The organism is Haloarcula litorea (genome assembly GCF_029338195.1).
GTDB lineage: Archaea > Halobacteriota > Halobacteria > Halobacteriales > Haloarculaceae > Haloarcula > Haloarcula litorea.
The window spans coordinates 1,051,460-1,105,054 of the sequence record NZ_CP119779.1; the positions used below are offsets into that span (position 1 = coordinate 1,051,460).

At 70.3% G+C, this 53,595-nt stretch carries 63 protein-coding genes and 2 pseudogenes (2 of these 65 only partly in view); 34 read left to right on the forward strand and 31 right to left on the reverse strand.

Annotation, left to right across the window (positions count from 1 at the left end; genetic code table 11):
• A protein-coding gene (thiE, locus tag P0592_RS05495; protein ID WP_276273271.1) for a thiamine phosphate synthase crosses the window boundary here: on the forward strand, positions 1–181 show its 3' portion. It extends 470 nt beyond the left edge of the window; the window shows 181 of its 651 coding nt (coding positions 471–651); its start codon lies beyond the left edge, outside the window; it ends in the stop codon at positions 179–181.
• A 5-nt stretch (positions 182–186) separates the two neighbouring features.
• Here thiE and P0592_RS05500 read toward each other — a convergent pair whose 3' ends face one another.
• Positions 187–435, reverse strand: coding sequence for a glutaredoxin family protein (locus P0592_RS05500; RefSeq protein WP_276273272.1), 249 nt, complete (start codon positions 433–435; stop codon positions 187–189).
• A 106-nt stretch (positions 436–541) separates the two neighbouring features.
• On the opposite strand from P0592_RS05500, the gene P0592_RS05505 reads away from it, so the two are divergent.
• The 3 genes from P0592_RS05505 (at position 542) to P0592_RS05515 (ending at position 3,523) form a co-directional block, all read left to right on the forward strand.
• Positions 542–1,501 carry an oxidoreductase gene (locus tag P0592_RS05505; RefSeq protein WP_276273273.1) on the forward strand — a complete coding sequence of 320 codons (960 nt, stop codon included), beginning with the start codon at positions 542–544 and terminating at the stop codon, positions 1,499–1,501.
• 58 nt (positions 1,502–1,559) lie between these two features.
• Positions 1,560–2,348, forward strand: coding sequence for a VOC family protein (locus tag P0592_RS05510; RefSeq protein WP_276273274.1), 789 nt, complete (start codon positions 1,560–1,562; stop codon positions 2,346–2,348).
• Between the two features lie 92 nt (positions 2,349–2,440).
• A complete protein-coding gene (locus P0592_RS05515; protein ID WP_276273275.1) occupies positions 2,441–3,523 on the forward strand; it encodes a hemolysin family protein in 1,083 nt (360 codons plus the stop codon).
• Between the two features lie 58 nt (positions 3,524–3,581).
• On the opposite strand, the gene P0592_RS05520 is transcribed toward P0592_RS05515, so the two are convergent.
• Positions 3,582–3,884: a cupin domain-containing protein gene (locus tag P0592_RS05520; protein WP_276273276.1), complete on the reverse strand. Its 303-nt coding sequence runs from the start codon at positions 3,882–3,884 to the stop codon at positions 3,582–3,584.
• Between the two features lie 81 nt (positions 3,885–3,965).
• Here P0592_RS05520 and P0592_RS05525 point away from each other — a divergent pair, with 81 nt between their 5' ends.
• Together P0592_RS05525 and P0592_RS05530 are read left to right on the forward strand one after the other, a co-directional pair.
• A complete protein-coding gene (locus P0592_RS05525; protein WP_276273277.1) occupies positions 3,966–4,496 on the forward strand; it encodes a hypothetical protein in 531 nt (176 codons plus the stop codon).
• Positions 4,497–4,573: 77 nt separating this feature from the next.
• Positions 4,574–4,729 (forward strand): ribbon-helix-helix protein, CopG family, encoded by a 156-nt coding sequence (locus P0592_RS05530; protein ID WP_276273278.1) that lies wholly within the window; start codon positions 4,574–4,576, stop codon positions 4,727–4,729.
• 1 nt (position 4,730) lies between these two features.
• On the opposite strand, the gene P0592_RS05535 is transcribed toward P0592_RS05530, so the two are convergent.
• From P0592_RS05535 to P0592_RS05550, 4 genes are all read right to left on the reverse strand, one after another.
• Complete coding sequence (locus P0592_RS05535) at positions 4,731–5,963, reverse strand: MBL fold metallo-hydrolase (protein WP_276273279.1); 1,233 nt, start codon at positions 5,961–5,963, stop codon at positions 4,731–4,733.
• 25 nt (positions 5,964–5,988) lie between these two features.
• Positions 5,989–6,315 carry a hypothetical protein gene (locus P0592_RS05540; RefSeq protein ID WP_276273280.1) on the reverse strand — a complete coding sequence of 109 codons (327 nt, stop codon included), beginning with the start codon at positions 6,313–6,315 and terminating at the stop codon, positions 5,989–5,991.
• Positions 6,316–6,676: 361 nt separating this feature from the next.
• The gene (locus tag P0592_RS05545; protein WP_276273281.1) at positions 6,677–6,961 is read right to left on the reverse strand and encodes a WNWW family protein; all 285 of its coding nucleotides are present in this window, start codon (positions 6,959–6,961) and stop codon (positions 6,677–6,679) included.
• Between the two features lie 157 nt (positions 6,962–7,118).
• Positions 7,119–7,982, reverse strand: coding sequence for a sulfurtransferase (locus P0592_RS05550; RefSeq protein WP_276273282.1), 864 nt, complete (start codon positions 7,980–7,982; stop codon positions 7,119–7,121).
• 266 nt (positions 7,983–8,248) lie between these two features.
• Here P0592_RS05550 and P0592_RS05555 point away from each other — a divergent pair, with 266 nt between their 5' ends.
• Positions 8,249–9,040, forward strand: a complete 792-nt coding sequence (locus P0592_RS05555) for a sulfurtransferase (RefSeq protein ID WP_276273283.1) — start codon at positions 8,249–8,251, stop codon at positions 9,038–9,040.
• Positions 9,041–9,046: 6 nt separating this feature from the next.
• On the opposite strand, the gene P0592_RS05560 is transcribed toward P0592_RS05555, so the two are convergent.
• Both P0592_RS05560 and P0592_RS05565 read right to left on the reverse strand, forming a co-directional pair.
• Positions 9,047–10,048, reverse strand: a complete 1,002-nt coding sequence (locus P0592_RS05560; protein ID WP_276273284.1) for an AI-2E family transporter — start codon at positions 10,046–10,048, stop codon at positions 9,047–9,049.
• Positions 10,049–10,105: 57 nt separating this feature from the next.
• Entirely contained in the window at positions 10,106–10,786 is a 681-nt protein-coding gene (locus tag P0592_RS05565; protein WP_276273285.1) for a class I SAM-dependent methyltransferase, read from the reverse strand.
• A 76-nt stretch (positions 10,787–10,862) separates the two neighbouring features.
• On the opposite strand from P0592_RS05565, the gene P0592_RS05570 reads away from it, so the two are divergent.
• The 5 genes from P0592_RS05570 (at position 10,863) to P0592_RS20210 (ending at position 14,265) form a co-directional block, all read left to right on the forward strand.
• On the forward strand, positions 10,863–11,255 hold the full coding sequence (locus P0592_RS05570) for a hypothetical protein (protein ID WP_276273286.1): 393 nt from the start codon (positions 10,863–10,865) through the stop codon (positions 11,253–11,255).
• A gap of 31 nt (positions 11,256–11,286) precedes the next feature.
• The gene (locus P0592_RS05575) at positions 11,287–11,730 is read left to right on the forward strand and encodes a DUF2391 domain-containing protein (RefSeq protein WP_276273287.1); all 444 of its coding nucleotides are present in this window, start codon (positions 11,287–11,289) and stop codon (positions 11,728–11,730) included.
• Between the two features lie 41 nt (positions 11,731–11,771).
• Positions 11,772–13,397 carry a protein kinase family protein gene (locus P0592_RS05580; protein ID WP_276273288.1) on the forward strand — a complete coding sequence of 542 codons (1,626 nt, stop codon included), beginning with the start codon at positions 11,772–11,774 and terminating at the stop codon, positions 13,395–13,397.
• A 53-nt stretch (positions 13,398–13,450) separates the two neighbouring features.
• Positions 13,451–14,029, forward strand: coding sequence for a DUF7090 family protein (locus tag P0592_RS05585; protein WP_276273289.1), 579 nt, complete (start codon positions 13,451–13,453; stop codon positions 14,027–14,029).
• Positions 14,030–14,106: 77 nt separating this feature from the next.
• Positions 14,107–14,265: a DUF7563 family protein gene (locus tag P0592_RS20210; protein ID WP_044952319.1), complete on the forward strand. Its 159-nt coding sequence runs from the start codon at positions 14,107–14,109 to the stop codon at positions 14,263–14,265.
• Positions 14,266–14,343: 78 nt separating this feature from the next.
• Here P0592_RS20210 and glmM read toward each other — a convergent pair whose 3' ends face one another.
• Entirely contained in the window at positions 14,344–15,663 is a 1,320-nt protein-coding gene (gene glmM, locus P0592_RS05590) for a phosphoglucosamine mutase (RefSeq protein ID WP_276273290.1), read from the reverse strand.
• A gap of 30 nt (positions 15,664–15,693) precedes the next feature.
• Positions 15,694–15,870: a hypothetical protein gene (locus tag P0592_RS05595; RefSeq protein WP_276273291.1), complete on the reverse strand. Its 177-nt coding sequence runs from the start codon at positions 15,868–15,870 to the stop codon at positions 15,694–15,696.
• 58 nt (positions 15,871–15,928) lie between these two features.
• On the opposite strand from P0592_RS05595, the gene rpiA reads away from it, so the two are divergent.
• Positions 15,929–16,609: a ribose-5-phosphate isomerase RpiA gene (gene rpiA, locus P0592_RS05600; RefSeq protein ID WP_276273292.1), complete on the forward strand. Its 681-nt coding sequence runs from the start codon at positions 15,929–15,931 to the stop codon at positions 16,607–16,609.
• Positions 16,610–16,658: 49 nt separating this feature from the next.
• On the opposite strand, the gene P0592_RS05605 is transcribed toward rpiA, so the two are convergent.
• A complete protein-coding gene (locus P0592_RS05605) occupies positions 16,659–16,826 on the reverse strand; it encodes a DUF1931 family protein (RefSeq protein ID WP_276273293.1) in 168 nt (55 codons plus the stop codon).
• 236 nt (positions 16,827–17,062) lie between these two features.
• Here P0592_RS05605 and larB point away from each other — a divergent pair, with 236 nt between their 5' ends.
• The 4 genes from larB (at position 17,063) to P0592_RS05625 (ending at position 19,864) form a co-directional block, all read left to right on the forward strand.
• Positions 17,063–17,839 carry a nickel pincer cofactor biosynthesis protein LarB gene (gene larB, locus P0592_RS05610; RefSeq protein WP_276273294.1) on the forward strand — a complete coding sequence of 259 codons (777 nt, stop codon included), beginning with the start codon at positions 17,063–17,065 and terminating at the stop codon, positions 17,837–17,839.
• Positions 17,840–17,950: 111 nt separating this feature from the next.
• Positions 17,951–18,100 carry a DUF7563 family protein gene (locus tag P0592_RS05615; protein WP_276273295.1) on the forward strand — a complete coding sequence of 50 codons (150 nt, stop codon included), beginning with the start codon at positions 17,951–17,953 and terminating at the stop codon, positions 18,098–18,100.
• Between the two features lie 27 nt (positions 18,101–18,127).
• Positions 18,128–18,412, forward strand: coding sequence for a GIY-YIG nuclease family protein (locus tag P0592_RS05620; RefSeq protein ID WP_276273296.1), 285 nt, complete (start codon positions 18,128–18,130; stop codon positions 18,410–18,412).
• 63 nt (positions 18,413–18,475) lie between these two features.
• Positions 18,476–19,864 carry a phosphohexomutase domain-containing protein gene (locus tag P0592_RS05625; RefSeq protein WP_276273297.1) on the forward strand — a complete coding sequence of 463 codons (1,389 nt, stop codon included), beginning with the start codon at positions 18,476–18,478 and terminating at the stop codon, positions 19,862–19,864.
• 3 nt (positions 19,865–19,867) lie between these two features.
• Here P0592_RS05625 and P0592_RS05630 read toward each other — a convergent pair whose 3' ends face one another.
• The 3 genes from P0592_RS05630 to samp2 are packed head-to-tail and all read right to left on the reverse strand — an operon-like array spanning position 19,868 to position 20,663.
• The gene (locus P0592_RS05630) at positions 19,868–20,242 is read right to left on the reverse strand and encodes a GNAT family N-acetyltransferase (protein ID WP_276273298.1); all 375 of its coding nucleotides are present in this window, start codon (positions 20,240–20,242) and stop codon (positions 19,868–19,870) included.
• 2 nt (positions 20,243–20,244) lie between these two features.
• Entirely contained in the window at positions 20,245–20,403 is a 159-nt protein-coding gene (locus P0592_RS05635) for a hypothetical protein (protein ID WP_276273299.1), read from the reverse strand.
• Positions 20,404–20,462: 59 nt separating this feature from the next.
• Positions 20,463–20,663: a ubiquitin-like small modifier protein SAMP2 gene (gene samp2, locus P0592_RS05640; protein WP_276273300.1), complete on the reverse strand. Its 201-nt coding sequence runs from the start codon at positions 20,661–20,663 to the stop codon at positions 20,463–20,465.
• A gap of 103 nt (positions 20,664–20,766) precedes the next feature.
• Between samp2 and P0592_RS05645 the strand changes: the two genes are divergently transcribed.
• The 3 genes from P0592_RS05645 to alaS all read left to right on the forward strand — a co-directional run bounded on the left by P0592_RS05645 (position 20,767) and on the right by alaS (position 25,298).
• A complete protein-coding gene (locus P0592_RS05645) occupies positions 20,767–21,744 on the forward strand; it encodes a replication factor C small subunit (protein WP_276273301.1) in 978 nt (325 codons plus the stop codon).
• Positions 21,745–21,835: 91 nt separating this feature from the next.
• Positions 21,836–22,456, forward strand: a complete 621-nt coding sequence (locus P0592_RS05650) for an archaellin/type IV pilin N-terminal domain-containing protein (protein ID WP_276273302.1) — start codon at positions 21,836–21,838, stop codon at positions 22,454–22,456.
• A 58-nt stretch (positions 22,457–22,514) separates the two neighbouring features.
• A complete protein-coding gene (gene alaS, locus P0592_RS05655) occupies positions 22,515–25,298 on the forward strand; it encodes an alanine--tRNA ligase (RefSeq protein ID WP_276273303.1) in 2,784 nt (927 codons plus the stop codon).
• Positions 25,299–25,501: 203 nt separating this feature from the next.
• On the opposite strand, the gene P0592_RS05660 is transcribed toward alaS, so the two are convergent.
• Positions 25,502–27,220, reverse strand: coding sequence for a helicase C-terminal domain-containing protein (locus P0592_RS05660; protein WP_276273304.1), 1,719 nt, complete (start codon positions 27,218–27,220; stop codon positions 25,502–25,504).
• 136 nt (positions 27,221–27,356) lie between these two features.
• Between P0592_RS05660 and P0592_RS05665 the strand changes: the two genes are divergently transcribed.
• Complete coding sequence (locus P0592_RS05665) at positions 27,357–27,551, forward strand: cold-shock protein (protein WP_276273305.1); 195 nt, start codon at positions 27,357–27,359, stop codon at positions 27,549–27,551.
• Between the two features lie 289 nt (positions 27,552–27,840).
• On the opposite strand, the gene P0592_RS05670 is transcribed toward P0592_RS05665, so the two are convergent.
• Positions 27,841–28,056: a DUF7561 family protein gene (locus P0592_RS05670; RefSeq protein WP_276273306.1), complete on the reverse strand. Its 216-nt coding sequence runs from the start codon at positions 28,054–28,056 to the stop codon at positions 27,841–27,843.
• 65 nt (positions 28,057–28,121) lie between these two features.
• Between P0592_RS05670 and P0592_RS05675 the strand changes: the two genes are divergently transcribed.
• From P0592_RS05675 to P0592_RS05685, 3 genes are all read left to right on the forward strand, one after another.
• Complete coding sequence (locus P0592_RS05675; RefSeq protein ID WP_276273307.1) at positions 28,122–28,982, forward strand: YkgJ family cysteine cluster protein; 861 nt, start codon at positions 28,122–28,124, stop codon at positions 28,980–28,982.
• A gap of 77 nt (positions 28,983–29,059) precedes the next feature.
• Positions 29,060–30,007 carry an NAD(P)H-binding protein gene (locus tag P0592_RS05680; RefSeq protein WP_276273308.1) on the forward strand — a complete coding sequence of 316 codons (948 nt, stop codon included), beginning with the start codon at positions 29,060–29,062 and terminating at the stop codon, positions 30,005–30,007.
• On the forward strand, positions 30,004–30,738 hold the full coding sequence (locus P0592_RS05685; RefSeq protein ID WP_276273309.1) for a DUF7530 family protein: 735 nt from the start codon (positions 30,004–30,006) through the stop codon (positions 30,736–30,738). The genes P0592_RS05680 and P0592_RS05685 overlap by 4 nt, the downstream gene beginning before the upstream one ends.
• Here P0592_RS05685 and P0592_RS05690 read toward each other — a convergent pair.
• On the reverse strand, positions 30,725–30,898 hold the full coding sequence (locus P0592_RS05690) for a DUF5786 family protein (RefSeq protein WP_276273310.1): 174 nt from the start codon (positions 30,896–30,898) through the stop codon (positions 30,725–30,727). The two genes, P0592_RS05685 and P0592_RS05690, sit on opposite strands and share 14 nt — an antisense overlap.
• 154 nt (positions 30,899–31,052) lie before the next feature.
• Between P0592_RS05690 and P0592_RS05695 the strand changes: the two genes are divergently transcribed.
• A complete protein-coding gene (locus P0592_RS05695) occupies positions 31,053–32,027 on the forward strand; it encodes a DUF5784 family protein (RefSeq protein ID WP_276273311.1) in 975 nt (324 codons plus the stop codon).
• Between the two features lie 247 nt (positions 32,028–32,274).
• On the opposite strand, the gene P0592_RS05700 is transcribed toward P0592_RS05695, so the two are convergent.
• From P0592_RS05700 to P0592_RS20220, 4 genes and pseudogenes are all read right to left on the reverse strand, one after another.
• Entirely contained in the window at positions 32,275–33,048 is a 774-nt protein-coding gene (locus tag P0592_RS05700) for a hypothetical protein (RefSeq protein WP_276273312.1), read from the reverse strand.
• Entirely contained in the window at positions 33,045–33,323 is a 279-nt protein-coding gene (locus P0592_RS05705) for a hypothetical protein (protein WP_276273313.1), read from the reverse strand. The genes P0592_RS05700 and P0592_RS05705 overlap by 4 nt, the downstream gene beginning before the upstream one ends.
• A gap of 487 nt (positions 33,324–33,810) precedes the next feature.
• Positions 33,811–34,041, reverse strand: a pseudogene (locus tag P0592_RS20215) (type II toxin-antitoxin system HicA family toxin).
• A gap of 203 nt (positions 34,042–34,244) precedes the next feature.
• Positions 34,245–34,490 (reverse strand): annotated as a pseudogene (locus P0592_RS20220) (hypothetical protein); the annotation flags it as partial.
• Here P0592_RS20220 and P0592_RS05710 point away from each other — a divergent pair.
• The 3 genes from P0592_RS05710 to P0592_RS05720 all read left to right on the forward strand — a co-directional run bounded on the left by P0592_RS05710 (position 34,396) and on the right by P0592_RS05720 (position 38,449).
• Entirely contained in the window at positions 34,396–35,697 is a 1,302-nt protein-coding gene (locus tag P0592_RS05710) for an amidohydrolase (protein WP_276273314.1), read from the forward strand. The pseudogene P0592_RS20220 and the gene P0592_RS05710 overlap by 95 nt on opposite strands.
• Positions 35,698–35,824: 127 nt before the next feature.
• Entirely contained in the window at positions 35,825–37,126 is a 1,302-nt protein-coding gene (locus P0592_RS05715; RefSeq protein WP_276273315.1) for a collagen-like triple helix repeat-containing protein, read from the forward strand.
• A 45-nt stretch (positions 37,127–37,171) separates the two neighbouring features.
• On the forward strand, positions 37,172–38,449 hold the full coding sequence (locus tag P0592_RS05720) for an adenosylhomocysteinase (protein WP_276273316.1): 1,278 nt from the start codon (positions 37,172–37,174) through the stop codon (positions 38,447–38,449).
• A gap of 119 nt (positions 38,450–38,568) precedes the next feature.
• Here the strand turns inward: P0592_RS05720 and P0592_RS05725 are convergent, their stop codons facing one another.
• Entirely contained in the window at positions 38,569–40,074 is a 1,506-nt protein-coding gene (locus tag P0592_RS05725; RefSeq protein WP_276273317.1) for an MATE family efflux transporter, read from the reverse strand.
• A 103-nt stretch (positions 40,075–40,177) separates the two neighbouring features.
• The gene (locus P0592_RS05730) at positions 40,178–41,659 is read right to left on the reverse strand and encodes an MATE family efflux transporter (protein WP_276273318.1); all 1,482 of its coding nucleotides are present in this window, start codon (positions 41,657–41,659) and stop codon (positions 40,178–40,180) included.
• A gap of 107 nt (positions 41,660–41,766) precedes the next feature.
• Here P0592_RS05730 and priL point away from each other — a divergent pair, with 107 nt between their 5' ends.
• Positions 41,767–42,843 (forward strand): DNA primase regulatory subunit PriL, encoded by a 1,077-nt coding sequence (gene priL / locus P0592_RS05735; RefSeq protein WP_276273319.1) that lies wholly within the window; start codon positions 41,767–41,769, stop codon positions 42,841–42,843.
• Here priL and P0592_RS05740 read toward each other — a convergent pair.
• Positions 42,840–43,049, reverse strand: coding sequence for a DUF7472 family protein (locus P0592_RS05740; protein ID WP_276273320.1), 210 nt, complete (start codon positions 43,047–43,049; stop codon positions 42,840–42,842). The two genes, priL and P0592_RS05740, sit on opposite strands and share 4 nt — an antisense overlap.
• Positions 43,050–43,193: 144 nt before the next feature.
• On the opposite strand from P0592_RS05740, the gene P0592_RS05745 reads away from it, so the two are divergent.
• The gene (locus P0592_RS05745) at positions 43,194–43,826 is read left to right on the forward strand and encodes an SWIM zinc finger family protein (protein ID WP_276273321.1); all 633 of its coding nucleotides are present in this window, start codon (positions 43,194–43,196) and stop codon (positions 43,824–43,826) included.
• Between the two features lie 73 nt (positions 43,827–43,899).
• Here the strand turns inward: P0592_RS05745 and hjc are convergent, their stop codons facing one another.
• A complete protein-coding gene (gene hjc, locus P0592_RS05750; protein ID WP_276273322.1) occupies positions 43,900–44,418 on the reverse strand; it encodes a Holliday junction resolvase Hjc in 519 nt (172 codons plus the stop codon).
• A 120-nt stretch (positions 44,419–44,538) separates the two neighbouring features.
• Between hjc and P0592_RS05755 the strand changes: the two genes are divergently transcribed.
• Positions 44,539–45,333 (forward strand): DUF4382 domain-containing protein, encoded by a 795-nt coding sequence (locus tag P0592_RS05755; RefSeq protein ID WP_276273323.1) that lies wholly within the window; start codon positions 44,539–44,541, stop codon positions 45,331–45,333.
• A 12-nt stretch (positions 45,334–45,345) separates the two neighbouring features.
• On the opposite strand, the gene P0592_RS05760 is transcribed toward P0592_RS05755, so the two are convergent.
• Genes P0592_RS05760 through P0592_RS05770 form a run of 3 tightly spaced genes read right to left on the reverse strand, consistent with a single transcriptional unit; the run spans position 45,346 to position 47,001 of the window.
• Complete coding sequence (locus tag P0592_RS05760; protein ID WP_276273324.1) at positions 45,346–45,525, reverse strand: hypothetical protein; 180 nt, start codon at positions 45,523–45,525, stop codon at positions 45,346–45,348.
• Between the two features lie 55 nt (positions 45,526–45,580).
• Positions 45,581–46,204 carry a cell division protein CdpA domain-containing protein gene (locus P0592_RS05765; protein ID WP_276273325.1) on the reverse strand — a complete coding sequence of 208 codons (624 nt, stop codon included), beginning with the start codon at positions 46,202–46,204 and terminating at the stop codon, positions 45,581–45,583.
• 53 nt (positions 46,205–46,257) lie between these two features.
• Positions 46,258–47,001, reverse strand: a complete 744-nt coding sequence (locus P0592_RS05770; protein ID WP_276273326.1) for a DNA polymerase sliding clamp — start codon at positions 46,999–47,001, stop codon at positions 46,258–46,260.
• A gap of 148 nt (positions 47,002–47,149) precedes the next feature.
• Between P0592_RS05770 and P0592_RS05775 the strand changes: the two genes are divergently transcribed.
• The gene (locus tag P0592_RS05775; protein WP_276273327.1) at positions 47,150–47,707 is read left to right on the forward strand and encodes a hypothetical protein; all 558 of its coding nucleotides are present in this window, start codon (positions 47,150–47,152) and stop codon (positions 47,705–47,707) included.
• Positions 47,708–47,755: 48 nt separating this feature from the next.
• Entirely contained in the window at positions 47,756–48,550 is a 795-nt protein-coding gene (locus P0592_RS05780) for a 23S rRNA (uridine(2552)-2'-O)-methyltransferase (protein ID WP_276273328.1), read from the forward strand.
• Between the two features lie 17 nt (positions 48,551–48,567).
• Here the strand turns inward: P0592_RS05780 and P0592_RS05785 are convergent, their stop codons facing one another.
• The 3 genes from P0592_RS05785 to P0592_RS05795 all read right to left on the reverse strand — a co-directional run bounded on the left by P0592_RS05785 (position 48,568) and on the right by P0592_RS05795 (position 51,716).
• Positions 48,568–49,260, reverse strand: a complete 693-nt coding sequence (locus P0592_RS05785) for a queuosine precursor transporter (protein WP_276273329.1) — start codon at positions 49,258–49,260, stop codon at positions 48,568–48,570.
• Complete coding sequence (locus tag P0592_RS05790) at positions 49,253–49,426, reverse strand: ribbon-helix-helix domain-containing protein (RefSeq protein ID WP_276273330.1); 174 nt, start codon at positions 49,424–49,426, stop codon at positions 49,253–49,255. Before P0592_RS05790 ends, P0592_RS05785 begins: the two co-directional genes overlap by 8 nt.
• Before the next feature lie 76 nt (positions 49,427–49,502).
• Positions 49,503–51,716: a twin-arginine translocase subunit TatC gene (locus tag P0592_RS05795; RefSeq protein WP_276273331.1), complete on the reverse strand. Its 2,214-nt coding sequence runs from the start codon at positions 51,714–51,716 to the stop codon at positions 49,503–49,505.
• A gap of 110 nt (positions 51,717–51,826) precedes the next feature.
• On the opposite strand from P0592_RS05795, the gene tatC reads away from it, so the two are divergent.
• Positions 51,827–53,595 carry the 5' portion of a twin-arginine translocase subunit TatC gene (tatC, locus tag P0592_RS05800; protein ID WP_276273332.1) on the forward strand. The gene runs 238 nt beyond the window's last position, so only the first 1,769 of its 2,007 coding nucleotides appear in the window; its start codon is at positions 51,827–51,829; the stop codon falls past the right edge of the window.

Below are 53,595 nucleotides of genomic sequence, written 5' to 3' on the forward strand. Positions count from 1 at the left end.
CGTCTCGATCCCGGTCGTCGGGATCGGTGGGATCACCCCCGAGAACGCCGCGGCGGTGACCGCCGCGGGTGCCGACGGCGTCGCGGTCATCACGGCCATCACGGCCGCCGACGACCCCGAGGCCGCGGCGCGAGCGCTCGGTGAGGCCGTCGAGCGGGGCAAGGGCGACCGCGACGGGTGACCGGATCAGTCCGTGAGCTTCCGCCGGAGCCGGCGCTCGTCGACGCGGTACTTGAACGCCGGCGACCCGTCCAGCAGGACGTACGGGACCCGCTCGCCGTACGCCTCCCGCAGTTCCGGGTCGGCGTCCACGTCGACCAGCGAGAGGTCGACGGCGACCCCCTCCTCGTCGGCGACCCGCTCGATGGTGTCGACGGCCTCCGAACAGAGGTGGCAGTCCTCGCGCGTGTAGACGGTGACCGAGACGTCGCTCATCGGCGGCGGTTGGCGCGCCAGCGGCAAGTGCCTCTCGCTCGCGGCCCGGCGAGCGAGACCGGCCGGGGGCGAGAGGTTTCTACGTGTCCAGTCCCAACGGGGCGGTATGTCAGGCTGGACCGCGGCCGATCTGCCGTCGCTCGCCGGCGAGACCGTCGTCGTGACCGGAGCCAACAGCGGCGTCGGCTTCGAGGGGTCGAAGGCGCTGGCCGACGCGGGCGCGACGGTGGTGATGGCCTGCCGGAGCGTCGACCGCGGGCAGCGGGCGGCCTCGGAGATCCGGGCGTCGGTCGCCGACGCCGACCTCGACGTCCGCGAGTGCGATCTCGCCGACCTCGACAGCGTCGCGGCCTTCGCCGAGGGAGTGAGAGACGACTACGACGGCGTCGACGTCCTCTGTAACAACGCCGGCGTGATGGCGGTCCCCCGGAGCGAGACCGCCGAGGGGTTCGAGACGCAGTTCGGCGTGAACCACCTCGGCCACTTCGCGCTGACCGGGCGACTGCTGCCGGCCCTGCGGGCCAGTGACGGCGAGGCCCGCGTGGTCACGCAGTCCTCGGGCGTCCACGAGCAGGGCGAGGTGGACTTCGACGACCTCCAGTCCGAGCGGTCCTACGGCAAGTGGGACGCCTACGCCCAGAGCAAGCTCGCGAACCTCCTGTTCGCCTTCGAGCTCCAACGGCGGTGCGACGACCACGGGCTCGGCGTCGTCAGCGTCGGCTGTCACCCCGGCTACGCCGACACGGACCTCCAGTTCCGCGGCCCCCGCGAGTCGGGGTCGACCGTGCGGCTCGCGGCGATGAAGGTCGCCAACGCCGTCCTCGCCCAGTCCGCCACGCAGGGGGCGCTGCCGATGCTGTACGCGGCGACGGCCGACGGCCTCGGCGGGGAGTACGTCGGCCCCGGCGGCCTCCTGAACATGCGTGGGGCTCCCGAGATCCAGCAGCCCAGCGCCGCCGCCCGCGACGAGGCCGTCGCCGAACGGCTCTGGACCGTCTCCGAGGAGGTGACGGGCGTCAGTTACGCCTTCGCCGACGGGGCGGAGCCGGCGGCGACCGAGGGGTGAGGCGGCGAGGGGTGCGGGCGACGGTGTGCTTTTGAGCGCGCGACCGTACAGGTAGGGTATGGACGGCACGCTCGATCACACGATGCTCCGGGTCGCGGACCTGGAGGGGTCGCTCGACTGGTACCAGACGCACCTCGACTACGAGGAGAAGGACCGCCACGAGGGGGACGGCTTCACCATCGTCTACCTCGGCCCCGAGGAGATGCACGAGGAGGGCGCGATGCTGGAGCTGACCCACAACGAGGGCGAGACCCCCGAGGTCGGCGACGCCTGGGGCCACATCGCGGTCCGGGTCCCCGAGGGCGAACTGGAGGCCCACTACGAGCAGCTGATGGACGAGGGCGTCGAGGACTACCGCGACCCCGAGTCCTGTGGCGGCCGCTACGCGTTCGTGAAAGACCCCGACGGCCACGAGGTCGAGATCGTCCAGCGCGACCAGGGCGCGACGTGGTCGCTGGACCACACGATGATCCGCGTCGAGGACGCCGACCGGGCGCTTGGCTTCTGGACCAGGAAGTTCGACTACCAGGAGGTCGGCCGCTGGGAGTCCGACACCTTCGCGAACTACTTCGTCGAGCCCGAAGACGCCGCCGACGAGGCGATGTCCGTCGAGCTCACCTACAACTACGACGGCCGGAGCTACGACATGGGCGACGCCTGGGGCCACCTCTGTGTCCGGCTGGACGACCTCCAGGACGACTGGGACCTGCTGCTGAAACGCGAGGCCGAGGACTACCGCGACCCCGAGTCCTGTGACGACATGTACGCCTTCACCAAGGACCACGACGGCCACGAGATCGAGCTGCTGGAGCGGGACCCCGACGCCGACTCGCTGTTCCCGTTCTGACCGACCGAGGGTCGTGGTAAGCGCCGCCATCTGGTCGACGTTCCGACCCGATGGCAACAGTTTTTCAACGAGCGAACGAGAACCCCGGCCCGATGCAAACCGTCGAAATCGTCGTCAGGCTGCTGGCTGGGGTCGGGCTCATCCTCGCCAACGGCTTCTTCGTCGCCATCGAGTTCGCGCTGACGCGGGCCCGTCAGTTCACCGAAGACGAGTTCGTCGACGGGAGCGCCGCCCTCGAACGCGCCTGGGAGATGACCAACAACCTCGAGATCTACCTCACCACCTGCCAGGTCGGGATCACCGCCTCCTCGATCGCGGTCGGGATCGTCGCCGAGCCGGCGCTGGCGGCCATCTTCGAGCCGCTCTTTGCCAACACGACGCTGGCGTCGGTGGGTGCAGGTGCCGTCATCGCCTTCCTCATCATCAACCTCGTCCACCTCACCCACGGGGAGCAGACGCCGACCTACCTCGGCGTCGAGCGCTCCCGGATGGTCTGCCGGTACGGTGCAGCGCCGCTGTACTGGTTCAACTACCTCATCTCGCCGCTCATCACGCTGGGCGACGCCGTCGCCAAGTGGACGCTGCGGCTGTTCGGCATCGAGATGACCGGCGCGTGGCTGGAGACCGAGGAAGACGTCATCGAGTCCCGCGCAGACCTCCGGAACAAGCTCGGCTCCGTGCTCGAACAGGGGGACCTCCCCGAGGAGCGCCGCGAGGAGGTGCTGTCGGCGCTGCAGGTCGGCGAGCGGTCGGTCCGCGAGATCATGCTCCCGCGGGAGGAGATCGTCGCGCTGTCGACGGCCGACGACGAGGCGACCAACGCCCGGCGGGTCGCCGAGACGCCCCACACCCGCTACCCGCTGATCGGCGAGAGCTTCGACGAGTTCCTGGGCATCGTCTACGTCCCCGCGCTGGTCCGGGAACACGGCGACACCGGGTTCGAGGGGAACCTCCTCGAGGACGTCGACCTCCAAGCCGTCGCGGCCCCGCCGATGACCGTCTCGCCCGACACCGACGTCAGCGACCTCATCGACCAGTTCCAGGTCGAGCGCCAGGAGCTCGCGCTGGTCGTCGAGGACGGCGACGTGATCGGGCTGGTCACGGTCACTGACGCTCTCGAAGAGGTCGTCGGGGACATTCAGGACCCCGAGGACCTGCAGGCCGGCGTGGAGTGACGCGACCCGGAGAGGTCGCCGTGCCCTCGCAGCCGACGCGTCGCCGCGGCGGCCCCGCTCACCGCGGCGGCGTGTAGACGTTCAGCGTCGCCAGCGGCTCGCCCCCGTCGTTCTCGACCGCGTGGCGTTCCCCTGCGTCGATGCGCAACAGATCGCCGGCCGCGACCCGCTGGTCGTCGCCGTCGACGGTGACGACGCCGCGCCCGGCGACGACGAACAGCCACTGGTCGCTGTCGGCGTGGTAGTTCTCCGGACCGCCGACGGTCCGGCCCGGTTCGACGGTCATCTCGGCGACCTGTGCCTCGTCGGTCTCCATCACGACCTCGAAGTAGCGGTCGAAGTCGAGGTGCGCGCGTTCCATAGCGGCCGTTCGGGCGGGCGGACCCTGTTCGTTGCGGGCCGAACCGGTAACGCTCAACAGCCGTCGGCCCGACGCGTCGGTATGGACCGCACCGCGCTCGTCGAGCGGTCGCTGGCGGAGTACGAGGCGACGCAGGGACTGGACCCCGACTGGCTGGACGAGGTGGGCGCGACCTACCGCGAACAGGGGTATCTCACGCGCGAGCAGCTGTACGACCTCGCCTACGCGAGTTCGACCCGCAGCGCCCACCACGTCGAGACCAACCCCGAGGCTCGCTGTCGGGAGGTCACCCGGAACGTCCGACGCGTCGACGGCGACTTCTCGCAGATACAGTTACTCTCCGGCCTCAGCGGCTTCAAGGCCCCGACGGCGTCGGCGGTGCTGACCGCGCTCGACCCGGATCGCCACGCCGTCGTCGACACGCGAGTGTGGGCGTCGCTGGACCGGCTGGGCTATCTGGAGGGCCGCAAGGAGTCGTTCGACGCCGCCGACTACGTGACGATGATCGAGTCGATCCGCGACATCGCGGCCGAGACAGGTCACGCCGCCGACGAGGTGGGGTACGCGCTGTTCGCCTACGACGTGGCCGAGCGCGAGGGGACCCTCCACTGAGCGGGACCGAGTCACACGGCCGCAGGACGTCCGTCTGACGAGAGTATTTATCCGAGCGGGCGCTTCGTTCGGACCTGATGGACGAGGCGTACCTCGACCTCGAGGAGGTCGAACTCGAACTGGACGAGGACGTGCTGGCCGAGATCGACGAGAAGGCGTTCGCGGACCACCGGGACAACCGCGACGCCGCCGTCAGGGACCTGCTGGACGAGTGGCTGAAGGCCCGCGAGTGACTCAGACCGTCAGCGTCTCGCCCAGCGCGGGCGCGCCGGCGTCGAGCCCGTCGGCCCGCAGTTCGGCGGCGAACTCCCCGCACCGGTCGCCGTGGTTCACCAGGATCTGGCTGTCCCGGTAGCTGTCGAGAAACCCCAGCAGCCCCTCGCGGTCGGCGTGGGCGGAGAACTCGTGGAGCTCCACCTGCGCGCTGACCGGCATCACGCGGCCGTCGAGTTCGGCGGTGCCGGTCTCCAGCAGCTGGCGGCCGGGCGTCCCCTCGACCTGGTAGCCGGTCAGCGCGACCGTGTTCGTCGGGTCGCCCCGGATGGCGGGGACGTAGGTCATCGCCGGGCCGCCCGAGAGCATCCCCGACGTGGTGATGATCACGGTGTTCTGCTCGGCGATGCGCTCGCGCTGGCCGTCGCGGCCGTCGACGAACCGGGCGCTGGACGCCGCACCACGGAGCGCGTCGGCGTCCCGCAGGAACTCGGGGTGGCGTTTCAGTTGCTCGGTGACGCGCTGGCCCATCCCGTCGACGTAGCAGTCGATGTCGTGGGCCGCACAGACGAGCATCGCCTCCTGCGTGCGGCCGATGGCGAAGGCGGGGACGACGACGGTCCCGCCCCGCCAGACCGTCTCCCGCAAGCTCTCGGCGAAGCGGCGCTCGACGGCGTCGCGGGGCTCGTGTGTCACGTCCGAGTACGTCGACTCGCAGATCACGGCGTCGGCCGCGGGCCGGGCCGTCGAGGGGGCGACGAGCCGCTGGCGACCGGTGTGGAAGTCGCCGGTGTACAGCAGTCGGGTCTCCCCGTCGTCGACGAGGACGTGTGCGCTCCCGGGGATGTGGCCGGCGTCGTACAGCGTGACCTCGTAGCCGGCCGCTTCGAACGGCTCGCCGTAGCCGTGGGTCTCGGACACCTCGCCCAGCCGGCGGACGTCGGTGTCGGTGAACGGACAGCGCGGGGTCGAGCCGTGGAGCTTCAGCGTGTCCTCGGCGAGCGTTCGCGCGAGGTCCCGCGTCGGCGGCGTCCAGTGGATCGCGGGACGGTCCCGCCCCGACAGCAGCGCCGGCACCGCGCCCGCGTGGTCGAGGTGGCCGTGGGAGACGACGACCGCGTCGGGGTCGACGTCGCCGACGGGGTACTGGGGCGGGGACTCGCTGGCCATCCCGTAGTCGAGCAGCAGGCGGTCGTCGACGAGGACGGCGCTGCGGCCGATCTCGTCGGCTCCGCCGAGGAACTGGACCTCCATCGGGCCGGGATAGCGGCCTCGTCCGTTAGTGCTCGTCGGTCCGTGTGTCGTCGGGCACGTCGACCGCGACCTCGTTGCGCCGCAGGAACGGGGGCCTCCACGCGTCGCTGGACTGGCGGAAGACCGGCTCGCCGCGCGGCCCGATCCCCCGGGCTTCGAGCGCGTCGGTCAGCCGCCGGCGGGCGCGGGCCACGCTGTACACGGTCCGGCGGGACCGGCGCAGTCCCGCGCCGTCGAAGCGGGCGAGCGTCTCGGAGGGCTCGCGCTCCGCCGAGCGCGTGCTGTACAGGGCGACCCAGAGCGCGAGTGCCGCGCGGACGGTGACCAGCAGCGAGCGTATCCGTGACGACATCAGAGGACGGGCCCGACCCGCGCTAAGGTCCGGCCCGATATCCCGGAGCGTTTCGTCCTGTCGACGACTGACGCGCCGGTATATGTTCTCTCACCGTCTCTGATCCGATGAGGCGGTGGCTGTGAACCGGTCCCGTGTGGGGGACGGTACCGGTGGCTGTGTGGTTCGCTAGCACTACTACATAAACGATTATTATGATTGGCCCGCAAGATGAAATCGCTATGGCGACACGCCAGCAACCCCCGACCACGTACCACACGTGCAGCTGCGGTGAGGAGTTCGACACGACGGAGGAGCTCCTCGACCACGCACGAGAGGCACACGGGCTCGACGTATTCTGAGGCTGGCTGTCGCGGTTTCGTCACGAACGGGTGTCGGCGTCGGTTCTGACGCTGAAGCGGGCGTAGCCGCCGTGAGAAAGGTCTAACGCCCCCAGCCACCAGTTCCACCGCTCGGCGACCGTGTGGTCGCCCGGCGCGTCCCGGAGGTTCCGGACGACCTCGTCGACGGTCAGTTCGCCGTCGAAGTCGGCGTCGAACTGGCCGGCGTCGGCCAGGTCACGGGCCTGCCGTGCGACCACCCGCGCCGTCGCCTCGTCGGCGTCGAAGGTCTCGCGGAGTGCGCGCTCCAGTTCCTGTCTGTCCACATCGGTGTACAGACGGCCTGTGACCTTGAATCCACGGCGTCGTCACGCTCGCGTCCCGCGAAAAAATGTCCGGCAGTGCGCCGACTCCCGCGCTTCGCTGCTCGCGGGTCACGTCGACCCCGCTCGTTCCGAGACCTCGCTGCGCTCGGCTCTCGCGTCAGTCGTCCGCTTCGCCCTTCTCGATAGGCGCGCCGACCAGGTTGCCCCACTCGGTCCAGGAGCCGTCGTAGTTGATGGCGTCGTCGTAGCCCAGCAGTTCGTGCAGGGCGAACCAGGCGACGGAGGACCGCTCGCCGATGCGGCAGTAGGCGACGACCGTGGAGTCGCCGTCGATGCCCTCCTCGGCGTACAGTTCCTCGAGCTCCTCGCGGCTCTTGAAGGTGCCGTCGTCGTTGGTGACCGCTGCCCACGAGATGTTCTTCGCGCCGGGGACGTGGCCGCCGCGCTGGGCGGTCTCCTGGAGTCCGGGGGGCGCGAGGATCTCGCCGGAGAACTCCTCGGGCGAGCGGACGTCGACGAGCGGCAGCTCGCGCTCGATGGCGTTCTCGACGTCCTCGCGGTAGGCGCGGATGGACTCCCGGGGCCCGGAGGCCTCGTAGTCGACGGCGTCGAACTCGGGGACCTCGTCGGTGAGCTCGTAGTCGTTCTCGACCCAGTACTCGCGGCCGCCGTCGAGCAGCTTCACGTCGTCGTGGCCGTAGTACTTGAACTGCCAGTAGGTGTAGGCGGCGAACCAGTTGGAGTTGTCGCCGTAGAGGACGACCGTCGAGTCCTCGCTGATGCCGTGGGACCCCAGCAGGTCCTCGAAGTCCTCCTTCGAGAGGATGTCGCGGGTGGTCTGGTCCTGGAGGTCCGTCTCCCAGTTGAACCCGATGGCACCGGGGATGTGGCTCTCGTCGTACAGCTCCGTGTCGACGTCGACCTCTACGAGTCGGTGCTCGGGGTCGTCGCTCTGGAACTCCTCTAAGTGCTCGCTGACCCAGTCGGCCGAGACGAGCACGTCGTTGGCGTAATCAGTCATAGTGCGTTGAACCGTTGGTCCACCGCTCATATAGTACCACGAGTGCCGGTATAAACCACCACTCATCCCCCCTCGTGACACATATTGCCGCTACTGTGCGGCCGTCTCTCGTGAACTTGTGTCACACCGATGACGACGATCGGGGGACAGGACGGGGACTGCGCCGGGTCCGGGAACGGGGCCACACCACTCCCGGCAACAAATGCCGCAGCCTTCGACCCCCGCCGATAGGAGTCTTGAAACGGCCGGAGCGGGTACCACCGGTGATGACCGACATCGTCGCCGCCGACTGGGTCGCCGACAACCGCGCGGCCCTCCGCATCGTCGACGTGCGCGACGCGTGGGAGTACGACGGGCTGGGTCACCTCCCGGACGCCGTCAGCGTCCCGTTCGACCGGTTCCGCTCGGAGAGCGACGACAGCGAGGGGATGCTTCCCGGCGAGGCCGACTGGGCGTCGCTGCTCGGGGAGGCGGGGATCGCGGCCGACAGCGAGATCGTCGCGTACGACGACCACCACGGGGTCTTCGCCGCCCGCTTTCTCGTGACGGCGGAGCTGCTGGGCCACGACCCCGAGCGGCTCCACCTGCTGGACGGGGACTTCTCCAGCTGGCGGCTCGACCACGAGACGAGCAGCGACGCGCCCGACGTGGACCCGACCGACTACACCGTCGATCCCCCGTCGGCCACGCCGCTGGTCGACGCCGACGCCGTCGCCGCGGCCGCCGACGACCCCGACGCCGTCCTGGTCGACACCCGCGAGGCCGAGGAGTACGCCGAGGGCCACATCCGCGGCGCGGTCCTGCTGGACTGGCGTGACCTCGTCGACGACGAGAGCCGCGGCGTGTTGCCCCGCGAGGAGGCCCTCGACGTGCTGGCCGACGCCGGGATCGTCCCCGAGAAGCGCGTGGTGCTGTACTGCAACACCGCCCGCCGGATCAGCCACACCTACGTCGTTCTCCGACATCTCGGGTTCGAGGCCGTCGACTTCTACGAGGGGAGCCTGACCGAGTGGGCGGCCCAGGACCGGCCGCTGGCGAGCGGGCACCCGGAGGAGTAGGCGGGGTCAGCGCCGCTCCTGTTCCGGCCTGCGCTCCTCGGCCAGCAGGTTCGCCGCCTCGACGAACAGCGCGACGACGACGGGGCCGGCGATGAACCCCACCAACCCGAGCGAGAGCACCCCGCCGGTGAACCCGGCGAAGTAGAGGCTCGCCGGCATCCCCGTGGTGTAGCGGGCCAGGCGCGGCCGGATGACCGCGTCCGGCAGGAACCCCACGAGCACGAAGCCGAAGACGGTGACGAGCGCGGCCCCGATGGGATCGCCACCGACCAGGTCGGCGACGGCGATGGCCAGCACCACCACGCTCGGCCCGACGACCGGGATGAACTGGAGGACGCCGGCGACGACCGCCAGCGCGAACGCGCCGCGGTAGCCAAGCGCCCCGAACACCACCCACGCCACGAGGAAGGTGCCGAAGGCCGTCGCCGCCTGCAGGACGTAGATGGCGAACAGCGTCCCGCGGAGGCGTTCGTGAAACCGCTCGACGACGTCGTGGTACGCCGCGGGTACCGTCCGGTAGACCGCCTGCCCGGGCGCGGTGGGCCGCCACAGCAGCGCGTAGACGAGGATGGTGAACAGGACGATCTTCAGCGCGATGATCGGCGTCTCGCTCGCCAGCTCGACGGCGACGGCCGTCAGGACCGCGCGCGCCCCGGCCAGCGCCGCCGCGATGTCGACGGTGTAGCTCATCTCGCCGATGGCGACGATCAGTGTCTCCGGAAGCGCCCGGAAGAACTCGAAGAGGTCCCGCCGGCGGAGGTACAACACGGCCACCAGCGGGAGGAGGACCAGCGAGCCGGCGACGAAGGCGATGACGGTCGTCACGGCCGCCGCCAGCCGCTTCGAGAGCCCCCGGTCGGCGACCCACTCCGAGAGCGGGTAGAGGACGTACGCGACCGTGATGGCGAAAAACACCGTCGCCAGCACGCTCGACAGCAGGGCCGCCGTCAGGACCCCGAGCGCGACGAGGACGAAGGCCAGTACGTACCGCCGTTCGATGGTGACCACGGCCGCTCTTCTCCGGTAACCGACTAAAACGTTCGCGCCACACGGGGTCGACCGGCCTCAGGGCGCGACGCCGACCGTGACGAGGGTGCCGTACTCCCGGTAGCGCTCGACCATCGCCTCGCGCGTCTCCCAGTCCTCGGTGGGGAACTCGCTCGCGGGCGGGATCTCCACCTCGCGGTCGGGGACGTTGTCCTGGACGGCGACCGAGAGGCCCGCCTCGCGGAAGGCCCGGCGGTACTCGGCGGCGCTCCAGCGGGTCATCGGCACGTCGACGAGATCGTCCCACGCGTGGGAGTGGACGTTCTCCTCGTAGTAGTTCACGGCGCAGTGGAAGGTCCCGCCCGGCGCGAGGACGCGGGCGACCTCCGAGAGGACCCCGTGGGGGTCGTCCGCGTAGTAGAACGCCTCCATCGAGAAGCAGTGGTCGACGCCGTCGGTCCCGAAGGGGAGGTGTTCGAAGTCGCCGACGAGGTAGGCGACGTCGGGATCGTCGGTGTACGATCGGGCGTTCGCGGCCATCTCCGGGGAGGCGTCGATGCCGTAGACGCGGCCCGCGTCCTTGGTCTCCTTGAGGGCGCGACCGGCGTAGCCGCTGCCACACCCGAGGTCGAGGACGGTGTCGCCGGCCTCGACGGGCATCCGAGCCAGGGCGTGCTTGGCGGTGTGCCAGTGACGATCCTCCATCCCGCGGTCCTTCCCGCGGGCGGCCCAGTCGTCGAACTCGTCGCTGACGCTCATACCGGGAGGGGGTGGCCCGCCGGGAAACCGGTTGTGCTTCGGGAACTGTTAGGTGGCCGGGCCGTCACGCCGACGTATGAGCGCCCTGCTGGCCGCCGTCGGGTTCGTGATCGTCGCCGGCTACGCGGTCGGCGGTGCCGTCGCGACCGCCTACTGGGTGTACCGGGACGCGGCCACGCGGGGGAGCCCGCGCGCCTCGCTGTGGGCGCTCGGGGTCGCGCTGCTGGTGGTCCCGGTCCTGCCGGCGTACCTGTTCGTCCGGCGGCGGCTGCCGCCGCGCCGGGACTGGCGACCGACCGACCGCTACGCGGGCGTCGTCGCCGCGACGCTGCTGACCGGGTTCGTCGTCGCCGCCCTCGTCGCGCCGCCGGACCCCGTCGCGCGGGCGCGCTGGTCGCTGGCGCTCTCGGCGGTGACGGCCCCGGTCGCGTACCTGCTGACCGAGCGACCGGACGAGGCGAGGCAGTAGGGTTATCCGAGCCGGTGCCGGACCCAACCGTATGAGCCGCCGGGCGCGTCGGTACAAACTCGCCGACACCGCACAGCAGATCGTCGGTGGGTTCCTGCTTGCCGGCCCCTTCGTCGTCACCGCCGAGGTGTGGGAACTCGCCGTCAACATGACGCTGTACCACGCCGCCGCCGTCACGGCCATCGTCTTCGCCATCGGCTACGGCGCGCTGTACAAGGCCGACGACGACCGGGACGTGGACCGCGAGGCGGAGGTCGGCGGCGTCCCGGTTCGGTTCGTCTCGCTGATGCTGGTCGCGTTCGGCTCCGTCCTGACGCTGGCGCTCGTGTTCACCGCGCCCGAGACGTTCCTCGTCGACGGCGGGATGCTCCCGGACCCGACCCCGGTGCGGGTCGCGGTCACGACGCTGAAGGCCGTCGCCGTCGGCGCGATCTTCAGCGTCGTCGGCGCTGCCACGGCCGACAGCGTGTTCTGACCCCGGGGTTTCAAGGCCCGCTCCCGTGAGAGCTTCGGACGATGCCCGGAGACGACGAGCGCGGCGGCCTGTTCGGCGTGCCGGTCGACGCGCTCGCCGACGGCGGCGGACTGGTGGCCGACTGCAGGCGGGGCGTCTCGTTCCCCCGGACGATGGACCGCGGGACCGCCCTGCGTGGCGGTCTCCTCTTTCTCGCCGCCGTCCTCTATCTGCCCGCGCCCCTGCTCGTCGGCTACGTGCTGGCGGCGGCCCGGGCGGCCGCGGCGGACGCGCCGGCCCCCTCGTTCGCGAACTGGAAGCGACAGTACCTCCGCGGGCTCGGCGGGATCGCCCTCGTCGGGGGTGCCCTGTTCGTCCCGGCGTTCGTCGCCGTGCTGCTCACCACCGCGATCGGGGGGCAGGAGCCGAGCGACCCCGTCGCCGCCCTGCTCGTCCTCGCCTGGGCGTACCTGACGCCGTGGACGCTGGCCGTCTACGCGTGTGACTCCTGGCGCGGCTTCCTCGACGGCGCGGCCTGGCAGTGGCTCGTGACCCCGGCGTACGTGGCGACGGTCGTCCTGACGGCGGCGGGGCTGGCCGTCGGCTACGTCCTCGTCCTCGTCACGGCGATCACCGTCGTCGGCTGGCTGTTCGTCGGCTTCCTCGCGCTGGTCGCGATCGGCGCGTTCCTCGGCGGACGGTACCGGAGCTACCGGCGCGGTGCCGCCGGGGAGACCCCCGCGGCGGCGGACGCGGTCGCCGGCGGCCTCCGCTCGGCCGTCGGCCTGGTCGGGTCGGCGGTCGACGCCCGCTCGTCGGAGGCCGGCGGCGGGACGCCGAGTCCCGACAGCGCCGGCGGGGACGGCGCGGACGGCGACGACGGGGACGGCGTCCGCGACTACACCCGGTACCGGGAGCGGGCGCGCCGCGTCGAGACGACCGGCCCGCTCGCGCGCCTGGAGAGCGGCGACGACGGCCGGGTCCAGTTCCGCTCGCTGGAGCACGACGACGAGGCGGCGGTTGCGGCGTTCGAGCGGGCGGTCGAGCGCTGGGAGCGGATCGACGACGCCGACGCCGTCGCGACGGTCCTCGACACCGGCTCCGAGCCGACGCCGTGGGTCGCCCACGACCCGCTCGACGCCCCGCTCCGGGAACTGGGCGGCGACCTCTCGCCCGGTGCCGTCGTCGCCGTCGCCGCGGCCGTCGACGACGCGCTGACCACCGGACGGCGGTACAGCGTCGCCCACGGGGCGGTCACGCCCGACTGCGTGTTCGTCTCGCGGGCGGGCGGGAACGCCCCCGCCCGCGAGCGGATCGACGCCGCGGTCGGCGACTGGGAACTCCGCCGCGACCTGGCCGACGTGGTCGAGTCGGCGACGCTGCCGGCACACTTCGCCGCCCCCGAGCAGTTCGGCGAGGGGCCGACCGACGACGCCGTCGACGTCTACCAGCTCGGGGCGGTGGCCCACTACGCGCTGTTCGGGACGCCGCCGTTCGCCGACGCCGCGCCCGAGACGCTCCGGGACCCCGACCGGGACGTGACCTGGACGGTCCCGTCGGGCCACCACGTCGACGACGCGACCGTGGCCGCCCTCCGGCGGGCGCTGTCGACCGACCCCGCCGACAGACACGAGTCGACGGGCGCGTTCGTGGCCGACCTGCGGCGGGCGCTCGGCCCCGGCGAGTGACCGGCGGTCGACACCCGCAGGCTTAATGCCGGTCCCGCCGCTCTCTCGGGCATATGGAGTACACGCTGGCCATCGAGAGCACGCCGGACACCGTCGAGGGTGGGACCGGAATTCTCCTCTTGCACCCCAGTACCGGCGAGACGGACCGACTCGACACGGAGTTCCTCGCGACGGACACGGACGCGATGCTGGTCATCTCGACGCGGACGACCGCCCGCGAGGTCAAGCAGAAGCTGGAGTACTACGAGGTCGACGAGTCGAGGGCGACCATCCTCGACACGCTGTCGGTCGAGCGGGGGTACACGCGCCGCCAGTCCGACAACGTCCGCTACGCCTCCGCGCCGGACGACCTGGACGGCATCGTCGAGGAGACGGAGGCGTTCCTGGCCGAACACGACGGGAAGCTCCGCGTGAGCTTCGACTCCGTGACGGAACTCGTCTACTACGCCGACGAGGAGCGGGCGATGGCAGCACTCGAAGACGTCCTCGAACTGCTCGCCGAGTACGACGCGGTCGGGATGTTCCACCTCGCGGACGAGGTCCACGACGAGGAGACGGTCGCCGCCTTCCGGGAGCTGTTCGACGGCGTCGTCGAGCTCCGCGAGGACGGGACCGTCACCAGCGAGTTCTGAGCGGCCCGCTCGCGGCCGTGCCAACAATTACCAAACCACCAACAATTAATACGACATAGTTCCTCATTCCGAGGTGTATGCCGGAGTGTCAGAACTGCGGAAATTTTGTAACGGCTGACTACGCGCGCGTGTTCACTCCCAACGGAGTCGAGAAACCGCGGGTCTGCCCCCAGTGCGAGGACAAGATCCGCGACGGGGCCGACGTGCGGGAAGCGCGGTCGACGCGACGCGGATAACCCAGCGGCGTCGAGCGGGTCGGGTTTCGGCCGGCAGCGGTCCGCTGTCGGGGCGCGGTCACAGTCTCTTCTCGGGAGTCAGCGGGCGTCAGCCAGGAGCCCGCGGGCCGTCGACAGGACGGCGTCGGCCCGCTCGGCCGCGCGGGCCTCTGCGGTCAGCCGGACGAGCGGCTGCGTGCCGCTCGCTCGCAGGAGGAACCACGCGTCCCCGAGGTCGACGCGGACGCCGTCAAGCGTCCGGACCGAACCCGCGTCGTACTCGTCGGTGACCGCCTCGCGGACCCGGTCCATCACCGCCCCCTTGTCCTCGACCGCGACGCTGTCCCGGCGGATGGGGTAGGTCGGGACTGCGGCCGCCCGGTCGGCCAGCGGCCGCTCGGCGTCGAGGCGCGCGACCGTACAGGCCGCCAGCGGGCCGTCGGGACACAGCGTCCGGTCGGGCCAGATCCACGCGCCGCTTGGCTCCCCGCCGAACGCGACCCCGGGCTCGCTGGCGGCCTCGGCGACGTAGACGTCCCCGACCGGCGTGTACTCGACGTCCACGTCGGCCTCGGCGAGGTAGTCCGCGACGGCGAGGCTGGTGTCGACGGGGACCGCCACCCGCTCGCCCGCCTCGGCCGCCGCACGGGCGAAGATCGCCAACAGCACGTCCCCCGAGAGATAGGTGCCGTCGCCGGCCACCGCCCGCATCCGGTCGGCGTCGCCGTCGTGGGCGATCCCCAGGTCGGCGTCGCTCTCGGCGACCAGCGTCGTGAGCGACTCGCAGTGCTCGGGGGTCGGCTCGCTGGGCCGGCCGGGGAACGCGCCGTCCGGCTGGGCGTTCAGCGTCTCGACCCGACAGCCAACCGACTGGAGGGCGTCGACGGTGACGCCGCCGGCCCCGTTGCCGACGTCGACGACGACACGGCGGTCCAGCGCCGCCCCGTCGACCGCGTCCCGGAGCGCGGCGACGTGGCGGTCCCGGGCGTCCCACCGCTCGCGGTCGCCGGTCCCGTCCCAGTCGGCGGGGTCGAACGCGCCGGTCCGGAGACGCTCCTCGATCTCCTCGCGGGCCGCGGCGTCGAACGCCTGCCCGGAGGGCTGCCAGAGCTTCAGGCCGTTGTCCTCGGGGGGGTTGTGGCTGGCCGTGACCGAGACGCCGGCGTCGGCGTCGCGCCAGCCGACCGCCCGGCCGACCGTCGGCGTCGCCGCCACGCCGAGGTCGATCACGTCGGTGCCGCTCTCGCGAAGCCCCGCGACCAGCGCCGACCGGAGGAACTCCCCGCTCTCGCGGGGGTCCCGGCCCACGACGACGCGGTCGCGGTCGACGCCGAGTGCGCGGCCGACCGACAGCGCCAGCTCCGCTGTCACCGTCTCGCCGACCGGGCCGCGGATACCGCTCGTCCCGAACAGGTCCATACCGGGAGGGCGGCGGGCGGGCGAAAAAGGCTACCGCTCGGCCGCGGACCACTCGCAGGCCGTCCCCTCGGCCAGCGACTCGGCGTCGACGTGGGCCGACAGACAGCCGTAGTTGCAGAACCGGCCCGTCGGCTCGCCGCCGGGCCCGCGCGAGACGTACACCGGGTCGTGGTCCTCGACCCGGCACCCGCAGTAGGTGCAGTCCATATCGGGTGACAGACGCCGGAGCGACAAACGTTTTGGCCGGTCCGCGACAGGACCGGGTATGAAACAGGGCGGCTCCGACGCGGCGAAGCGCGCGGCCGGCGAGGCGGCGGCCGAGGCAGTCGAGGACGGACAGGTCGTCGGGCTCGGAACGGGGAGCACGGCGGCCCACGCCATCCGGGCCGTCGCCCGGCGGGTCGACGCCGGGCTGGACGTGACCGGCGTCGCCACCTCCTTCCAGTCCCGCGAGCTGGCCCGCGAGGCCGGCGTCCCGCTGGCGGACCTCGACGAGGTGTCGGTCGACGTCGCCATCGACGGGGCCGACGAGGTGGCCGGCGGCGACCTGGTGAAGGGCGGCGGTGCGGCCCACGCCCGCGAGAAGGTCGTCGACGCGAGCGCCGACCGCTTCCTCGTGGTCGCCGACCCCACGAAGGAGGCCGACCGGCTCTCGCACCCGGTGCCCGTGGAGGTGCTGCCGGCCGCCCGCTCGACGGTCGCCGACGCGGTCGGGGAACTGGGCGGGGACCCCAACCTCCGGCGGGCCGAGCGCAAGGACGGCCCCGTCGTCACCGACAACGGCAACCTCGTGCTGGACTGTGACTTCGGGGCGATCGCGGACCCGGCGGGCCTGGCGGCCGACCTATCGGCGCTCCCCGGCGTCCTCGAACACGGGCTGTTCGTCGGGCTGGCCGACGCCGTCTACGTCGGCAGCGAGGACGGCGTGACGGTCCGAGCGCCGTAGCTGCCGCTGGTCGGGTCGCACCCGAAAGAAAGACTGCTGGAAGACGACCTTACAGGTCGCGCGGCTGGACCGTCTTGCGGTCGTTCTCGCTGGCTCGGCGGGAGGCCTCGGCCAGCAGCTCCTCGACTTCCTCGTCGAGAGCATCGTAGAAGTCCGAGGCCACGTTCATGTCATCGAGCTCTTCCTTCACGGCGGCTTTGACGATTAGGTCTGCCATACACCGCACTGTCCGTCGGGGTTGCTTAAATACTTTCCCCAACCGGACGGCTCTCAGCGCTACTCGCGGGGGTTTGAGAGGTTTTTGGCCGAGACAGACTATATAAATAGCCCCGTCGGACGTGGACAACCGTGACAGATCGCCGGGTGGGTCGACGCGAGCCCCGGACGGCCGTGCTCGCGCGCGACGGCCGAGAAACCGACGCATAGGAGTGGCGGGCGCTCGGACGGGTGTGTATGCGCGAGATACTCGACGCGGTGGCGGCGGGCGACCTCTCGCCCGCCGAGGCGGAGACGGAGCTCGCCGGCTACGCCACCACCGGCGCGGGGCGGTTCGACGCCGCCCGCGAGCGGCGGTCCGGAGTACCGGAGGCGGTGCTGGCCGACGGCAAGACCCCCGCGGAGGTGGCGGACCTGGCGGCGACGGCGATCGAGACGACCGATCGGGCGATCGTCACACGGATCGACGGCGACCAGGCGACGGCGGTCCGGCGGGAGCTGGCCGGCGTCGCGCCGGCGGCGACGGTCCGGTGGGACGAGCGGTCGCACTGGCTGGTCGCGGCGACCCCCGACTTCGAGCGGCCGACCCTCGACGCCAGCGTCGCCGTCGTCACCGCGGGGACCTCCGACGCCGTCCCCGCGGGCGAGGCGGCGATGATCGCCCGCGAGATGGGGGCGACGGTCCGCCGGGTCGACGACGTCGGCGTCGCCAGCATCGCCCGGACCCTCGACGCCGTCGACGCCCTGCGCGACAACGACGTGCTGGTCGTCGCCGCGGGCCGCGAGGGGGCGCTGCCAACCGTCGTCGCCGGCCTCGTGGACACCCCCGTCGTCGGCCTCCCGGTCTCGACGGGGTACGGCCACGGCGGCGCGGGCGAGGCGGCGCTCTCGGGGATGCTCCAGTCGTGTACGGCGCTGTCGGTGGTCAACGTCGACGCGGGGTTCACCGCTGGCGTCCAGGCCGGCCTGATCGCCCGACAGGTCGACGCCGCACGGGGTACGGATGGCGAGTGAGCGGCCGAGTTGGGACGAAGTTCGGAGAGAATACCCACATATTTGGGTAAACCGTTATCCCCGTGTGTCCCGTCGTCACACACGTCGGCGGTGGTGTCGCCGACGACCACGATGCCTGAATGTGACCACTGCGGCGCGCACGTCTCAGACCAGTTCGCTCGGGTCTTCGCCGACGAGTACGGCGACATCCGGGCGTGTCCGAACTGCTCGGCGAACGCTGGCATCGCCGAGGTGTCGAGAGAGCGCGCCCACCACGGGTGAGGCCCGCTGGGCCACCTGCATCGTGTGATGACCACCGCGCGGAGCCTTCACTACGCGTACGTCCTCCGGTGTAGCGACGACACGCTCTACACCGGATACACGACCGACGTCGAGCGGCGCGTCCGCGAGCACGACGCCGGCGAGGGCGCGAAGTACACCCGCGGCCGCCGGCCGGTCGAGCTGGTCCACGTCGAGTCCTTCGAGAGCAGGTCCGCCGCGATGTCCCGCGAGTACGAGATCAAGCAGCTCTCGCGAGCGGAGAAAGAGCGCCTCGTCGCCGAGAGCGACGCGGAGACGGCGTTCGACCCGTAGCGCGGGCCACCGCGCCGCGGGTCGACGGGTGACTTTTTGCCGCCCGCACGCGAGCACGTCCGTATGGACGACGACGACGCTGCAGCGATAACCTTCGGCACCGACGGGTGGCGAGCGACGCTCGAGGAGTTCACCGCGCCCCGCGTGCGGATGGTCGGGCAGGCCGTCGCGACGACGCTCCGGGAGGCGGGCGCGTCGGGGACCGTCGCCGTCGGCTACGACGCCCGCGAGACCTCGCGGGGCTTCGCCGAGGAGCTGTCGCGGGTGCTGTGTGCCAACGGCTTCGACGCCCTGCTGCCCGAGCGGGACACGCCGACGCCGGTCGTCGCCTGGACCGTCCGGGACCGGGACCTCGCGGGGGCGCTCCAGATCACCGCGAGCCACAATCCCCCCGAGTACAACGGCGTGAAGTACATCCCCGAGGGCGGTGCGCCCGCCCTCCCCGACGTGACCGAGGCCGTCGTCGCCAACCTCGCCGAGCCGGACCCGCTGCCCGAGTCGGAGTGGGGGTCGGTGACGGAGGCGGACCTCGTCGCCGACTACGCCGACCACGCGCTCGGCTACGCCGACGCGGACCTCGCGGGCCTGTCGGTCGCCTACGACGCGATGCACGGCAGCGGCCGCGGCGTCACCGACGCCCTCCTCCGGCGGGCGGGCGCGGACGTGACGAGCCTGCGCGACGAGCGCGACCCCGACTTCGGCGGCGGGTCGCCCGAGCCGGCCGCCGAGAACGTCGAGGCGCTGGTCGAGCGGGTGCGGGAGGGCGACGCCGAGATCGGCGTCGTCAACGACGGCGACGCCGACCGCATCGGCGTCGTCACGCCCGAGCGGGGCTACCTGGATCCGAACCTCTTCTTCGCCGCCGTCTACGACTACCTGCTCGAGTCCCGCGAGGGCGACGTGGTCCGGACCGTCTCGACCTCCAGCATCGTCGACCGCGTCGCCGAGGCCCACGGCCGGGCCGTCCACGAGGTGGCGGTCGGGTTCAAGTGGGTCGCCGAGGCGATGGGGGACCACGACGCGCTGTTCGGCGGCGAGGAGTCGGGCGGCTTCGGCCTCACCGACCACCTCCGGAACAAGGACGGCGTCCTGGTGGCGCTGGTGGCCGCCGCGGCCGAGGCCGAGGAACCGCTGGACGCCCGCGTCGACCGGCTGCTGGACGAACACGGCGAGATCCACCAGGGGCGGGTCAGCGTCGACTGCCCCGAGGACCGGAAGGGGCCGGTCCTGACGGAACTGGAGGAGACGCTCCCCGAGTCGGTCGCCGGCGTCGCCGTCGAGGCCGTCACCACCGTCGACGGGTTCAAGATCGCGCTCGCCGACGGGACGTGGGTGCTGGTCCGCCCCTCCGGCACGGAGCCGAAGCTCCGGGTGTACGCCGAGGCCGGGAGTCGGGCGCGCGTCGACGAACTGCTCGACGCGGGCCGGGACCTCGTCGAGCCGCTGGTCTGATCGTCAGCCCGATCGCTCCCCCCACAGCCGGCCCGGCTCGTCGACCTGCTCGATGTCGAAGTCGAGCGACTCGTAGAACGGCCGCACGTCGGCGTCGAAGGTCGCCGTGAGGCGGTCCCGGCGCTCGGCGGCGGCCGCGACCAGCGCCGTCCCGATACCCTGCCCCCGGCGGCGACGCCGGACCGCGACGGCGTCGACGTGGTCGTCGTCCAACACGAGCGCGCCCAGCACGCGTTCGCCGTCCCCGGAGACGGCCACGAGCGTCCCGCCCGCGTCGATGCTCGATCGCACCAGCTCCACGTCCGTCGACAGCGCCGCGCCGTCGAGGACGTTCAGCACGTCCGACAGGTCCGCCACCTCGGCCTCGCGGACCGCCATCGTCACCCCTCGCTTCGAGCCCCGGTGGCGGTCGTCGCTTCGGTGCCACGGGCGGGGGCTTCGGTGTCCCGAGCGACGAGCGCGGGGTCGGCGAGCGCCGACAGCGAGCCCGGGCCGGGACCGGCGTCTGGCAGGGCGAACTCCGCGGCGGGCGTCGACATACGTCTGCGTAGGGACTCGCCGAGCAAAAGCGAGGGGGTCCGGCGTCGGCCGGAGTGCGTCAGCCCCCCTTGATGAGCCGGACCACGCGCACGTGGTCGGCGTCGACGGGCTGGTCCGTCGGCACCGTCCGGTCGTCGACGACCACGGACACCTCGTGGGGCGAGAGGTCCAGTTGCGCCACGAGGTCGGCGTAGGTGGCGTCCCCGCCGACCGTGAGTTCGTGGGTCCCCTCGCCGGCCACCTCGACGGTCACGTCCATACCCGCGTGTACTCGCATCGCGGATTTGAGTGTGACGACCGCTGACCCCGGGGACCGTCGCGGTGAACGGTTCGTTTAAGGAGAGCCCCCGCTTCCCTCCGGTATGAGCGAGGCCGAGTCCGAGTCGCGGGCGGGACGCGAAGAGGTGTGGATCGAGAAGTACCGACCGCAGACCCTGGACGAGGTGATGGGCCACGAGGACATCGTGGGGCGACTGCAGAGCTACGTCGACCGCAACGACCTGAGCCACTTCCTGTTCAGCGGGCCGGCCGGCGTCGGGAAGACGACCTGCGCCTCGGCGATCGCCCGCGAGCTGTACGGCGAGGACTGGCAGGAGCACTTCCTCGAGCTGAACGCCTCCGACGAGCGGGGGATCGACGTGGTCCGGGACCGCATCAAGAACTTCGCCCGGACGAGCTTCGGCGGCCACGAGTACCGCATCATCTTCCTCGACGAGGCCGACGCGCTCACCAGCGACGCCCAGTCTGCGCTGCGCCGGACGATGGAGCAGTTCTCGAACAACGTCCGGTTCATCCTCTCGTGTAACTACTCCAGCCAGATCATCGACCCGATCCAGTCCCGGTGTGCCGTCTTCCGGTTCTCGCCGCTGTCGGACGACGCCGTCGCGGACGAGATCCGCCACATCGCAGCGCAGGAGGGCATCGAGATGACCGACGAGGGGCTGGACGCGCTGGTGTACGCCGCCGACGGCGACATGCGCAAGGCCATCAACGGGCTGCAGGCGGCCTCGGTCAGCGGCGACGTGGTCGACGAACAGGCCGTCTACGCCATCACCTCGACCGCCCGGCCGGAGGAGATCCACGAGATGGTCCAGTCGGCGCTGGACGGTGACTTCACCGCGGCGCGGGCGACGCTGGACCGTCTGCTCACCGAGGAGGGGATCGCCGGCGGCGACGTCATCGACCAGCTCCACCGCTCGGTGTGGGAGTTCGACGTCGACGACGCCGACGCGGTCCGCATCCTCGAACGGGTCGGGGAGACCGACTACCGCATCACCCGCGGGGCCAACGAGCGGGTCCAGCTGGAGGCGATGCTCGCCTCGCTCGCCCAGCCCGAGTGAGCGGCAGCGGCGGGCTCCCGGCCGTTCTCACGGCCGATAACTGGAGACGGAGTTTTATCCCGGTGTAGCGCCGAGGGTATCAGTAACTGAAATGTATCGACGCGAAACCGCGGGCCGGGACGAGCGCGGCCAGGTCGGCATCGGCACGCTGATCGTGTTCATCGCGATGGTGCTGGTCGCGGCCATCGCGGCCGGCGTCCTCATCAACACCTCGGGCTACCTCCAGAGCTCGGCGCTTTCGACCGGCCAGGAGTCCAGCGACTCGACGACCAACCGCGTGCAGGTCGTCAGCGCGACCGGGAGCTCGCTCTCGGACAACGAGGTCGGCGTCGTCGAGCTCGTCGTCAAGAAGAGCCCCGGCGCGGGCAACGTCGACCTCGGGCAGGCGACGATCCAGTGGGTCGGTCCCAGCGGCTCGTACTACCAGCTCGCGGAGAACGGGGCCGACGGCAGCCCCGACGGTCGGTTCGCCGTCTCGGCGGTCCAGGACGACGACAGCTCGGTGCCGGTGCTCGACGACGCCGCCGACCGCTTCACGATCACGCTGGACCTCGGGGACGCGGACACGCTCGACAACGCCGACACCTTCGGCGAGGAACTCGCCGAGGGCGAGACGGCGACGCTCCGCATCACGACCACCTCCGGTGCGGTGACGATCAAGCGGATCGTGGTCCCCGAGACGCTGTCGGGCAGCTCGGCCGTCTCGGTCTGAGGCCCCCGGACCGCCCCTTCGGAAACGTTTTACCCGCCGGTCGGCCAAGGTACCGGCAATGAGCGACCTCTCCGAGGCCTACCAACTCGACTACTTCGACGAGGCGGGGTTCACCCGCCAGGAGTGTGCGGAGTGTGGGGACGTCTTCTGGGCCCGCACGGAGCGTGCGACCTGCGGGGAACCGCCCTGTGCGGCGTACGACTTCATCGACGACCCCGGCTTCGCCGAGGAGTACTCGCTGTCCGAGATGCGCGAGGCGTTCCTCTCGTTCTTCGAGGAGCGTGGCCACACCCGTATCGACCCCTATCCCGTCGCCGCCAACCGCTGGCGCGACGACGTCTTGCTGACCCAGGCGTCGATCTACGACTTCCAGCCCCTGGTCACGTCGGGGACGACGCCCCCGCCCGCGAACCCCCTCTGTATCTCCCAGCCCTGCATCCGGATGCAGGACATCGACAACGTGGGCAAGACCGGCCGACACACGATGGCCTTCGAGATGATGGCCCACCACGCGTTCAACGCGAAGGAGGACGTCGAGGACCCCGAGGAGTACGCCTACGAGGGCGAGGTCTACTGGAAGGAGGAGACCGTCGCGTACTGCGTCGAGCTGTTCGAGGAACTCGGGGCCGACGCCGACGAACTCACGCTCATCGAGGACCCGTGGGTCGGCGGCGGCAACGCCGGGCCGGCCTTCGAGGTGATCTACGAGGGCGCGGAGCTGGCGACGCTGGTCTTCATGTCCTTAGAGCAGGACCCCGACGGCGAGTACGAGATGAAGGACGGCAACCGCTACTCGGAGATGGACACCTACGTCGTCGACACCGGCTACGGGCTGGAGCGGTGGACCTGGGTCTCCCAGGGCACCCCGACCGTCTACGAGGCGGTCTACCCCGACACGATCGACTTCCTCAAGGACAACGCCGGCGTCGAACTCACGGACGAGGAGGAGGCGGTCGTCCACAACGCCGCCAAACTCGCGGGCCGGATGGACATCGACGAGGCCGAGGACATCGAGGCCGAGCGCGACACCATCGCCGCCGAGGTGGGCGTGACCGTCGCGGAGCTGCGCGAGCTGATGGGGCCGCTGGAGGACATCTACGCCATCGCCGACCACTGCCGGACGCTGGCGTACATGCTCGGCGACGGCATCGTCCCCTCGAACGTCGGCACCGGCTACCTCGCGCGGATGGTCCTCCGGCGGACCAAGCGGCTGGTCGACGGCGTCGGCGTCGACGCGCCGCTTGACGAACTGGTCGACATGCAGGCCGAGCGGCTGGGCTACGAGAACCGCGACACCGTCCGGGACATCGTCCGCACGGAGGTCGAGAAGTACCGCGAGACCCTCGATCGGGGCGGCCGGCGCGTGCGCCAGCTGGCCGACGAGTACGCCGACCGGGACGAACCCATCCCGACCGAGGAGCTGGTCGAGCTGTACGACTCCCACGGCATCCAGCCCGACATGGTCGAGGAGATCGCGGCCGAGCGCGGGGCCGGCGTGGACGTGCCCGACGACTTCTACTCCGTGGTCGCCGAGCGCCACGGCGGCGGCGCGGCCGAGGCCGAGAGCGAGGGCGTCCCCTACGCCGACCGGCTGGCCGAGCTGCCCGACACCGACCGGCTCTACTACGAGGACCAGCAGCGGATGGAGTTCGAGGCCGTCGTCCTGGAGGTGTTCGACCGCGACGACGACCGCTACGACGTGGTGCTCGACCAGACGATGTTCTACCCCGAGGGCGGGGGTCAGCCCCCGGACCACGGGACGCTGTCGACCGACGACGTGACCGCCGAGGTGACCGACGTCCAGCGCCACGACGGCGTCATCCTGCACACGACCGACACGGACCCCGGGAAGGGGGAGTTCGTCCGCGGGCAGGTCGACGCCGCCCGCCGGAAGCGGCTGATGCAACACCACACCGCGACCCACATCGTCGTCCACAGCGCCCGGCAGGTGCTGGGCGACCACGTCCGGCAGGCCGGCGCACAGAAGGGCGTCGACTCCTCGCGCATCGACCTGCGCCACTACGAGTCGGTCTCCCGCGAGCAGGTCAAGGAGATCGAGCGGGTCGCCAACGACCTCGTACAGGACAACGTCCCCGTGACCCAGGAGTGGCCCGACCGCAACGAGGCCGAGGCCGAACACGGCTTCGACCTCTACCAGGGCGGCATCCCGGCCGGCGAGCAGATCCGGCTCATCAGGGTCGCCGATGACGTCCAGGCCTGCGGTGGCACCCACGTCGCCCGCACCGGCGACATCGGCGTCGTCAAGCTGCTGGGCACCGAGCGGATCCAGGACGGGGTCATCCGGCTGACGTTCGCGGCCGGCGACGCGGCCGTCGAGGCGACCCAGCGGACCGAGGACGCCCTCTACGAGGCCGCCGAGGTGCTGGACGTGGCCCCCGAGGAGGTGCCCGAGACGGCCGGGCGGTTCTTCGACGAGTGGAAGGCCCGCGGCAAGGAGATCGAGGACCTCAAGGAACAACTGGCCGAGGCCCGCGCCTCGGGCGGGGCCGACACCGAGGAGGTCGACGTGGGCGGCACCACGGCGGTCGTCCAGCGCATCGACGCCGACATGGACGAGCTCCGGGCCCAGGCCAACGCACTGGTCGAGCAGGGCCGGATCGCGGTGCTGGGGTCGGGTGCCGACGGCGCGCAGTTCGTCGTGGCCGTCCCCGACGGCGTCGAGGTCGACGCGGGCGAGGTGGTCGGCGAGCTGGCCGGTCGGGTCGGCGGCGGCGGCGGCGGCCCCGCCGACTTCGCACAGGGCGGTGGCCCCGACGGCGACGCGCTCGAGGACGCCCTCGCCGCCGCGCCCGAGATCCTCCGGTCGGTCGCGAACGTCTGACCCCGGCCGCCCGACGCGGCGGTCGCGGCTCGTCCCCGTCGACGGCGGCGAGACGCCGGTGACCGCGGGCGAGCGACGGCCCGTAACACCTAATTGGCAGAGCCGGCAAGCCGGGGTATGGACAGACAGCAGGTGATGGCCGTCTTTCTCGCCTTCCTGATGGTCGGCTCGGCCGTCGTCTACGGACTGGCCTTCGCGTTCCTCTAGTCCCACACGTCCGAGAGCGGGTGGCTGCCGCCCGAGCGCGACCCCGACCGCTCCCGGCGGCGGCGCGAGCTCTCGGAGACGCCCGCGACGGCCCGGTCCGGGGCGAACTCGGGCAGATCCGGCGTCGTCATCCGGGCGACCTGCTCGGCGAACCAGTCGGGGGTGTCGTGGCTCGCGCGCTCGAAGAGGTCCAGCAGCGAGGCGTCCGCGAGGTAGGTCGCGCCGTGGTCGTCGGGCGCGCGGACGACCCGCCCGCAGGCCTGGATGACCGTCCGCAGCGCCGTCCGGTAGTACCAGCCCCACTGGCCGTCCTCCAGTCGCCGGGCGACCCGGGAGTCGTTGGTGTTGGGGTAGGGGGCCTTGCAGACGACCTGCCAGCGGCAGAGATCGCCCTCCAGGTCCAGCGCCTCCTCCATCTTCACCGAGAGGAACACGTCCGGGTCGGAACTGCGCTTCCAGGCCGCCAGCGCGGCGTCGCGGCCCTCCCTGTCGTGGTCGCGCACCCTGGTTCCGACGCCCAGCTCGTCGAGCAGGTCCCGCAGTTGCTCCTGGATGGCGTAGGAGTGGCAGTGGACCAGCCCCTTCTCGTCGGGGTGGCGGGCCATCACCCGGACGAGCGTGCGGGCGATGGCCGGCAGGGTCTCCTCGCGGTGCTCGTAGGTCATCTTCCCCCGGGTCACGTCGTACAGCGGGCGGTGCTCGACGGGGAACGTGTGGGGGACCTCCACCAGGGCCACGTCGTCGGGGTCGAGGCCGACGTTGGCACAGAAGGCGTCCTTGCTCAGGATGGTCGCCGACAGCAGCGCGAACCTGTTGCCCCGCTCCCAGACGGTGTGTGAGAGGTACCGCTCGGGGTTCATCGGCTTGATCGTGACCGGACCGTCCTCGCTCTGGTCGACGACCCAGGTCGTGGCGCTGTCGGGGTCGCGGTAGTCCTCCTGGAACCACTGGAGGTCGCCCCGGAGCGTGTTCAGGGAGTCCCGCTCGGCGACCTCCTCCGGGGCCAGCTCCGCCTGTTGCCGCAGTTCCGTCAGCCGGCGCTCGGCGACGCCCTCGACGCGCTCGGCGAAGTCGACGGCGTCGTCGAGGCCGTCGAGGTCGGGCACGTCCAGCTCTCCCCACAGCGGGATGGTCTCCGGCGAGAGGTCGATGGTCGCGTACATCTCGGCCCACTCGCCCAGGCCGTGGGCCTCGTCGATCACGACCACGTCACGCTTGCCGAAGACATCGCTGCCGGCGGTCTGCATGAAGTACGCCAGCGTCATCGCGGCGATCCGGCGGTTCGAGGCGATGGCGCGGTCCGAGAAGTACGGGCACCGGTGTTTCACCTGACAGTCGAACTCCCGCTCGCGGACGCAGGGAGCCTGATTGACCGGGGTGTCGGTCTCGCCCGGGAGGATGCAGTCGTAGTTGTTCTTCCCGCGGATGACCGAGAGGTCCGAGAGCAGGTCGTCCTCGGCGACGTCGTCCAGCTGGGAGACCTGCGGCGTCGTGTAGTAGGCGTCGAAGACCTGTTCGGCGGCGGCCTCGCCGGCGGTCCGGGCACAGCCGGCGATGGCCCGCGCCAGCAGGGACTTGCCGCTGCCGGTCGGCGCGCGCACGAGGACGACGTCGTTGCCGGCCTCGAAGGCCTCGCGGACGTCCGAGAGGGCCTGCCGCTGGTTCCCGCGGTACTCGGGGGCCGGGAACTCGTCGTGGATCCGCGCCGGGTACACACCAGACGGCAACGGGTCGGCCCCTCTAAACCTTTCCAGTCGGTCGGCCGACCGTGTGCCGTGGTCACGTACACGCGGTCGTGCCAACACGACCCTCAGAACCCTTATCCCTCCACCACGTGTACGGTTGATTGCAATGGCAAACGGTAAGGTTGACTTCTTCAACGACACTGGCGGCTACGGTTTCATCTCGACTGAGGACGCGGACGAGGACGTGTTCTTCCACATGGAAGACGTCGGCGGTCCGGACCTCGAAGAGGGACAGGAAGTGGAGTTCGACATCGAACAGGCCGACAAGGGCCCCCGCGCGACGAACCTCGTCCGCAACTAACCGCCGATTTCGGGTCGCCAGTGTGCGACTCTGTCTGACGCGTTTTTCGTGCACTCGTCGGCGAGCGACGGTACCGTCCGACGCGATCGGCCGGACCGACGCTCGTCACACATAAATCCCCGTGCTGGACTGCAGGCACGGCGACGCTCGTCGACGGTTTATCGGGGTCGGGGCCGGAGTACGACGTGCCGGGGTCCCCGCCCGGCCCTCCGCGCTCTTCCCGGTCGCGCCCCCGCCCGAGGGCGCGGCACCCACCCCTCTTTCGCTCGGACACCGTCCCCGGTCGTCCTCAGGCGTGTTCGTCCGCCAGCGCCGCGACGTCCGCCGCCGTCACCTCGTCGTCGGGCAGGCGGTCGATGCAGTCGTAACAGAGGAAGTGCTCGGTACCGTCGGCGAGCTCCAGCACGATGCCTTCGGTGGGCCGGCTCTCCTGTGTCCAGATGTTGGCGATGCCGCCGGCGATGGACACCTCCGCGCCACAGCCGTCGCAGGTCCGGGAGGCCATACGACCGGTAGGGGAGCGGCCCGGTAAGGCCTTTCTTTTTGTTCCTCGGTGACATATGCCGCGGTATGGAGGTCGACTGCGAGGGGTGTGCGGGCTGCTGTGTCGACTGGCGACCGCTGAGCGACGCACCGATCGACCACGAGCGCCGCGGTCCCTTCGAGCCGCTCGACGACGCGTCCAACCTCGTCCCGCTCCGGCGCGGAGAGGTGCGGGCGTTCGTCGACGCCGGCTACGGCGACGCGCTCCGCCCCCGCCTGTGGACGACCGCGGACGACGACCGCAGCGTCACCGTCGGCGGCGTGGACCTGGCGGCCGTCGACGGCCGTCCCGTCTTCTTCGTCGGCCTGCGCAAGCCGCCGAAACCGGTCGCACCCTTCGACGCCGACCCGTCGTGGCTGCGGACCTGCGTCTTCCTCGACCCGACGACGCTCCAGTGTCGGATCCACGACGACGACCTGTACCCCGACGCCTGTTCGACCTACCCCGGCGAGAACCTCGTGCTGGACGTGGAGACGGAGTGCGAGCGGGTCGAGCGGGTCCACGGCGGGGAGCGCCTGCTGGACGACGAACCGCCGGACGTGACGCCGCTGTTCGGGCCGGCGGCGCTGGGCGAGCGGCTGTTCGCCCACCCCGAGCCGGAGCGGATCGCCGACGCCGTCGCCCGCTTTCGCGACCGGACGACGACGCGGGCGGACCGCGCGGAGTTCGTCGCCGTCGCCGCCGCGTCCAGTCCGGGGACGCTCGCGGTCGAGGACCGCCGGTACGAGCGGACCCGGGAAGCGGTGATTGATGCCGACTCCTGGGCCGGCGGAGCCATCGACGAGTGGCGTGCTCGTGCGGCCGGGCTCGGGGAGCCAGCCCCCGAACCGGACGCGGCCGAGACTGTCGAGGACGGTCGGGGTGTGCCCCCGACGCCCGGCTGGTGACGGGTCGGCGTCACCGGCCACTGCGACACTTGCTCGTATGAGTGTGCTTTAACCTCCTCCCGACCCGTGAGTGGACCATGCACGTGCTGGTGACCGGCGCGACCGGGTTCGTGGGGGGCCACCTCGTCCCCGAGCTCCTGGCGGCCGGCCACGACGTCCGCGCCCTCGTCCGGGACCCCGCGGCCTACGACGCCCCGCCCGGCGTCGAGGTGGTGACCGGGGACCTGCTGGACCCGGCGAGCCTCGCCGGCGCGTTCGACGGCGTCGACGCCGCGTTCTACCTCGTCCACTCGATGTGCGGGGGAGACGGGTACGCCGAGCGCGACCGCCGCGCCGCGCGGAACTTCCGAACGGCCGCCGACGGGGCCGGCGTCGACAGGGTGGTCTACCTCGGCGGTCTCGGCGACGACGACGACCTCCGCTCGAAACACCTCAAGTCCCGCCGGGAGGTCGAACACGTCCTGGACGAGGGCGACTACGACCTGACGACCCTGCGGGCCGCCATCGTCATCGGTACGGGGAGCGCGAGCTTCCGGCTCGTCCGCGAGCTGACCGAGCGCCTCCCGGTGATGTTCACGCCCCGCTGGGTCCGGACGGAGTGCCAGCCCATCGCCATCGACGACGTGCTGACCTACCTGCTGGGCGTCGTCGAGACCCCCGAGACGGCGGGCGAGACCTACGAGATCGGCGGCCCGGAGGTGCTGACCTACGCCGAGATCCTCCGCCGGACCGGCCGCGTGATGCACGGCCGGGAGCCGCGCATCGTCCCCATCCCGATCATCAGCCCGCGGCTCTCGGCGCTGGCAATCGCGGCGACCACGGACGTCCCCTCGACGGTCGCGCGGGCGCTCATCCACGGGCTGAAGACGCCGGTGGTCGTCCGCGACGACCGCATCGACGACGTCGTCCCGGTGTCGCCGACCCCCTTCGAGACGGCCGTCGAGCGCGCGCTCGACGGGACGCGGCCGGACGGCGGCGTTCGCGAACGGGCCGACGAGCTCGTCGCCGACGGGGGCCGGCGATGAGCGGCGAGAGCCCCCACCCCGACTACGGCGAGACCTGGGTGTACGAGAGCATCGTCGGGGCGCTGCCGGGGATCAATCTGCCGACGTGGGCGGCACTGGCGATCCAGCTCGTCGTCTTCGAGACGGCCGTGATCGCGATGGCGTGGTACTACGACGTCTGGAACGCCGCCATCGCGGCGACGGCCGTGATCTTCGTCGCCACCGTCGGCAGCGTGGAGATGCTGCGCATCAGCACGCTCATCCGCCGGATCGACGTCCCGCCGACCTACCGGGCGCTGCTGTTCTCCTCGAACATGGAGGTCGTGCTGTCCGTGCTGGCCTACATCGCGATGCTGACCCACCTGTTCGTCTTCGACCCGAAGGTCGCCGACACGCCGCTGGTGCAGACGCTGTTCGGGCCGGACCCGCCCGTGCTCGTGGTGTATCTCACCCTGCTCATCCTCTGGGACGTCTGTTACCGCATCGGCACCGGCTGGTGGGCCAGCGTCACCGGGCTCTGGCGGTCGCTGCGCTTCCAGTTCGACCCACAGACCGCGCGGGTGTTCGTCCGGGCGGACCTGGAGACGTGGGGCTTCGGCGTCCTGCAGCTCGTGTTGGTCCCGTTCGTGCTGGACCAGCGGGTGCTGCTGGCGGCGCTTTTGGCCCACGTCGCAGCCGTCACGGTGGTGACGGGGCTCTCCGTGGCGCTGCTACACGTCCGGTCGAGAACTCCCGACGCTACTCGGAGTTGATCTGTTTGAACTGGTCGAGTAGCTCGTCGGTCGACTCGCCACCGTCGTAAGAGACGTCGCCTTCGTAGGTCGTTCGGTCGTCGTCCTCCGACAGGTCGACCTCGGCGTTCTTGCGCTCACGCCGCTCGTGTTCGTCGTCGTCGTACGCTCCCATCGACATAGGTTACCACACCTCAACTAGCGTGGTAGTACGTATCAATGTAACGGTGGCGGCCACCCGGGCCGCTCGGCCCCGCTCCGTGCCCGCTGCCGGCGTTCCGGCCGGGTCGGCGGCAGGCGGAACGCCCAAGCACCGTGGCCGCCTACACGCACTCGTGGCTGGCCCGCTTCGATTCAGATACTCGACCGAGCGCTGGAGCGAGGACCGCGTCCGGCGCGACCTCCTCTCGCCGCTGGACGACGCTTTCGGTGCCGAACTCACCGGCCCCTGGTACGCCCCGCCCGACGGCTGGGCGGCCCGGCGGCTGGAGATGGACAACGGCGACCTCGCGCTGTTCTGCTGGAACGGCCAGGCCGCCTACTGGCTGGGCAACACCGAGACGCCCGAGCCGCTGTGGCGGACGAACAAACGGACCTTCGACGAGGCCCCCGACGACATCGCCGAGTGGGGCCAGCGCGAACTGCGCGGCCAGCTCGCCGTCGAGGCCCCCTGGCTCACCGAGTACGAGGCACTCGCGGACTTCTTCCTCCCGGTGCTGCTCTCGAAGGACGGCCGCGAGTCCACCCGGAAGTTCTTCCGGGACCACGCCGCGGGCTTCCCGGACGCCGACCGCGACGCCAGCCTCTCGTTCTACGACGACTTCCTTTCGACGGGCGTGCTGGACGACCACCGCTACACGATGGCGAGCAAACTGGGGACCAGCCAGGGGTTCGACCTCACCCGGATGCGGGCGACGATGGGGGAGTTCAACGCCGCGAAGCTGCTGGTCGACGCCGGCAACGACATCGTCCCCGAGGTGGAGCTGGACTCGGGCCACTCCGTCGACTTCCGGGTCGACGACACCCTCGTCGAGGTGACCCGGCCCCGGCCGCCGACCCGGCGACAGGCCAACACCGCCGTCGGCGCGCTCAAGGCGTCGGGCGACGCCAAGACCCGCGACCAGCTGGCGGCCCACCCCGGCGCGGTGCTGGCCGTCGACTGCACCTCCTTCCGGGACGACGAGTGGCGGCGCGTGCTCGGCGAGCAGCCCAGCGTCGGCTACGAGCCGCTCGTCGTCTTCCGGTACCGCCCCGACGGGACCGTCGACGGGTACTCCCGCGGGTCGGTCCCGTTCGCACTGCCGTTCTAGAACCGAGGGGCGCGGGTCCTGCCGCGCCGGTCGTCCGCACCGCCGGGAGTGGAAATCCACCTCTGGCGAAACGCTCAGTAGTTGACAGGGGCGGCGTGACCGATACAGAGAGTTGGTTCAGCACGACGGACAGGTTCTATTCATAGACGACAATCTGAATCCGGTGTGCAGTCGGTGTGCGTATCTATCGGTTTGCAGTATATTATTTACAGCCGAAATTATCCCCACCGCGTATTACTGATCACACTTATGATAACGCTTGCAGTCGTTTTCGTGTTGACCAGTAGTAGCCACCCAGATAGACGACATTCCCCACAATCAGTAGTACTGGGTCAAATGCACTGATACTGATCTCAATATCCCCTGTCACGATAACCTGCTGAAAGAGTTCAAAATTGTAGAGCTGTGCACCGGCAACAGCGAGAACTACTCCAATAACCATCGGAACGAACATCGGCGTGGTTTCATACGCACGGGAGTCAATAGACGCAAACTTGAACCCGAGACCAAGTATTGATAGTATACCAACAGAAAGTGTCCAGACCAGCGTAAGGTCGTACGTGCGTGAGACGAAGACTGGACCGAGAACAACTACCCAGATAGCTCCCCATCCCGCGATAAGCAAGACCGCAAAAACGATCGTAGCTCGACGGAGTCGGCGTTTGATTGTACTCGCGAGACTAGTGGACCCGGTGCTAGTCACGAACCGAACGATTTTCGACAGGAATCGGGTAGCAGCGACTCCCTCAAGCCATCGACCTGCGAGCAGCAGCCCGGCCGCAGCGATATATGTGTATTCGAAGTATAGCGGAACCAGGAGCAACCCGATTCCAAGCGTGATAAAGGCAACCAGGAGTCCACTAAGCGAGATCGATGCTGAATCACTCCCACGAATGATCGACCACGCCATCGAGAGGAACATAAACAGAAGGCCAACAGCAAGTAGTGCAGGCCCCAACCACGCTGGAACGTAATCGACGATCCACGCGAGTTGGAGCGGCAAGGCGATCCCAGTAGTCATCGTACCACCAAGAGGCGACTAGCGAAATACACTGGCGCGACGATGCCGAGAACATAAAAGATCCAGCCGCCAAGCCCGAGGATATACGAGAGATTCAGTAGTAAATCGGGTGCAAGGAGTCCGAGAATAATCACCAGAGCTGGGATACTTCCGATCGAAATCAGGGCGACCGCTGGATCGTCCATTTCTTGACTCATCTCGATCCCTGCTAGTATCATTCCGGACATAATGAACGCCACACCGGCCCAACGGAGCAGTTCAAATGAGAGGAGCACTATCAGATGCGTACTTATGTAGTATTAAAATACTATTGGTGGCTTTTGATGAAGGTATATTTGAGGATTGTTCTTTGCGAAACAGTCCACCACATTAAGGTGGTTTTTACCATCTGAATTTGTCCGAAACAGACGCTCAGTAGGTGTGCGAACTGACCAATCCGGTCTGCCGAGGACTGATAGGTATCAGGTCGTGGCTTTCTTATCAAGAGGCTTCCCGGGATATTGTATGGTCGGGACAGGGACGCTTATTATTGGACTTACAGTCGTTGTTGCAATGACGCTGACTCTCGGCTTGCTCATTTGCTTGTTGAGAGGTGCCGATGGCCTTTGAGCCGTCGGTTTGTTGTATCTACCACTTCGGACGATCGATACCGCGGAAACTTCTCGTAGCCGGTTCGCGCTGTGGATCCATCACGTCGGGGAAGACCGGCCAGTGGCCGGACACGGTTCCGCTTCCCGTTCTTTCTCAGACGTTCCGGTCGACTCACCCACAGAACGCGTCGAAATCGTTCGCTCCGGCGCTGTCGGCGATGTCCCGGAGCGTCCCGGTCCGGAGTTCGTCGTGCAGCGGGAGTTCACCTGTCGGCGGTCGTTTCGGTTCGTCGGGTGTTCGTAGTACAGTTGTGCGTGGTCTCCGGTCGTTCGTCGCCACCCGAACCCACTATGTTCACGGTACCGTCAGGACCTCTATCCCGGAGAACGTGCGCCAGCCCATCGATCAGTCGAGGACATCCGGCGGGTCGCGTTCGCTCGTGGTGTCGTCGGCAGGCTCGATTCCTGCCGCTCGGAGTTCCTCGTCGGTCGGCGGTCGGCGACGCTCACCGTCGTGCAAGGCCCCGGGTCGTCGGGTATCTCCGGCGTGGCCGTTCTGGACTCGCCCTGCGTCGTGACTCCAGTGTCGACGTCCCTTGCGATCCACCAGCCGTCCCTCTGCCAGAGACGAATCTCACCGTCGTGATCGTCGCTATCTCTGGTCGAACTGGTCGTCGTAGACGGTGTTGGCCGAGTTGTCGTAAAATGGTTCGGCGCTACCGCGCGAACTAAGAGCGGGGCCGTCCAAGCCCGCGCCATGACAGACCTCCTCGTCGCCGGCGGGCGGGTCCTCCGGCCGGACCTGACCGTCGAGCGGGCGGACGTACTCGTGGACCAGGACGACGGTACCATCGTCGCGGTTGACGAGCCGGGCGAACTGGGCGGCGACGACGAACTCGACGCCAGCGGCGGGCTGGTGATGCCCGGCCTCGTCAACGCCCACACCCACGTCGCGATGACGCTGCTGCGGGGGTACGCCGACGACAAGCCCCTGGACCGGTGGCTGCAGGAGGACATCTGGCCGGTCGAGGCCGAGCTGACCGCCGAGGACGTCCGGGCCGGCGCGGAACTGGGCCTCGTCGAGATGGTGAAGTCGGGGACGACGGCGCTGTCGGACATGTACTTCCACGTCGACGAGATCGCCGGTGCGGTCGAGCAGGCCGGCGTCCGGGCGGTGCTTGGCCACACGGCCGTCACCGTCGGCAAGGACGACGAGGGTGCCCGCGAGGACGTCCGCGAGAGCCTCGCCGTCGCCCGCGACCTCGACGGCGCGGCCGACGGGCGCGTCAGGACGACGTTCCAGCCCCACTCGCTGACCACCGTCGGCGAGGAGTACCTCCGGGAGTTCGTGCCGGAGGCCGACGCCGCCGACCTGCCCGTCCACTGTCACGCCAACGAGACGACCGACGAGGTCGATCCCATCCTCGACGAGCACGGCGTGCGCCCGCTCGAATACGCCGACGACGTGGGTCTGCTCGGCGCGGACACCTGGCTCGCGCACTGCGTCCACGTCGACGGGGCCGAGATCGACCTGCTGGCGGAGACCGGCACCGGCGTCGCCCACTGCCCGGCCTCGAACATGAAGCTCGCCAGCGGGATGGCACCGGTCCAGGCCCTGCTCGACGCCGGCGTCACCGTCGGCATCGGCACCGACGGCGCGGCCTCGAACAACGACCTCGACATGTTCGACGAGATGCGCGACGCCGCGATGGTCGGCAAGCTGGCGGCCGACGACGCCGCGGCCGTCGACGCCGGCACCGTCGTCGAGATGGCGACCGCGAACGGGGCCGAGCTACTGGGGTTCGACAGCGGCCGCGTCGAGCCGGGCGCGAACGCCGACCTCGCGGTGCTGGACCTCGACGCCGCTCACCTCACCCCCGCCCACGACCTCGTCTCGCACCTGACCTACGCCGCCCGCGGCAGCGACGTCTGCCACACCGTCTGTGACGGCGAGGTGCTGATGCGCGACCGCGAGGTCGAGGTGTTCGACGAGGCGGCGGTCCGCGACCGCGCGGCCGAGCACGCCGACTCACTCGTCGGCCGGGCTGGAGAGAGTTAAACGCTCGGAGAAGTTTTTGAACGTTATAAGACGTTTTGAGCGTATACCGCAAGGCCCGCGGGATCGGGCTGAACGGTGTGAACGGGAGGGGGGTTTAGAGAGGGATCCGGTATGCAACTGAGGTGTGATGCGCAACAAAGCTATAGCCCTCCTCACGGTCGTCGCACTGGTCGGCGCTGCGGTCGCGCCGGCGGCCGCCGACACGACTGCCGACGAATCGCTCGCCGTGGACGTCACACAGGACGAGTCCGTCACCGTCGAGGTGACCCGCAACGGCTCCGCCGTCGAGAACGCCTCGGTGACCGTCGCCGCGGTCGACGACAGCTACGACGGCTCGGGGACCTACGAGACCGGCGAGAACGGCACTGTCGACCTGCCCACGCCGGACGAGCGGGTCAACGTCTCCGTCACCGCGAGCGACGAGAACGGGACGGCCGCGACCACCGCCGAGCTCGACCCCAGCTTCGAACTGACGGTCGAACAGAGCCGTGACGTGGTCGTGACGGTCACGCGCGACGACAACGCCGTCGAGAACGTGACGGTGAACGTGACCAGCCGTGAGGTCAACAGCGACTACGACGGCACCGGCAGCTACGAGACGGACGCGAACGGCACCGTCGTCCTCCCGACGCCCGACGACGACGAGCAGGTGGCCGTGACCGTCACGGACGGTGTGACCGTCGAGCGGAACCTCACGCTGGTCGACGGCATCGACGTCACGGCCGAGCAGAACGACGACGGCACGGTCGCCGTCGACGTGACCCGCAACGGGACGGCCATCGAGGACGCCAACGTCTCCGTCTCGACCGACGGAAACGCGTCCTACGAGGACACCGGCGAGTTCCGGACCGACGCCGACGGCGAACTGTCGCTGGCCGCACCCGCGGAGAACGTCACCATCACGGTGAACGCGAGCGCCGACAGCGCGTCGGCCTCGACCACCCTCGACCTCGAGTACGTCAACGAGACCGCCGAGGAGGAGGCGTTCGGGGGCGTCTCGGACTTCGTCCACTACCTCCTGCAGAACGGTACCACCGGCATCGGGCCGCAGGTCGCCGACTTCGTGACCGAGAACAACCCCGGGAACGCGCCGGACCACGCCGGCCCGCCCGCGGACGCCGGCCCCCAGGGTGACGACGACGAGACCGAGCGCGGCCCGCCCGAAGACGCCGGCCCGCCCGAGGACCGCGGGCCCGACGGTGAGCGCGGTCCGCCCGAAGACGCCGGCCCGGACGGCGATGACGACGACGAGGCCGAAGAAGAAGACGAGAGCGACGAGGAAGAGGAGACCGAAACGGAAGACGACGCGGAGAGCGACGACGAGGACGAGGAAACGGACAGCGACGACGATGACGACGATGACGACGATGACGACGATGACGACGGCGGCGGTCCGCCCGAGGACCGCGGCAACGGTAACGGTCGATAGGCGGCCTTCGGTAGGGTTTTTTGCGCGCTGTCCCTCCGTTCGGGTATGACATCCCCGATCTCGGAGCGACTCGACGACGTCGAGGCGGCCCGCGAGTCCGGCCGCCGGAAGATGGACTGGGCGGCCCAGCACATGCCCATCTGTGACGCCCTGCGCGAGGAGTTCGAGGCCGACCAGCCCTTCGCCGGCGAGCGGATCGGGATGGCGATGCACGTCGAGGCCAAGACGGCCGTGCTCGCGGAGCTGCTCGCGGCCGGCGGCGCGGAGGTCGCCATCACCGGCTGCAACCCGCTCTCGACCCACGACGACGTCTCGGCGGCGCTGGACGCCGTCGAGGGCGTCACCTCCTACGCCGAGCGCGGCGTCGACGACGAGGCGTACTACGCCGCCATCGAGGCGGTCATCGACCACGAACCGACGATCACGGTCGACGACGGGATGGACCTCGTGGCGGCGGTCCACGAGGACTACCCCGAGCTCGTCGACACCATCGTCGGCGGGGCCGAGGAGACCACCACCGGGGTCCACCGCCTGCGAGCGATGGACGAGGACGGCGAGCTCGACTACCCCGTGTTCGCGGTCAACGACACGCCGATGAAGCGGCTGTTCGACAACGTCCACGGCACCGGCGAGTCCGCACTCGCGAGCATCGCGATGACGACGAACCTCTCGTGGGCCGGCAAGACGGTCGTCGTCGCCGGCTACGGCCACTGCGGCAAGGGCGTCGCGAAGAAGGCCAGCGGCCAGAACGCCGACGTGGTCGTCACGGAGGTCGAGCCCCGCCGCGCGCTGGAGGCCCACATGGAAGGCTACGACGTGAAGCCGATGGCCGAGGCCGCCGAAGAGGGCGACGTGTTCGTCACGACGACGGGCAACCGTGACGTCATCGTCGAGGAGCACTTCGAGCGGATGGCCGACGGCGTCCTGCTGGCCAACGCCGGCCACTTCGACGTCGAGATCGACCTCGACGCGCTCTCGGACCTCGCGGTCGACACCTACGAGGCCCGCGACGGCGTGCGGGCCTACGAGCTGGCCGACGGCCGCCGGCTGAACGTCCTGGCCGAGGGGCGGCTCGTCAACCTCGCGACCCCGGTGGCGCTGGGCCACCCCGTCGAGGTGATGGACCAGAGCTTCGGCATCCAGGCGGTCTGCGTGCGCGAACTGGTCGAGCACGGCGACGACTACGACGCCGGCGTCCACGACGTCCCCGACCGGCTGGACGAGGAGGTCGCGGAGATCAAGCTGGCCGCCGAGGGCGTCGAGTTCGACTCGCTGACGGACGAACAGGCCGAGTACATGGACTCCTGGCAGCACGGGACGTAGGGCGGTTCTGAGCGGAGCGAAGAACCGCCATCCGGAACGGCGAGCGTAGCGAGCCGTGGAGGACGTAGGGTTCTCGCGCACCGCGCGAGAACCGGATAGCCGAACGGCGAGCGACCCGATCAGACCCCGACCGCGTCCTCGTCGGTGGGTGACTCCTCGGCCGCGGCGGCACTCTCGCCGTCCTCGGTCACCACGTCCTCCAGCCACCGGCCCCGGAGGAAGAACACCGCCGCGGCGACGGTGGCGACCACGTTGGAGGCGGCGATGCCGTACCACGCGCCGAGCGCGCCCATGTCGAGGCCGACGACGAGGACGGCGGCGGCGACGGCCCGGAACCCCCACATCGCCAGGAGGCCGAGCGCCATCGAGAGACGCGTCGAGCCCGCGCCGTGGAACGCACCGTTCATCATGTGGAAGCCGGCCATCACGGCCCACGTCGGCGCGACGATGCGCAGGAAGTCGGTGCCGTAGCCGACGACGGCGGCGGCTCCCTCGCCGGTGACGAACACGCCGACGATGGCCGGCGCGAACGCGACCGTCAGCGCCGCGGCGGCGAGGAAGGCGGCGACGAGGATGGCACTGGCCAGCAGGACGGTCCGGCGGGCTCGGCCCCGCTTGCCGGCACCGAGGTTCTGGCCCACGACGGTCTCGACGGCCATCCCCATCCCGACCATCGGGAGCCAGACCAGCGAGGTGAAGCGGCTGCCGACCCCGTAGGCGGCGACGGCGTCCGAACCGACCAGCGCGACCAGTGCGGTCATCACCGCCACGGACAGCGCCTGCGTGCTCTGCTCGACGCTGAGGGGCGCGCCCACGTCGACGATACGGCGGACGGTGGCCAGCTCCGGCCGGAGGTCGGCGGCCGAGAGTTCGATACCGACCCGACCGGAGAACAGCAGCCACAGACCGACGGCGGCCGCCAGCCCTCGCGAGCCGACCGTCGCGATGGCCGCCCCCTCGACGCCGAGGCCGGTGAAACCCGTCGCCGCCAGCGCGTCGGCGGCCAGCCACTCCAGGCCGAGCCACGCGAACAGTGGGTTGTCCGCGAACCCGAGGATGGCGACCGGGTCGACGACGACGTTGAGCGCGACGGAGCCGACCATCAGGTACATCGGCGTCTTGGTGTCGCCCCAGCCCCGCAGCAGCGCCTGGAAGACGAAGAACCCGAGCATAAACCACAGCCCGAGGAAGACGTACCGGGTGTAGGTCACCGCCATCTCGTGGATGGCCGTGCCGGGCGTCGTCCCGACGAGGGCCAGCAGCGACGGGGCCACGAGGTAGCCGACGACGGAGATGGCGACCGAGAGTCCGGTGACGAACACGAGCGTCTGGCCGGCGACGTGGCTCACCCGGCCGTCCTTCTCCGCGCCGGTGTTCTGGGAGACGAGGATGGTCCCGGCGGCGGTCATCCCCCCGCCGACGCTGACCAGCAGGAAGACGATGGGCCAGGAGAACGACAGGGCGCTGACGGCGTCGCTGCCGAGCCGACCGACCCAGAAGGTGTCGGCGACGTTGTACAGCGTCTGCAGGAGCTGGGTGGCGACCAGCGGCGCGGCCAGGGTCAGCAGCGGCCACAGGAGGCCGCCCTCGGTGAACCGCTCGGCCTGCTCGCTCGTCGCCGTCATCGTCGACACTCCCGGGGGAGGGCGGGGACCGACATACCACCGAGTCCGCGGCGTCGGAGTAAATCCTTTCCGTGGGTGTGTGACGCTACCGCAGGCGGGGACGTCAGCCCGCCGTCGCGGCCGCCTCGCCGTCCTCGGCCGCCTCCTCGACGACGGCCTCGTCCCAGTCCCCGACCACGAACCAGGCGGCGACCAGCGCCGCGGCGGCGACGTGCGAGACGGCGATCCCCCACCAGACGCCCGCAGCGCCCATCCCGGCGACGGTGATCAGCGCCAGCGTCGGCGGGATGCGGAACAGCCACTGGGAGGCGATCGAGAAGGCGAGCGCGGTCCGGGTGCTGCCGGCCCCGCGGAACGCGGCGTTGAGCAGGTGGAACAGCCCCATAAACACGTAGGTCGGCCCGATGACCCGGAAGTAGTCCGCGCCGAGCCGGAGGATCTCGGGGGCGGTCTCGCTCGCGTCGAAGAAGGCGGCGACGATGGCGGCGGCGAAGGCGTAGGCCCCGGCGCTGGCCGCGAGGAAGGCCGCTCCGCCCAGCGCACACGCCAGCAGGACCGCGCGGCGGGCGCGGCCGCGCTCGTCCGCGCCGAGGTTCTGCCCGACCGCGGTCTCGACGCCCTGTGCCAGCCCGACCGCGGGGAGGTAGACCAGCGTGTTGATTCGGTTGCCGACGCCGTAGGCGGCGACGGCCTCGGTGCCGACCATCGCGACGAGGACGGTCATCCCCGTGTAGGCCAGCGAGCCGGCCGTCCGCTCCAGTCCGGCGGGGCCGCCCACGTCCAGGATCTTCCGGACCGTCGCCCCGTCGGGCCGGAGGTGCGACAGGGAGAGGTCGATGCCGAGCCGCCCCGAGAACAGCAGCCAGAAGCCGGCGAGGGCCGCACCGCCCCGGGAGATGACCGTCGCGACGGCCGCCCCCTCGACGCCCATCCCGGCGAAGCCGGTCAGCGCGTACAGCGAGCCCATCAGTCCCTCCAGACCCAGCGCCGAGAAGACGACGTTCCGGTCGAACCCCAGCACGAAGAAGGGGTCGAGGGCGGCGTTGGCGGCGACGCTGCCGAGCATCAGGTACATCGGCGTCCGGGTGTCCCCCCACCCGCGGAGGATGGCCTGGAAGGCGAACGCGCCGAAGGTGAAGGCCGTCCCGGCGAAGACGATGCGGGTGTACTCGACGGCCATCCGGTGGATGGCGGTCCCGGCCGTCGTCCCGACGTAGGGCAACAGGACCGGGGCCAGCAGGTAGCCGACGACCGACAGGAGCCCCGAGACGACGGCGGTGACGGCGATGGTCTGGCCGGCCACCGCGCGGACCCGCGCCTCGTTGTCGGCCCCGCGGTGCTGGGAGACGAGGACGGTGCCGGCGACGGTGAGCCCGCTGCCCAGCGAGATGGTCAGGAAGATGAACGGCAGCGAGTAGGTCAGCGCCGCGACCGCGTCCCCGCCGAGGCGGCCGACGACGAACGTGTCGACGAGGTTGTACGCGACCTGCAACAGCTGGGTCCCCACCAGCGGCAGGGAGAGCTTCAACAGCGGGCCCAGCAGTGGCCCCTCGGTCAGGTCCACCGATCGGTCGGTCGTACTCACGTGCCCCCGTCTTGAAACTTCGATGTGATAACTCATCTGGATTTGTGCGAGCGGCGGCGCGAGGCGGGGACGGTGATTTTATTCGGCCACACGCGCAACGCCACGCTATGCAACCGCTCCACGCCCGGTACCCGTTCCTCGGTGCCGCCCGGGAGGCCGTCGAGGCCGCCGCCGTCGACCTCGGCGAGGTGGTCGCGACCGAGGAGGCCGTCACCCAGCGGGCGCTGGAGCGGGTCGAGCACGCCATCACCGACGGGAGCGTCGGCCAGCCACACCGCCGGACCCGCGTCGAACTGCTGTCCTATCCGGTCGCGCGGGTGCTGGTCTCGCTGGTCGACGAGCACGTCTGTACCCGCAAGTACGCACAGGCGGAGGCAGAGACGGCCCGCGAGCGGTTCACCGAGGAGTTCGCGGCGACGACGGAGTTCAAGTCCACCTCGACCGAGCGGGTCGAGCTGCGGGACCTGCTGTCGGAGTTCGACCTCGCGTCTGCGGTCCGGGAGGCCGAGGACGGCTACTGGGTCGCCGTCGGGGTCTACCTCGACCTGGCCGCCGACCAGCGGGGCGACCGGTGGCGGCTCGTCAACCGCCCGCTTGCCGACGGGGAGGTCCGGGTCGCCCCCGACGACCTCCACGTCCTGTTGAAACAGGCCGTCCGCCACCGGGTCGCCGACGGCCTCCCCTTCGACGTGCCCGACGCCATCGGCGACGAGCTGACCGAGGAGGTCGAACACCTCCGGGAGGTGCTTGCCGACCTCGACCTCACGCGGGACATCGACACCGTCGTCCCAGAGCTGTTCCCGCCGTGTATGCAGGCGTTACTGGACCAGGTCCAGAAGGGCGAACACCTCGAACACCACTCCCGCTTCGCCATCGCCGCGTTCCTCACCAGCATCGGGCTGTCGACCGACGAGATCGTGGACCTGTTCCAGGTGAACCCGGGGTTCGGCGAGGAGGCGACCCGCTACCAGGTCGACCACATCCGCGGGGACACCGGGCCGACGGACTACTCGACGCCCTCGTGTGCGACGATGCAGTCCTACGGCGACTGCGTGAACATGGACGATCTCTGCCAGCGGATCTCGCACCCGATGGCCTACTACGAGAAGAAGCTCGACGACGCCGACGAGGACGAACTGACGGACTGGCGCGAGGGCGACGAGGAGAGCGAGGCCGACGCCTAGAACTCCTGGCGCTCCAGCCAGATCCCGGCGGCCAGCATCAGGACGACGAACAGGCCGATCGTCCCGACGATGGCGATCCCGCCGGTCTCGGTGAGCCCGCCGTTCGAGGAGAAGTTGGTCGAGACGAAGACGGCGGCGACGACGAAAGTCACCAGCGCGACCGCCGAGATGGCGATCTGCAACACTGCCTCCCGGTCCAGTTCCATACGCCGCGATATCGCCGGCCCGGGCAAAAGGCTATCGAAGCGCGCGAGCGGCCCGAGCGGGGGCGGGCGGCCGAGAGACTTACCCCGCTCCAGCACCTACGTTTCGACTGGACACACCGAGAAAACCAGCCGTGTCCGACCGCTATGACGCTCCTTCAGCCAACCGCCGACAGCAGGCGGACCGCACTCGCACCGGACCCGACGACGCTGGACCCGCGCTCGCTTCGCGCGTGGACCGAACGGATGGCCGTCACGCCGCTGGGCGACGGCGGCTACGAGGTCACCACCGAGACCGACCACACCTACCGCGTGGACCTCCCCGCCCGGAGCTGTAGCTGTCCCGACCACCGCTTGCGGGGCGAGCGGTGCAAACACCTCCGGCGAGTCGCCATCGAGATCACCGCCCGGCGGGTCGCGCCGCCGGGCCACGAGCGGGCCAGGTGCGACGTCTGCGGGGCCGTCACCTTCGTCCGCGAGGCCGCCGACCCGCCCCACCTCTGTGCGGACTGCCGGGTCACGCCGGGGGACATCGCCGTCGACCGCGAGACCGGCGACAGCCTCGTGGTCGCACGCGTGGTCGGCGAGCGCGCCGACGAGTACGTCATCGAGGCCACCGGCCGGACCGTCGCCGAACACGACACCAACGGGGGGTACCCCGACGACGACCTGGTGGTCGAGGTGACCTACCTCGGGGACGCGACGCGTCGCGAGGACCCCCGCATCTACGCCTTCCCGTACTCGCGGCTCCGGCGGACGGACGCCGAGTTGGTCGACTAGGGCGACGCCGAGACGCGAACGAGAGCGGGGCTCCGAACAGCGTGGGGAGCCCCGGAGGAGGGGACGACCCTCGCTAACTCAGCATCTCCGCGGCCTCCTCCTTCGAGAGGTCGCCGCGCTCGAACGCCGAGAGGACGTCGAGCGTGGCGGCGTCGGGGCCGTCGTCGGCGACCGCGTCGAGGGTGACCTTCTCGGAGTGGCCGACGAACTCCTCGAAGTCGGTGCCGTCCGAGAGCGCCGTCTCCTTCTTGACGCGGTAGTTCCCGCCGTCGGTGGTGTGGAGGTCGCCCGGGTGGAAGAAGTACCAGTCCTCGCGGTCGAAGCGGACGCCGATGCGTGGTTTCGCGCCGAAGTTCCGCGCGAAAAAGAGGAGGGCCTCGACCTCCTCGCCGTCGAGGTAGATGGGGTCGCCGGCGCTGGACTTGGCCTCGATGGCGTAGAAAGTGTCGCCGTCGCCGGTCAGCACGTCCGGGAGCTCGCGCTCGGTGGCGCTGCCGCTGGCCGGTGCGCGCATCACCGCGAAGCCGGCGTCGTCCAAGGCGTTGACGAGTTCCCGCTCGCGGCGGTCCCCCTTCGCGTTCGAGTTTGCCATCACCCGACTGTCGTCCCCCAGCGACAAAAACCGTTCACGTCGAGCGTTCATTCCGTTCACGGCGGCCCGAGCCGGGAAACGATCGTCGGGGTATACGGGCCGGCGGGCCCGCGACCGGGTATGGATCGACGGAGGTTCCTCGGAACGGCGACGGCGCTCGGGACGACAGTACTGGCCGGCTGCGGCGGGTCGACGGACGGCGGCTCCGGCGACGGTGGCGGTGGCGGTGGGACCGGCGGTGACGGCGGAGGTGGTGGCGGAAGCGACGGCGACGCGACCGGCACGTTCCGCCTGCTGGTCAGCGACCGGCCGGCCGACATCGGCGACTTCGACTCGCTGGGCGTGACTTTCGACGAGGCGCGAGTGTTCGAGGCGGCGGCGACCGGCACCGAGACCGCGGCGACCGACACGGCGACGAACACCACCACGGCGTCGGAGACGGACGAGACAGAGACTGACGACGACGGAGAGACCGAGGAAGACGAGCGCGACGACGAGGGCGGCTTCACCGTCTTCGAACTCGACGATCCGACGGTAGACCTGACCGAGGTGGTCGGCGAGCGGGCCATCGGCGTCCTCGACGGGAAGCTGGAGCCGGGCCGCTACGCCAAGATCGAACTCTCGGTCAGCGACGTCGCGGGCGTAGTCGACGGTGACGACGTCGAGGTGAAGGTCCCAAGCGAGAAACTCCAGCTCGTCAAGCCCTTCGAGGTGACCGCCGGCGAGACGACCTCGTTCGTCTTCGACATCAACGTCGTCAAGAAGGGCAAGAACGGCTACAACCTCCTGCCGGTCATCAGCGAGAGCGGGGTCGCCGGCGAGGACGTCGACGTCGAGGAGGTCGGCGACGAGACGGGGACCGCAGAGACGGAGGCCGGCGCGGACAACGCGAGCGCGAACCAGTCGCAGGCCTGACTGGACGGGCGGCTACCCGCGCCCGTCGACGGCGGCCTCGCCGCGAGGGTGGGCGTCAGGCTTGAGGACAGCCCGCCGTCCGTCGACGCGGACCGCGTGGACGCGGTAGGGTGGGACTGCGTGGAGTTCGTCGACGACGCTGTACGTGTCGGTCGCGTGGCGTGCGAGGATGTCGTCTATCGCTCGTGTCATCGGTATCGCCGGAGTTGCGCCGCTCCGGTGTGGGCGTGTCCCGGGACGGGTCCGATCAGTCCTCGCGGCTCTCGCGGGCTCTGGACTCCAGTTCGCGGATCACCTGTTCGGTCTCGCCGCCGTCGCTGCGGATGGCCCGCGCGTACCGGCGGTACTCCTCGGGCGAGACCTCGACGGTCCGGGACTCGCCCTGCTGGGTGAGTTCCAGTCGGACCGTCCCCTGGGGGTTGTTGCGGGCGCGGAACCGCGCCATCGTCGAGAAGACGAACAGGAAGGCGAGCCCGACGCCGAGGAAGTACGCCATCGACGTCTCGAAGGCCAGCGTCGCCTGGCCGGTGGTCCAGCGGTGGGGGTACGCCGTCTGGAACAGCGCGATGCCGACCAGCGACGCGGCCGACCCGACGACGACGCCGGCCTGCTGGCGGCGACTCGACGGGAGGACGGCGACGACGCCCAGGAACATCGCGGGGATGCCCAGCCCGCCCAGCGTCCCCGCGAGCTTCTCGGCGGCCCGGAGGTCGGTGGCTCCGATCCAGTCCGACAGCGGCGTCGTCACCAGCAACACGCCGACGACGACCGCCAGGGCACCGACGGCACCCAGCACGGCCCCGGCGTAGACGCGCCGCGGGTCGCGGCTCGTCCACTGGCTGCCACCGTACGCGTCGCCGAGCCGTTCCATAGGGCAGCGTTGTCGCTCGCCCCACAAAACGCTACGTCAGACGCGCGTCGGACCTACTCGCTCTGGATGCGCGGCGCGAGCATGTAGGTCACGCGGCCCTCGCCCTCGGCGAAGTTGAAGTGCATCTTGACCGGGAACTCCTCGCCCAGTTCCATCTCCACCTCGGCGTCCTTGGGGATGGCCTTGTTCATGTTCTTGAGGTAGTCCAGCGAGAACAGCGAGTGGGCGTCCCCGGCGGTGAGGTCGATGAGGTCGTCGCGGGTGAGTTCGAGGTGGACGTCGTCGGTGTCGCCCTCGGCGTCGACGTAGAACAGCTCGTCGGTCGCGTCGACGCCCAGCGCGATGTGGTCCGAGACCATGTCCGCCGCGGTGACGGCGCGGTCGATGTCCCGGCCCTCGATGACGATGTGGGCCGGCAGGTCCAGGTCCGGGAGGTCCGGCTCCTGGCGGATGGAGTCGGGGTCGATCAGCGCCAGCGTGTACTCCAGCCCGTCGATGGCGATGTGGAGCTTCCGGGTCTCCTCGTCGAGTTCGAGGTGGACCAGCTGCCCGGAGTCGGCCATCCCGGCGATGTCTTCCAGCCGCGAGAGGTTCACCCCGATGAGGCCGCCGTCGGTCTCGTAGGACTCGAACGCCGAGGCCTCCAGTCGCAGGTCGACCATCCCGACGTTGGCCGGGTCGACGGCCCGAATCTCCAGCCCGTCGTCTTCGAGGTGGATCTTGCACTCGTCCACCAGCACGCTCACGGAGTCGAGAGTCGACTGGAGCGTGTCCGCACTCACGATGGCGTTGAACATCTTAGCCGCGGCTACGCCCCCATCCATTAAAAAGTCCCTCATCGAAAGCCGCGTGCGCGCGGGCCGGACGGCGACTGAGCGGGCGCTGCGGGCCCTCGGCGAATGCCGGGTCAAGGGTCTTTGCTCCGTGTCCGCAAGCGGTCCTGTCATGACGGACGCGTACTCACGACGATCGGTACTGGCGGGGGCGGGCGCTGCACTCGGGACGCTGGCCGTCGGAACGGGCGCTGCCGACGCACGAGCGGAGACGAAGGCGGTCGTCGCCGAGGGCGACGAGACGGAGAACGACCTGACGGGCTTTTTCGTCCACGTCGGGCCGACTACCAGCCCGATCGACGCACAGGTCGCGGCCGGCTGTGCGTTCGCCGACTGGTCGGACGACGCGACGACGGCCTACGACGTGACGCTCGTCGACCGAGCCGAGCCCGAGTACGCCCGCTACGAACGAACCGCCTACGTCCCCGACTCCGTCCAGCTGCCGCCGGGGAGCCTGTTCGTCGTCAACTCACAGGAACGGTGTACCGAGGGGTACGTCGGCGTCCGGCTGCTCCAGATCGGGTCCGACCGGCTGGAGGCCGCCGCGAGCGGCGACGTGCCGGACCGGACAGCCGCGGACGGTACGGGGGCCAGCGGCCCCGGCTTCGGCGTGCTGGCGGCGCTGGGCGGCCTCGTCGGGTGGGGTGCGCTCGAGCGCCGGCGGGAGTGAGCCGACGACGGTAAACCCGCGGGGGCGCTACGGCGTGCAAGAGCGACGATGAGCCACAAGGACGAGTACTACAACAGAGCGAAACAGGAGGGGTACCGCGCCCGCTCGGCGTACAAGCTCCAGCAACTGGACGAGACGGCGGGCCTGCTGGGCGAGGGGCGGACGGTCGTCGACCTGGGGGCGGCCCCGGGCGGCTGGCTGCAGGTCGCCGCCGAGCGGGTCGGCGAGCGGGGGACCGTCGTCGGCGTCGACCGCCAGCGCATCGACCCGCTGGACGACCCCGAGCCGGCCGTCGAGTACGTCCGCGGGGACATGACCGAAGGACGGACCAAAGACGAGATCCGCGAGGTCGTCGGCGGCGACGCCGACGCACGCGGCGGCCCGGTCGACGTGGTCGTCTCGGACATGGCACCGAACATGAGCGGCGACTACGACCTCGACCACGCCCGCTCGGTCCACCTCGCCCGGCAGGCCTTCGAGGTGGCGACGGACCTGCTCGACGCGGGCGGGGACTTCGCCGCGAAGGTGTTCGACGGCCAGGACCTCGCCGACCTGAAGGCGGACATCGAACCGGAGTTCGAGTACGTCCGGGAGGTCCGGCCGGACGCCTCGCGGGACTCGTCGTCGGAGCTGTACTTGGTCGCCAAGCACCGCCTGACGGCCCCGGTCCGCGAGGGCGAGGAACTCGACGTGACCATCGAGGACGTCGGCGAGGAGGGCGACGGCATCGCGAAGGTCGAGGGGTTCACCCTGTTCGTGAGCGGCGTCGCGGAGGGCGACGAGGTGACGGTGCGGGTCGACGACGTGAAGCCGCGGTACGCGTTCGCCCAGCCCGTCGAGTGACGGCGGTCGAAGAGTCGTCAGTCCGCCCGCGACGCCGAGCCGAACCGGCCCTCGCCGCGTGCGAGGCCGACGACGGCGTAGACGAACGGCGTGTCCAGCAGCGCGATCCCCAGCTTCAGGACGTACTGCCCGACCGCGAGCGACAGCGCCACCGCGAGGGGCGTCCCCTGGAGGAGGACGAAGCCGACGCCGATGAAGATGGCCGTGTCCACGAGCTGGCTGGTCGCCGTCGAGCCGACGTTGCGGAGCCACAGCGCGTCACCGTCGGTGAGGTCCCGGAGCCGGTGGAACAGGATCACGTCGAGGTTCTGACTGACGACGTACGCCGAGAGGCTGGCGACGACGACGGCGGTGCTGGCCGCCAGCACGTTCCGGAAGGCGGCGGGGTCGACGGGCTGGGCCTCGGGGGGGAGACCCGGCGCGAGGATGGTACTCCAGACCAGCGCCAGCAGGACGAAGTTCATCAGGAAGCCGACGTTGACGACGACGGTGGCGGCCCGACGGCCGTACAGTTCCGCGTAGCAGTCCGACGCGAAGAAGGTCAGCGCGTAGGCCAGCGCCGCGCCCGGCAGGACCAGCGCCTCGCCGACGACCGGCAGCGAGAACGGAAGCCCGAAGGCCAGCAGCTTCGAGGCCGTCACCTGCGAGACCACCAGCGCGGTCACGAACAGCGCGACGAGGCCGACCCGGATCGGACTCCCGTCACTCATCGTCGAGTCGCCCCTGTCGTTCGTCGATGTCGTCCAGAATATCGAGGGTCTTCCGGACGGACGCCCGGATGGCCTCGCTGCGGTTGACGAACTTCCCGTCCTCGCCGACGTGGTCGTCAAGGTCCGCGAGCAGCTCCTCGGGAACCTCGACGCTGATCTTGGGCATATGACCCACGTGCTCGCAGGGGAATATCAGTGTCGCGGTTCGCCGGCGAGTGGCACAGCCGGACGCCGCGCCGGGCTCAGTCCGCCGGCTCGCCCCGTCCCTTCGGCGTCCGGCGGCCGCCCAGGGTGTACACCCAGAGGATGGCGAGCCCGACCATGTACGAGAGGGCCGTCGGGACGCCGACGATGAGCATCGTGAAGATGCTGTCGGGCGTGACCATCGCGGCGGTGGCGACGATCGCCAGCACGACGTAGCGCCAGCGCTCGTACATCACCTCGAATGGGACGAGGCCGGCCCGGTGGAACAGGAACATCGTCACCGGGATCTCGACCAGCAGCCCGATCCCGATGGTCAGGAAGAGGACGAGCCAGCCGAAGTTGCTGATGCGGTAGGCGATGACCATGTTGGCCTGGAGCTGGTCGTAGGCGATGGCGGAGATGGCCATCGGCGCGACGTAGAGGAAGCCGAGCAGGCTGCCGCCGATCAGGGCCACGAACAGCGTCCCGCCCCACACCAGCAGGATGTTGCGGTCGCCGCCGACGAGGCTGCGGTCCTGCATCGCCGGCCACGCGAAGTACAGCACCAGCGGGAGCACGGAGACGGCCCCCAGTATCGTCGAGAACTTGACGATGAAGACGAGGTGTTCGACGGGGTGGAGCGTCACGATGTCGACCTGGGCCTGCATCCCCTCGGGGAGGCGGCTGACGAACACCCGCTGGATGTCGCCGATACCGCCGCGGTAGAGGAACAGGAACGACGCCGAGAGGACGAAGCCGAAGACCCCCAGGATCCAGAACGCCTTGGAGGCCAGCGAGCTGAGGATGAACTGGATGTCGTAGTAGTAGCCGCCGATGTCGTCCTCGGTGGTCTCGTCCTCGGTGAAGGCGTCGGCCATCCCCGCGGTCGTCGAGGTGAGGATGCCGCCCGCGCCCCCCTCCTCGGTCGCCGCGTCGCCGTCGGCGGTCGTCCCGTCGGCCGGTTCGTCGGCCGCCTCGTCCGCGTCCTCGTGGGCCTCGTCCCAGCGGTCGAGGATGGCCTGGGCCTTCGTCTGATCGTCCGCCGAGAGCGCGGTGTCGGCGTGGGCCAGGGCCTCCTCTTCCGTCATCTCCTCGAACACCTCCGGCGGAGCGACCTCGACGGCGTCCGCGCTCAGCTCGTCGATATCGATGGCCGTCGGGTCGCCCATCTCCCGCTCGTCGGGCGCGACGGCGTCCTCCAGCGCCTGCAGGACGTGGTAGTACAGGACCACCGGTACGGCTAGCAGGCCGCCGGCGACCGCGAGCACGACCGCCGTCGTCTCCGGCGGTAGCCCCAGCAGCGCGGGCCGGGTGACGTCGCCGGTGAGTCGGCTGGAGGGGAACCAGGCGGCGAAGGCCCGCACGTACTGGAAGGCGGGGGTCGCGAGCAGGTAGTAGGTGATCCCGCCGACGACGACGGCCCCGCCGAGGATCGTGTTCCAGTTGGCCCGTCCCACCGCGGCGGTGCTGACGAGGTCGCTGGAGCGTTTCGCCAGCACCGCGACCTTCGAGAGCGCGAGGCTGACCGCGTACAGCCCACAGAGCGGTGCGGCCCACATGATCTGAGTGAACGGGTCCGGCGGCGAGAACAGCGCGCCGAACAGGAAGATCAGCAGGACGGCGATCCGCCACTTGTCCCGGAACGTCTCGTAGGGGACGATCCCGGTGTACGAGAGGACGGTCATCAGCAGCGGCAGTTGCGCCGCGAGGCCGAACGAGGCACCCAGCAGGAAGATGAACTGCGCCCACTTGACGATGGAGTACTGGGGCGTGAAGCCGGCGGCGTTCGCGTTGCCGGCGAGGAACTTGAACATCAGCGGGAAGAACAGCTCGTAGGCGTAGAAGACGCCGCCGGCGAACAGCACCAGGCTGGTCAGGGCGAACAGCGCGCCCTTCCAGACGGGGATGCGGTCGGCGGGCCACCAGCCGCGGGCGCGGAGCGCGTCGCGGCCGTAGAAGACGAGCACCGGGACCGCGAGCAGGATGCCGACGACGGCACCGATCTTCACCTGCAGGAGGATGACGTCGAACGCCTGCGTGGAGACGACGCTGGTCTGTCGGCGCAGCTCCGGGGTCATGTTCGCGTAGACGAGGTCCTCCCGGAGCATCTCCCAGACGCCGTACTGCAGCGCGTAGATCGTCCCCAGCATCCCGGCGACGAAGACGATGAACACTTTCTGGAGATGGGACTGTGCGGTGCCCAGCATCGCACCGACGGTCTCGCGCCCGCTCTGGACCGTGCGGACGGTGTCGTCGTCGAGAGGCCCCACCATCTCCCCTGAGGGTAGCCGAGTCGGCGTTATCAATTTGTTCATCACCGGAGGCGTCGGCCGGGCGGCTCGAAAAGAAAGTTTACAACCACCAGTCGCCAAGCGGGGGGCAGATGGCGGACGGTGACCCCAGCGACGCGGACGCCGACCCCGACGAGCCGCGGGACTCTCCCCCGACGGACGGGGAGCCGGCAGCCGAGGAATCGCAGGGGTCACCGACTGACGTGACGGACGACCCGGCGGGCGAGGGGCCGACGGACGAGGCGGCAGCCGACGACCCGGCGGACGAGGCGGCAGCCGGGAGTCCGCCCGACGACGGAGCGGACGGCGACCGGACGGACGACGCGCCCGGGGTCGACGACATCGACCCCCACGGCGTCTCGCCCGACATCCCGGTCGACGAGCAGACGATGTCGTTCCCGGACGACGACCCCGAGGGCGACGAGACCGACGACGCCGACTCGTTCCTCGCCGACGAGGAGCGGGAGACCTATATGGCGGCCGACGACGGGGGGGACGGCCCCCCCGACGACGTCGATCCGATCGAGGCGGCGTCGCCGGGCGAGACGCCCCACGCGCCGACGGTCCCGGGCCGGACCCGCCCCGGGCTGTTCGAGCGCGACCCGCGGGACGTCTCGGCGGCCGTCCCCGCGGACGTGCCGACCGACTGGGGGACGCCGGCGACGCCGGCCGGCGGTGGCGCGACCGACCACGGGAACGCCCCCGGCTACGAGGACATCCACGAGGGCGCGCCCGACGACGAGGAGATGCCGCTGGCCGACCACGTCGAGGAGATGGCCACGCGGCTGTTCATCGTCGTCGGCGTCGCGGCCGTCGTCGCCGTGTTCACGCTGCCGACGGCAGACGAACTCATCAACTTCCTCTGGTACTCCTTCCACGAGGGGACCCTCGAACAGGCCAGGGAGGTCTGTGGCACCGTCGACGCCGACGCTGCGGCCGGGACCGTCGCCGCGGACGTCAACTGCCCGTACGTCTACAGCCCGCTGGCGCTGATACTCGCGCGGCTGAAGGTCGCGACGCTGGTGGGGTTCATCGTCGCACTGCCGGTGTTCGTCTACGAGACGTACCTGTTCATGCGGCCGGGGCTGTACCCCCGGGAGCGGCGCTACTACCTCGCGGCGGTGCCGACGAGCCTGGTGCTGGCGAGCGTCGGCGTCGCCGTCGCGTACTTCGCGGTGCTGCCCGCGATGTTCAACTACTTCATCGCCTACTCCGACCGGGCCGCGGACCTCGCGTTCGGCCTCTCGCACACGTTCAGCATCATCATCCTGATGCTGGGCTTCTTCGCGCTCATCTTCCAGATCCCGCTGTTCGTGATGCTGGCGATCATGATGGGCGTGACGACCCGCCGGTGGCTCGCCGACCGGCGGCTCTACTTCTGGGGCGCGTTCGCCGCGATCGCGTTCGTGTTCAGTCCGGACCCGACCGGGATGGCCCCGCTGATGGTCGCGGTGACCATGATCCTGCTGTTCGAGGGGACGCTGCTGCTGCTGAAGTGGACCGGCACCAGTTCGCCGGTGCCCACCGCCGACGAACTGCGGGCGCGCCGGCCGGTCGTCTACGCGGCGTTCGCGCTGGTGGGGTACGTGCTGAGCCCGCTGCCGGTCCCGACCGGCTACTACGCGCAGCTCCCGACGGCGGTGACCGAGGGCCTGGCCTCGGTCGGGCTCGGGAACGCGACGCCGATGCTGGTCGGCGGCGGGATCATCGCCCTGTTCGAGCTGACCGCCTACTGGAACAAGAACTACTACGGCAGCGTCAGGGCGTGGCGCGGACTTCGCCGGGCGCGCCTGCCGGTCTGGGGCGTCGCCATCGTCGTCGGCTACCTCGGGAGCCCCGACCCGACGCTGTTCCGCATCGT

Coding starts and splice junctions, on each gene's coding strand:
- P0592_RS05500 (WP_276273272.1), bottom strand. CDS start 435: ATGAGCGACGTCTCGGTCACCGTCTACACGCGCGAGGACTGCCACCTC.
- P0592_RS05505 (WP_276273273.1), top strand. CDS start 542: ATGTCAGGCTGGACCGCGGCCGATCTGCCGTCGCTCGCCGGCGAGACC.
- P0592_RS05510 (WP_276273274.1), top strand. CDS start 1,560: ATGGACGGCACGCTCGATCACACGATGCTCCGGGTCGCGGACCTGGAG.
- P0592_RS05515 (WP_276273275.1), top strand. CDS start 2,441: ATGCAAACCGTCGAAATCGTCGTCAGGCTGCTGGCTGGGGTCGGGCTC.
- P0592_RS05520 (WP_276273276.1), bottom strand. CDS start 3,884: ATGGAACGCGCGCACCTCGACTTCGACCGCTACTTCGAGGTCGTGATG.
- P0592_RS05525 (WP_276273277.1), top strand. CDS start 3,966: ATGGACCGCACCGCGCTCGTCGAGCGGTCGCTGGCGGAGTACGAGGCG.
- P0592_RS05530 (WP_276273278.1), top strand. CDS start 4,574: ATGGACGAGGCGTACCTCGACCTCGAGGAGGTCGAACTCGAACTGGAC.
- P0592_RS05535 (WP_276273279.1), bottom strand. CDS start 5,963: ATGGAGGTCCAGTTCCTCGGCGGAGCCGACGAGATCGGCCGCAGCGCC.
- P0592_RS05540 (WP_276273280.1), bottom strand. CDS start 6,315: ATGTCGTCACGGATACGCTCGCTGCTGGTCACCGTCCGCGCGGCACTC.
- P0592_RS05550 (WP_276273282.1), bottom strand. CDS start 7,982: ATGACTGATTACGCCAACGACGTGCTCGTCTCGGCCGACTGGGTCAGC.
- P0592_RS05555 (WP_276273283.1), top strand. CDS start 8,249: ATGACCGACATCGTCGCCGCCGACTGGGTCGCCGACAACCGCGCGGCC.
- P0592_RS05565 (WP_276273285.1), bottom strand. CDS start 10,786: ATGAGCGTCAGCGACGAGTTCGACGACTGGGCCGCCCGCGGGAAGGAC.
- P0592_RS05570 (WP_276273286.1), top strand. CDS start 10,863: ATGAGCGCCCTGCTGGCCGCCGTCGGGTTCGTGATCGTCGCCGGCTAC.
- P0592_RS05575 (WP_276273287.1), top strand. CDS start 11,287: ATGAGCCGCCGGGCGCGTCGGTACAAACTCGCCGACACCGCACAGCAG.
- P0592_RS05580 (WP_276273288.1), top strand. CDS start 11,772: ATGCCCGGAGACGACGAGCGCGGCGGCCTGTTCGGCGTGCCGGTCGAC.
- P0592_RS05585 (WP_276273289.1), top strand. CDS start 13,451: ATGGAGTACACGCTGGCCATCGAGAGCACGCCGGACACCGTCGAGGGT.
- P0592_RS20210 (WP_044952319.1), top strand. CDS start 14,107: ATGCCGGAGTGTCAGAACTGCGGAAATTTTGTAACGGCTGACTACGCG.
- glmM (WP_276273290.1), bottom strand. CDS start 15,663: ATGGACCTGTTCGGGACGAGCGGTATCCGCGGCCCGGTCGGCGAGACG.
- P0592_RS05595 (WP_276273291.1), bottom strand. CDS start 15,870: ATGGACTGCACCTACTGCGGGTGCCGGGTCGAGGACCACGACCCGGTG.
- rpiA (WP_276273292.1), top strand. CDS start 15,929: ATGAAACAGGGCGGCTCCGACGCGGCGAAGCGCGCGGCCGGCGAGGCG.
- P0592_RS05605 (WP_276273293.1), bottom strand. CDS start 16,826: ATGGCAGACCTAATCGTCAAAGCCGCCGTGAAGGAAGAGCTCGATGAC.
- larB (WP_276273294.1), top strand. CDS start 17,063: ATGCGCGAGATACTCGACGCGGTGGCGGCGGGCGACCTCTCGCCCGCC.
- P0592_RS05615 (WP_276273295.1), top strand. CDS start 17,951: ATGCCTGAATGTGACCACTGCGGCGCGCACGTCTCAGACCAGTTCGCT.
- P0592_RS05620 (WP_276273296.1), top strand. CDS start 18,128: ATGACCACCGCGCGGAGCCTTCACTACGCGTACGTCCTCCGGTGTAGC.
- P0592_RS05625 (WP_276273297.1), top strand. CDS start 18,476: ATGGACGACGACGACGCTGCAGCGATAACCTTCGGCACCGACGGGTGG.
- P0592_RS05630 (WP_276273298.1), bottom strand. CDS start 20,242: ATGGCGGTCCGCGAGGCCGAGGTGGCGGACCTGTCGGACGTGCTGAAC.
- P0592_RS05635 (WP_276273299.1), bottom strand. CDS start 20,403: ATGTCGACGCCCGCCGCGGAGTTCGCCCTGCCAGACGCCGGTCCCGGC.
- samp2 (WP_276273300.1), bottom strand. CDS start 20,663: ATGGACGTGACCGTCGAGGTGGCCGGCGAGGGGACCCACGAACTCACG.
- P0592_RS05645 (WP_276273301.1), top strand. CDS start 20,767: ATGAGCGAGGCCGAGTCCGAGTCGCGGGCGGGACGCGAAGAGGTGTGG.
- P0592_RS05650 (WP_276273302.1), top strand. CDS start 21,836: ATGTATCGACGCGAAACCGCGGGCCGGGACGAGCGCGGCCAGGTCGGC.
- alaS (WP_276273303.1), top strand. CDS start 22,515: ATGAGCGACCTCTCCGAGGCCTACCAACTCGACTACTTCGACGAGGCG.
- P0592_RS05665 (WP_276273305.1), top strand. CDS start 27,357: ATGGCAAACGGTAAGGTTGACTTCTTCAACGACACTGGCGGCTACGGT.
- P0592_RS05670 (WP_276273306.1), bottom strand. CDS start 28,056: ATGGCCTCCCGGACCTGCGACGGCTGTGGCGCGGAGGTGTCCATCGCC.
- P0592_RS05675 (WP_276273307.1), top strand. CDS start 28,122: ATGGAGGTCGACTGCGAGGGGTGTGCGGGCTGCTGTGTCGACTGGCGA.
- P0592_RS05680 (WP_276273308.1), top strand. CDS start 29,060: ATGCACGTGCTGGTGACCGGCGCGACCGGGTTCGTGGGGGGCCACCTC.
- P0592_RS05685 (WP_276273309.1), top strand. CDS start 30,004: ATGAGCGGCGAGAGCCCCCACCCCGACTACGGCGAGACCTGGGTGTAC.
- P0592_RS05690 (WP_276273310.1), bottom strand. CDS start 30,898: ATGTCGATGGGAGCGTACGACGACGACGAACACGAGCGGCGTGAGCGC.
- P0592_RS05700 (WP_276273312.1), bottom strand. CDS start 33,048: ATGACTACTGGGATCGCCTTGCCGCTCCAACTCGCGTGGATCGTCGAT.
- P0592_RS05710 (WP_276273314.1), top strand. CDS start 34,396: ATGACAGACCTCCTCGTCGCCGGCGGGCGGGTCCTCCGGCCGGACCTG.
- P0592_RS05715 (WP_276273315.1), top strand. CDS start 35,825: ATGCGCAACAAAGCTATAGCCCTCCTCACGGTCGTCGCACTGGTCGGC.
- P0592_RS05720 (WP_276273316.1), top strand. CDS start 37,172: ATGACATCCCCGATCTCGGAGCGACTCGACGACGTCGAGGCGGCCCGC.
- P0592_RS05725 (WP_276273317.1), bottom strand. CDS start 40,074: ATGACGGCGACGAGCGAGCAGGCCGAGCGGTTCACCGAGGGCGGCCTC.
- priL (WP_276273319.1), top strand. CDS start 41,767: ATGCAACCGCTCCACGCCCGGTACCCGTTCCTCGGTGCCGCCCGGGAG.
- P0592_RS05740 (WP_276273320.1), bottom strand. CDS start 43,049: ATGGAACTGGACCGGGAGGCAGTGTTGCAGATCGCCATCTCGGCGGTC.
- P0592_RS05745 (WP_276273321.1), top strand. CDS start 43,194: ATGACGCTCCTTCAGCCAACCGCCGACAGCAGGCGGACCGCACTCGCA.
- hjc (WP_276273322.1), bottom strand. CDS start 44,418: ATGGCAAACTCGAACGCGAAGGGGGACCGCCGCGAGCGGGAACTCGTC.
- P0592_RS05755 (WP_276273323.1), top strand. CDS start 44,539: ATGGATCGACGGAGGTTCCTCGGAACGGCGACGGCGCTCGGGACGACA.
- P0592_RS05760 (WP_276273324.1), bottom strand. CDS start 45,525: ATGACACGAGCGATAGACGACATCCTCGCACGCCACGCGACCGACACG.
- P0592_RS05765 (WP_276273325.1), bottom strand. CDS start 46,204: ATGGAACGGCTCGGCGACGCGTACGGTGGCAGCCAGTGGACGAGCCGC.
- P0592_RS05770 (WP_276273326.1), bottom strand. CDS start 47,001: ATGTTCAACGCCATCGTGAGTGCGGACACGCTCCAGTCGACTCTCGAC.
- P0592_RS05775 (WP_276273327.1), top strand. CDS start 47,150: ATGACGGACGCGTACTCACGACGATCGGTACTGGCGGGGGCGGGCGCT.
- P0592_RS05780 (WP_276273328.1), top strand. CDS start 47,756: ATGAGCCACAAGGACGAGTACTACAACAGAGCGAAACAGGAGGGGTAC.
- P0592_RS05785 (WP_276273329.1), bottom strand. CDS start 49,260: ATGAGTGACGGGAGTCCGATCCGGGTCGGCCTCGTCGCGCTGTTCGTG.
- P0592_RS05790 (WP_276273330.1), bottom strand. CDS start 49,426: ATGCCCAAGATCAGCGTCGAGGTTCCCGAGGAGCTGCTCGCGGACCTT.
- P0592_RS05795 (WP_276273331.1), bottom strand. CDS start 51,716: ATGGTGGGGCCTCTCGACGACGACACCGTCCGCACGGTCCAGAGCGGG.